At 69.5% G+C, this 56,359-nt stretch carries 58 protein-coding genes (2 of these 58 only partly in view); 39 read left to right on the top strand and 19 right to left on the bottom strand.

The window, feature by feature from the left end:
- The 8 genes in view from iolB to YWM_RS0112805 are tightly spaced (at most 22 nt apart) and all read right to left on the bottom strand, a layout consistent with a single transcriptional unit that may run on beyond the window.
- On the bottom strand, positions 1-684 hold the 5' portion of the coding sequence (iolB, locus tag YWM_RS0112840; RefSeq protein ID WP_028851074.1) for a 5-deoxy-glucuronate isomerase. It extends 219 nt beyond the left edge of the window; 684 of the gene's 903 nt are visible here — the first part of the coding sequence; the start codon lies at positions 682-684; its stop codon lies beyond the left edge, outside the window.
- Positions 677-1,585: a Cgl0159 family (beta/alpha)8-fold protein gene (locus YWM_RS0112835; protein ID WP_028851073.1), complete on the bottom strand. Its 909-nt coding sequence runs from the start codon at positions 1,583-1,585 to the stop codon at positions 677-679. Before YWM_RS0112835 ends, iolB begins: the two co-directional genes overlap by 8 nt.
- On the bottom strand, positions 1,576-2,511 hold the full coding sequence (iolC, locus tag YWM_RS0112830; protein ID WP_028851072.1) for a 5-dehydro-2-deoxygluconokinase: 936 nt from the start codon (positions 2,509-2,511) through the stop codon (positions 1,576-1,578). The genes YWM_RS0112835 and iolC overlap by 10 nt, the downstream gene beginning before the upstream one ends.
- Positions 2,508-3,284, bottom strand: a complete 777-nt coding sequence (locus tag YWM_RS0112825) for an ATP-binding cassette domain-containing protein (RefSeq protein WP_028851071.1) — start codon at positions 3,282-3,284, stop codon at positions 2,508-2,510. The genes iolC and YWM_RS0112825 overlap by 4 nt, the downstream gene beginning before the upstream one ends.
- Positions 3,281-4,363, bottom strand: coding sequence for an ABC transporter permease (locus tag YWM_RS0112820; RefSeq protein ID WP_052344846.1), 1,083 nt, complete (start codon positions 4,361-4,363; stop codon positions 3,281-3,283). The genes YWM_RS0112825 and YWM_RS0112820 overlap by 4 nt, the downstream gene beginning before the upstream one ends.
- 8 nt (positions 4,364-4,371) lie before the next feature.
- Positions 4,372-5,376, bottom strand: a complete 1,005-nt coding sequence (locus YWM_RS0112815) for a sugar ABC transporter substrate-binding protein (protein ID WP_028851069.1) — start codon at positions 5,374-5,376, stop codon at positions 4,372-4,374.
- Between the two features lie 22 nt (positions 5,377-5,398).
- Complete coding sequence (locus YWM_RS0112810) at positions 5,399-6,286, bottom strand: TIM barrel protein (RefSeq protein ID WP_043660912.1); 888 nt, start codon at positions 6,284-6,286, stop codon at positions 5,399-5,401.
- Positions 6,286-7,287, bottom strand: a complete 1,002-nt coding sequence (locus YWM_RS0112805; RefSeq protein ID WP_028851067.1) for a Gfo/Idh/MocA family protein — start codon at positions 7,285-7,287, stop codon at positions 6,286-6,288. Before YWM_RS0112805 ends, YWM_RS0112810 begins: the two co-directional genes overlap by 1 nt.
- A gap of 145 nt (positions 7,288-7,432) precedes the next feature.
- Between YWM_RS0112805 and YWM_RS0112800 the strand changes: the two genes are divergently transcribed.
- Positions 7,433-8,422 carry a LacI family DNA-binding transcriptional regulator gene (locus YWM_RS0112800; RefSeq protein ID WP_028851066.1) on the top strand — a complete coding sequence of 330 codons (990 nt, stop codon included), beginning with the start codon at positions 7,433-7,435 and terminating at the stop codon, positions 8,420-8,422.
- Between the two features lie 4 nt (positions 8,423-8,426).
- Positions 8,427-9,143 (top strand): class I SAM-dependent methyltransferase, encoded by a 717-nt coding sequence (locus YWM_RS0112795; protein WP_043660910.1) that lies wholly within the window; start codon positions 8,427-8,429, stop codon positions 9,141-9,143.
- Here YWM_RS0112795 and YWM_RS0112790 read toward each other — a convergent pair.
- Positions 9,140-9,610: an Lrp/AsnC family transcriptional regulator gene (locus tag YWM_RS0112790; protein ID WP_028851064.1), complete on the bottom strand. Its 471-nt coding sequence runs from the start codon at positions 9,608-9,610 to the stop codon at positions 9,140-9,142. The two genes, YWM_RS0112795 and YWM_RS0112790, sit on opposite strands and share 4 nt — an antisense overlap.
- 100 nt (positions 9,611-9,710) lie before the next feature.
- On the opposite strand from YWM_RS0112790, the gene YWM_RS0112785 reads away from it, so the two are divergent.
- The 4 genes from YWM_RS0112785 (at position 9,711) to YWM_RS23475 (ending at position 12,476) form a co-directional block, all read left to right on the top strand.
- On the top strand, positions 9,711-10,868 hold the full coding sequence (locus YWM_RS0112785; protein WP_028851063.1) for a trans-sulfuration enzyme family protein: 1,158 nt from the start codon (positions 9,711-9,713) through the stop codon (positions 10,866-10,868).
- Between the two features lie 187 nt (positions 10,869-11,055).
- Positions 11,056-11,211, top strand: a complete 156-nt coding sequence (locus YWM_RS26455) for a DUF6131 family protein (protein ID WP_169720988.1) — start codon at positions 11,056-11,058, stop codon at positions 11,209-11,211.
- A 47-nt stretch (positions 11,212-11,258) separates the two neighbouring features.
- Entirely contained in the window at positions 11,259-11,666 is a 408-nt protein-coding gene (locus YWM_RS23480; RefSeq protein WP_052344845.1) for a hypothetical protein, read from the top strand.
- A gap of 102 nt (positions 11,667-11,768) precedes the next feature.
- Positions 11,769-12,476, top strand: a complete 708-nt coding sequence (locus tag YWM_RS23475; RefSeq protein ID WP_245566024.1) for a hypothetical protein — start codon at positions 11,769-11,771, stop codon at positions 12,474-12,476.
- A gap of 2 nt (positions 12,477-12,478) precedes the next feature.
- Here YWM_RS23475 and YWM_RS0112765 read toward each other — a convergent pair whose 3' ends face one another.
- Positions 12,479-13,369 (bottom strand): ferritin-like domain-containing protein, encoded by an 891-nt coding sequence (locus tag YWM_RS0112765; RefSeq protein ID WP_245566023.1) that lies wholly within the window; start codon positions 13,367-13,369, stop codon positions 12,479-12,481.
- Positions 13,370-13,470: 101 nt separating this feature from the next.
- Here YWM_RS0112765 and rimP point away from each other — a divergent pair, with 101 nt between their 5' ends.
- The 6 genes from rimP (at position 13,471) to rbfA (ending at position 19,177) form a co-directional block, all read left to right on the top strand.
- A complete protein-coding gene (rimP, locus tag YWM_RS23470) occupies positions 13,471-14,100 on the top strand; it encodes a ribosome maturation factor RimP (RefSeq protein ID WP_084612382.1) in 630 nt (209 codons plus the stop codon).
- Positions 14,097-15,143 carry a transcription termination factor NusA gene (nusA, locus tag YWM_RS0112755; protein ID WP_028851061.1) on the top strand — a complete coding sequence of 349 codons (1,047 nt, stop codon included), beginning with the start codon at positions 14,097-14,099 and terminating at the stop codon, positions 15,141-15,143. The genes rimP and nusA overlap by 4 nt, the downstream gene beginning before the upstream one ends.
- Positions 15,038-15,559: a YlxR family protein gene (locus tag YWM_RS25710; protein ID WP_342664945.1), complete on the top strand. Its 522-nt coding sequence runs from the start codon at positions 15,038-15,040 to the stop codon at positions 15,557-15,559. Before nusA ends, YWM_RS25710 begins: the two co-directional genes overlap by 106 nt.
- A gap of 88 nt (positions 15,560-15,647) precedes the next feature.
- The gene (gene infB, locus YWM_RS23460; protein ID WP_028851060.1) at positions 15,648-18,392 is read left to right on the top strand and encodes a translation initiation factor IF-2; all 2,745 of its coding nucleotides are present in this window, start codon (positions 15,648-15,650) and stop codon (positions 18,390-18,392) included.
- A 4-nt stretch (positions 18,393-18,396) separates the two neighbouring features.
- Positions 18,397-18,690 carry a DUF503 domain-containing protein gene (locus YWM_RS0112745; RefSeq protein WP_028851059.1) on the top strand — a complete coding sequence of 98 codons (294 nt, stop codon included), beginning with the start codon at positions 18,397-18,399 and terminating at the stop codon, positions 18,688-18,690.
- Between the two features lie 28 nt (positions 18,691-18,718).
- Positions 18,719-19,177 (top strand): 30S ribosome-binding factor RbfA, encoded by a 459-nt coding sequence (rbfA, locus tag YWM_RS0112740; protein WP_028851058.1) that lies wholly within the window; start codon positions 18,719-18,721, stop codon positions 19,175-19,177.
- Between the two features lie 324 nt (positions 19,178-19,501).
- Here rbfA and YWM_RS0112735 read toward each other — a convergent pair whose 3' ends face one another.
- The gene (locus YWM_RS0112735; RefSeq protein ID WP_028851057.1) at positions 19,502-20,518 is read right to left on the bottom strand and encodes a TRM11 family methyltransferase; all 1,017 of its coding nucleotides are present in this window, start codon (positions 20,516-20,518) and stop codon (positions 19,502-19,504) included.
- Between the two features lie 72 nt (positions 20,519-20,590).
- Here YWM_RS0112735 and YWM_RS0112730 point away from each other — a divergent pair, with 72 nt between their 5' ends.
- On the top strand, positions 20,591-21,640 hold the full coding sequence (locus tag YWM_RS0112730) for a DHH family phosphoesterase (RefSeq protein ID WP_052344843.1): 1,050 nt from the start codon (positions 20,591-20,593) through the stop codon (positions 21,638-21,640).
- Complete coding sequence (locus YWM_RS0112725; protein WP_028851055.1) at positions 21,637-22,926, top strand: MATE family efflux transporter; 1,290 nt, start codon at positions 21,637-21,639, stop codon at positions 22,924-22,926. The genes YWM_RS0112730 and YWM_RS0112725 overlap by 4 nt, the downstream gene beginning before the upstream one ends.
- A gap of 106 nt (positions 22,927-23,032) precedes the next feature.
- Here the strand turns inward: YWM_RS0112725 and YWM_RS0112720 are convergent, their stop codons facing one another.
- Both YWM_RS0112720 and YWM_RS0112715 read right to left on the bottom strand, forming a co-directional pair.
- Positions 23,033-24,703, bottom strand: coding sequence for a GMC oxidoreductase (locus YWM_RS0112720; RefSeq protein WP_028851054.1), 1,671 nt, complete (start codon positions 24,701-24,703; stop codon positions 23,033-23,035).
- Positions 24,700-26,235, bottom strand: coding sequence for a flavin-containing monooxygenase (locus YWM_RS0112715; protein WP_084612373.1), 1,536 nt, complete (start codon positions 26,233-26,235; stop codon positions 24,700-24,702). The genes YWM_RS0112720 and YWM_RS0112715 overlap by 4 nt, the downstream gene beginning before the upstream one ends.
- Before the next feature lie 48 nt (positions 26,236-26,283).
- On the opposite strand from YWM_RS0112715, the gene YWM_RS0112710 reads away from it, so the two are divergent.
- The 12 genes from YWM_RS0112710 (at position 26,284) to YWM_RS0112655 (ending at position 37,614) form a co-directional block, all read left to right on the top strand.
- Positions 26,284-27,372, top strand: coding sequence for an AraC family transcriptional regulator (locus tag YWM_RS0112710; protein ID WP_028851052.1), 1,089 nt, complete (start codon positions 26,284-26,286; stop codon positions 27,370-27,372).
- Positions 27,373-27,505: 133 nt separating this feature from the next.
- Positions 27,506-27,865 carry a hypothetical protein gene (locus tag YWM_RS0112705; protein ID WP_028851051.1) on the top strand — a complete coding sequence of 120 codons (360 nt, stop codon included), beginning with the start codon at positions 27,506-27,508 and terminating at the stop codon, positions 27,863-27,865.
- Positions 27,866-28,184: 319 nt separating this feature from the next.
- Positions 28,185-29,066: a tRNA pseudouridine(55) synthase TruB gene (gene truB / locus YWM_RS0112700; RefSeq protein WP_052344842.1), complete on the top strand. Its 882-nt coding sequence runs from the start codon at positions 28,185-28,187 to the stop codon at positions 29,064-29,066.
- 51 nt (positions 29,067-29,117) lie between these two features.
- Entirely contained in the window at positions 29,118-30,086 is a 969-nt protein-coding gene (locus tag YWM_RS0112695) for a bifunctional riboflavin kinase/FAD synthetase (protein WP_084612372.1), read from the top strand.
- 124 nt (positions 30,087-30,210) lie between these two features.
- Complete coding sequence (locus YWM_RS0112690; protein WP_028851048.1) at positions 30,211-30,711, top strand: helix-turn-helix domain-containing protein; 501 nt, start codon at positions 30,211-30,213, stop codon at positions 30,709-30,711.
- Positions 30,708-31,247, top strand: a complete 540-nt coding sequence (gene thpR / locus YWM_RS0112685) for an RNA 2',3'-cyclic phosphodiesterase (RefSeq protein WP_028851047.1) — start codon at positions 30,708-30,710, stop codon at positions 31,245-31,247. The genes YWM_RS0112690 and thpR overlap by 4 nt, the downstream gene beginning before the upstream one ends.
- 40 nt (positions 31,248-31,287) lie before the next feature.
- The gene (locus YWM_RS0112680; RefSeq protein ID WP_028851046.1) at positions 31,288-32,067 is read left to right on the top strand and encodes a tyrosine-protein phosphatase; all 780 of its coding nucleotides are present in this window, start codon (positions 31,288-31,290) and stop codon (positions 32,065-32,067) included.
- A gap of 161 nt (positions 32,068-32,228) precedes the next feature.
- On the top strand, positions 32,229-32,498 hold the full coding sequence (gene rpsO, locus YWM_RS0112675; RefSeq protein WP_028851045.1) for a 30S ribosomal protein S15: 270 nt from the start codon (positions 32,229-32,231) through the stop codon (positions 32,496-32,498).
- 264 nt (positions 32,499-32,762) lie between these two features.
- Positions 32,763-35,000, top strand: a complete 2,238-nt coding sequence (locus YWM_RS0112670; RefSeq protein ID WP_028851044.1) for a polyribonucleotide nucleotidyltransferase — start codon at positions 32,763-32,765, stop codon at positions 34,998-35,000.
- Positions 35,001-35,087: 87 nt separating this feature from the next.
- Positions 35,088-36,377: a M16 family metallopeptidase gene (locus tag YWM_RS23455; RefSeq protein WP_084612371.1), complete on the top strand. Its 1,290-nt coding sequence runs from the start codon at positions 35,088-35,090 to the stop codon at positions 36,375-36,377.
- Positions 36,374-37,141 (top strand): 4-hydroxy-tetrahydrodipicolinate reductase, encoded by a 768-nt coding sequence (dapB, locus tag YWM_RS0112660; RefSeq protein ID WP_028851043.1) that lies wholly within the window; start codon positions 36,374-36,376, stop codon positions 37,139-37,141. The genes YWM_RS23455 and dapB overlap by 4 nt, the downstream gene beginning before the upstream one ends.
- Entirely contained in the window at positions 37,138-37,614 is a 477-nt protein-coding gene (locus tag YWM_RS0112655; protein ID WP_245566020.1) for a hypothetical protein, read from the top strand. The genes dapB and YWM_RS0112655 overlap by 4 nt, the downstream gene beginning before the upstream one ends.
- A 4-nt stretch (positions 37,615-37,618) precedes the next feature.
- Here the strand turns inward: YWM_RS0112655 and YWM_RS0112650 are convergent, their stop codons facing one another.
- Positions 37,619-38,578, bottom strand: a complete 960-nt coding sequence (locus tag YWM_RS0112650; RefSeq protein WP_028851041.1) for an extracellular catalytic domain type 1 short-chain-length polyhydroxyalkanoate depolymerase — start codon at positions 38,576-38,578, stop codon at positions 37,619-37,621.
- 149 nt (positions 38,579-38,727) lie between these two features.
- On the opposite strand from YWM_RS0112650, the gene YWM_RS23450 reads away from it, so the two are divergent.
- Positions 38,728-40,026 carry a tannase/feruloyl esterase family alpha/beta hydrolase gene (locus YWM_RS23450; protein WP_156914762.1) on the top strand — a complete coding sequence of 433 codons (1,299 nt, stop codon included), beginning with the start codon at positions 38,728-38,730 and terminating at the stop codon, positions 40,024-40,026.
- Between the two features lie 23 nt (positions 40,027-40,049).
- On the opposite strand, the gene YWM_RS26180 is transcribed toward YWM_RS23450, so the two are convergent.
- Entirely contained in the window at positions 40,050-40,565 is a 516-nt protein-coding gene (locus tag YWM_RS26180) for a hypothetical protein (RefSeq protein WP_028851040.1), read from the bottom strand.
- A 113-nt stretch (positions 40,566-40,678) separates the two neighbouring features.
- Positions 40,679-41,239 (bottom strand): GNAT family N-acetyltransferase, encoded by a 561-nt coding sequence (locus YWM_RS0112635; protein ID WP_028851039.1) that lies wholly within the window; start codon positions 41,237-41,239, stop codon positions 40,679-40,681.
- A 57-nt stretch (positions 41,240-41,296) separates the two neighbouring features.
- Between YWM_RS0112635 and YWM_RS0112630 the strand changes: the two genes are divergently transcribed.
- The gene (locus tag YWM_RS0112630) at positions 41,297-42,523 is read left to right on the top strand and encodes a winged helix-turn-helix domain-containing protein (protein ID WP_028851038.1); all 1,227 of its coding nucleotides are present in this window, start codon (positions 41,297-41,299) and stop codon (positions 42,521-42,523) included.
- Positions 42,524-42,721: 198 nt separating this feature from the next.
- Here the strand turns inward: YWM_RS0112630 and YWM_RS0112620 are convergent, their stop codons facing one another.
- Both YWM_RS0112620 and YWM_RS0112615 read right to left on the bottom strand, forming a co-directional pair.
- Positions 42,722-43,591, bottom strand: a complete 870-nt coding sequence (locus tag YWM_RS0112620) for a DUF4097 family beta strand repeat-containing protein (RefSeq protein WP_028851037.1) — start codon at positions 43,589-43,591, stop codon at positions 42,722-42,724.
- The gene (locus tag YWM_RS0112615) at positions 43,588-44,118 is read right to left on the bottom strand and encodes a toxin-antitoxin system HicB family antitoxin (protein ID WP_028851036.1); all 531 of its coding nucleotides are present in this window, start codon (positions 44,116-44,118) and stop codon (positions 43,588-43,590) included. The genes YWM_RS0112620 and YWM_RS0112615 overlap by 4 nt, the downstream gene beginning before the upstream one ends.
- 178 nt (positions 44,119-44,296) lie before the next feature.
- On the opposite strand from YWM_RS0112615, the gene thyX reads away from it, so the two are divergent.
- From thyX to YWM_RS0112590, 5 genes are all read left to right on the top strand, one after another.
- Positions 44,297-45,049, top strand: coding sequence for an FAD-dependent thymidylate synthase (gene thyX, locus YWM_RS0112610; RefSeq protein ID WP_028851035.1), 753 nt, complete (start codon positions 44,297-44,299; stop codon positions 45,047-45,049).
- A gap of 3 nt (positions 45,050-45,052) precedes the next feature.
- Positions 45,053-45,451: an ACT domain-containing protein gene (locus YWM_RS0112605; protein WP_028851034.1), complete on the top strand. Its 399-nt coding sequence runs from the start codon at positions 45,053-45,055 to the stop codon at positions 45,449-45,451.
- Positions 45,452-45,533: 82 nt separating this feature from the next.
- A complete protein-coding gene (locus tag YWM_RS23445) occupies positions 45,534-47,030 on the top strand; it encodes a serine/threonine-protein kinase (protein ID WP_043660906.1) in 1,497 nt (498 codons plus the stop codon).
- 12 nt (positions 47,031-47,042) lie between these two features.
- Positions 47,043-48,062: a 4-hydroxy-tetrahydrodipicolinate synthase gene (gene dapA / locus YWM_RS0112595; protein WP_156914761.1), complete on the top strand. Its 1,020-nt coding sequence runs from the start codon at positions 47,043-47,045 to the stop codon at positions 48,060-48,062.
- Positions 48,063-48,070: 8 nt separating this feature from the next.
- Positions 48,071-49,759, top strand: a complete 1,689-nt coding sequence (locus YWM_RS0112590) for a ribonuclease J (RefSeq protein ID WP_028851032.1) — start codon at positions 48,071-48,073, stop codon at positions 49,757-49,759.
- Positions 49,760-49,770: 11 nt separating this feature from the next.
- Here the strand turns inward: YWM_RS0112590 and YWM_RS23440 are convergent, their stop codons facing one another.
- Entirely contained in the window at positions 49,771-50,826 is a 1,056-nt protein-coding gene (locus YWM_RS23440; protein ID WP_052344853.1) for an EamA family transporter, read from the bottom strand.
- Positions 50,827-50,943: 117 nt separating this feature from the next.
- Between YWM_RS23440 and YWM_RS0112580 the strand changes: the two genes are divergently transcribed.
- From YWM_RS0112580 to YWM_RS0112555, 6 genes are all read left to right on the top strand, one after another.
- Complete coding sequence (locus YWM_RS0112580) at positions 50,944-51,432, top strand: Lrp/AsnC family transcriptional regulator (RefSeq protein WP_245566018.1); 489 nt, start codon at positions 50,944-50,946, stop codon at positions 51,430-51,432.
- 77 nt (positions 51,433-51,509) lie between these two features.
- On the top strand, positions 51,510-52,385 hold the full coding sequence (locus YWM_RS0112575; RefSeq protein ID WP_043660944.1) for an AAA family ATPase: 876 nt from the start codon (positions 51,510-51,512) through the stop codon (positions 52,383-52,385).
- Positions 52,386-52,387: 2 nt separating this feature from the next.
- Entirely contained in the window at positions 52,388-53,533 is a 1,146-nt protein-coding gene (locus YWM_RS0112570) for a vWA domain-containing protein (protein ID WP_052344840.1), read from the top strand.
- Positions 53,514-54,632, top strand: a complete 1,119-nt coding sequence (locus tag YWM_RS0112565; protein ID WP_028851028.1) for an XdhC family protein — start codon at positions 53,514-53,516, stop codon at positions 54,630-54,632. Before YWM_RS0112570 ends, YWM_RS0112565 begins: the two co-directional genes overlap by 20 nt.
- A 144-nt stretch (positions 54,633-54,776) precedes the next feature.
- Complete coding sequence (locus YWM_RS0112560) at positions 54,777-55,310, top strand: (2Fe-2S)-binding protein (RefSeq protein WP_028851027.1); 534 nt, start codon at positions 54,777-54,779, stop codon at positions 55,308-55,310.
- Positions 55,307-56,359 carry the 5' portion of a xanthine dehydrogenase family protein molybdopterin-binding subunit gene (locus tag YWM_RS0112555; RefSeq protein WP_028851026.1) on the top strand. It continues 1,383 nt past the right edge of the window, so the window shows 1,053 of its 2,436 coding nt (coding positions 1-1,053); the start codon lies at positions 55,307-55,309; its stop codon lies off the right edge, out of view. Before YWM_RS0112560 ends, YWM_RS0112555 begins: the two co-directional genes overlap by 4 nt.

Genomic DNA, 56,359 nt, shown 5'->3' with positions numbered 1-56,359 from the left:
CCGCACGGTCACGGTCGCGTCGATCGCCCCGTCGCTGGTGTACGTGCGGTGCATGCCGAAGCCCTCCCTGCTCGGCTTCAGCCCGTCGCCGCCGGCGATCCGGAAGTAGTAGATCTCCTCGTTGATCACTTCGCACTCGGTCGCCTCGTCGTGCTTGTGCGGCGGATACGACGACCAGTTGCCGTCCGGTGTGAGCAGCTCGCACGCGTTCAGCTTGTCGGCGTGCTCCCACACGCCCGGGACGCCGAAATTCGTCACCTGCCGGGTGGCGTTGCCGGAGCCGCGGACCTCGACCGGGACGTCCTCCGCCGGGCCGTAACGAGGCTCCAGGCGCCGCGTGCAGCGCGCCATCGGCAGCGCGACCTCGGTCGGCTCGCTCTGCTCGGCAGGGGCTTGCAGGCGCACCTCGGCATCCCGCGGGACGTAGGCGAAGTCGGTCACCGCGGTGAACACCGAGTCCCGGCCGCGCAGCACGAACCGTTCGCCGTCGACCGACACGGTGCAGCCGCCGGACAGCGGGAGTACGAACGCCTCGTACCCGCCGGTGCGGACGACGCGCTCGGTGCCGGGCCGCAGTCGCAGCACCCGCAGCCCTGTGTAGGTCCAGCCGGCCGACTCCGGCGTCAGCCGCACCGGGTCGTCGCCGTCGGCCAGCGTGCCGTGTGGGCGCAACAGTTCAGACATCCTCGTTCGCCTCCACCGACTGCAACGTCTTCGCGGCAGCGGCCACGGCGGCCGCGACATCTCCATCGGGCGGATACAACAGCGCACGACCGACCACCAGCCCGCGCACCACCGGATGACGCAGCGCGGCTCCCCACGACGCCAGGTCCTGCGCCGGATCGTTCGACGGCGCGCCGCCCAGCACCACCACCGGCAGCGTGGTCGCCTCCAGCGGCTCGGGGGAGAGGGCGGCGGGCAGCTTCAGCCACGTGTAGGCCGACGTGGTGCCCAGCCCCGACGCGATCGTCACGGCTCGGGCCAGCGATGCGGAATCCTTCAGCAGCTCGAGCTTGCCGTCCACCCGCCGGTACGGCAGCGGCTCGACCATCGCCAGCAGGCCTTCGTCGGCCAGTTCTGAGACGGCTGCCGCGGCGGATTCCAGCGTCGGAGCGGTGGCCGGATCGTCGTCGACCAGCCGCAGCAGCATCTTGCCGCCGTCCAGCCCGTACCGGGCGATCGACGCCGCGTCGTAGCCGGTGAACCGGTCGTCGATCTCCCACGTGGCACCCGCCAGGCCACCCCGGTTCATCGACCCGATCACGACCTTGTCGTGCAGCGCGTCCAGCAGCAGCAGCTCTTCCACCACGTCCGGGGAGGCGAGCACGCCGTCCACCTCGGGGTTGGCCAGCGCGGTGAGCAGCCGTTCCAGCAGCGAGCGGCGATTGGCCATGGCCAGCGGGTCCCCGCCGATGGCCAGCGCGCCCCGGGCGGGGTGATCGGCCGCGACCAGGAACAACGTGTCCCGGCCCGGTCGCAACAGGCTGCGTCGACGCCGCCGTGCGGCGTACGCCCTGGTGACCGCCGACGGGTCCGTGGCCCGGACCCGCAGCAGGTCGGTCCATTGCGCGTCGGTCAGTCGCACAACATCTCCTCGATCTCGGCGCTGGTCGGCATCGCGTCGGCGCAGGCGAGCCGGGCGGCCACCAGCGCGCCCGCGGCATTGGCGTAGCGGCCGATCTTCTCCGGCTCCCAGCCGGACAGCAGGCCGTGCGCCAGCGCACCGCCGAACGCGTCACCGGCTCCGAGCCCGCACACCACGTCGACCGGCCGGGGCGGCACCGTCCACGAGCCGTCCGCGGTGGCCAGCCGCACCCCGTCGCCACCGAGCTTGATGATCGCCAGCCGGACGCCGTGGTCGAGCATGCGTTTGGCGGCTTCGTCCGGGTCTGCCGTGCCGGTGGCCACCTCGACCTCGGTCCGGTTGCCCACCGCCACGGTGACGTGTGGCAACATCCAGCCGATCTCGCTGCGCGCGGTGTCGATGTCCGGCCAGAACATCGGGCGGTAGTCCAGGTCGAGCACGGTGTGGCTGCGCCGCCCGCGGCGCTGCAACAGTTCGCGCTGCGTGCTCCTGGCCGGTTCGGCGCTCACCCCGGTCCCGGTCACCCACAACAGCGGGACCCGCTCGACGAGATCCCACGGCACGTCGTCCGGGGTCAGCGTCAGATCCGGCGCGATGGGCAGCCGGTAGAACAGCAGCGGCGGATCCTCCGGCGGGTCCAGCGCACAGAACACCACCGGCGTCTGCAGATCCGGTGCGGTGGCCACGTGATCGGGCGACACCCCGAACGATCGCAGCGCCTGCCGGACGTAGTCACCGAACGGGTCCGGCCCGACCTTGGTCACCACGGCGGCGCTGCGCCCCAGCCGGGCCGCAGCGACCGCCACGTTCGTCGCCGTCCCACCCAGCGACTTGGCGAACGTCGACACCTCCGCCAAGCCGACACCGCTTTGTTCCGGGTAGAGGTCGACGCCGACCCTTCCGACAGTCAGGACTTCGACGGTCACGAGGTTTGCACTCCGCGCAGTTCGTGTTCCAGTGCCTCCAGCTCGGCGCCCCCGGCCATCTGCCGGGTGAGCTCGGCCAGGGTGATCTCCGCCTTCGTGTAGTTGCCCAGCGGCGCGCCGCGCTTGAGCAGCAGGAATCGGTCACCGACCGGGTAGGCGTGGTGCGGGTTGTGGGTGATGAGCACTACGCCGAGGCCGCGGTCGCGTGCCTGTGCCACGTAGCGCAGCACCACACCGGCCTGCTTGACGCCCAGCGCCGCGGTCGGTTCGTCCAGGATGAGCACCTTGGCGCCGAAGTGCACGGCACGAGCGATCGCCACGCACTGCCGCTCACCGCCGGACAGCGTGCCGACGGGCTGTTCCACGTCGCGCAGGTCGATACCCATCTCGGCCAGTGCGCGCTTGGTCGTCTCCCGGCCCTTGCGTCCGTCGAGCATGAAACCGAACTTCTTCGGCTCCGCGCCGAGGAAGAAGTTGCGCCACACGCTCATCAGCGGCACCACGGCCAGGTCCTGGTACACCGTGGCGATGCCGGCGTCCAGCGCCTCACGAGGCGAGGAGAACCGCACCGGCTTGCCTTCGAACAGGAACTCGCCCTGGTCGTGCTGGTGCACCCCGGCCAGGATCTTGATCAACGTGGACTTGCCCGCCCCGTTGTCACCCAGCACGCAGGTGACCTCACCGGCCCTGACCTCGGTGGAGACGTCCCGCAGTGCGATGACGTTGCCGTAGGTCTTGCCGATGTTGCGTACCTCGATCAATGGGGTGCTCATCGTCTGACCCTTTCTGCGCGACGCCGTAGCGCGTTGTTCACCAGCACCGCGGACAGCAGCATGATGCCCAGGAAGAGCATGAACCAGTCGCTGTTCCACTGCGCGTAGACGATGCCCTGCCGGGCCATGCCGAAAATCAGCGCACCGATCGCGGCACCGACCGCGGACCCGAAGCCACCGGTCAGCAGGCAGCCGCCGACCACCGCGGCGATGATGAACTGCAGCTCGAGTCCGATGCCCTGGTTGGCTTGCACGCTGGCGAACCGCAGGATGTTGATCGAGCCGACCACCCACCCGGCGAACGCCGTGGTCATGAACAGCAGGATCTTGGTGCGAACCAACGGGACACCGACTGCCCGCGCGCTGGTAGGCGCGCCGCCCACGGCGAAGATCCAGTTGCCGAATCGGGTCTTGACCAGCACGAACGCCGCGATCACGGTCAGCAGGATCCACCACAGCACGGACACCCGGAACGGCTGCCCGCCGATGGAGAACGTCGAGGCGAACAACATCCCGGCCGACTCGTAACCCTCGGTGGCGCGCATCCCGGAGACTTGCACGGTGCCGGTCACCAGGCGCGTGACACCGAGGTTGAGTCCCTGCAGCGCCAGGAACGTGCCGAGCGTGACGATGAAGCTGGGCAGCCCGGTGCGCATGACCAGCCAGCCGTTGAACCCGCCGACGGCCAGCGCGAACACCAGCGACAGCAGCAGCGCCAGCCACACGTTCAGCCCGGCCTGCGTGGCCAGCAGCGCGGTGACCAGCGCGGTGGACGCGGTCATCACGCCCGCGGACAGGTCGAACTCGCCGCCGATCATCAACAGCGCCACCGCGATGGCCATGATGCCCAGCGTCGAGGCGTCGTCGAGCCAGGTTGCCACCCCGCTGAGGGTGAGGAACTGCTCGGTGATCACCGAGAAGAACAGAAACACCACCAGCGCACCGAGCGCGGCGCCGATCTCCGGGCGGACGATCAGCCGGTTGGTCAGGCTGACCGATGCCACCCGTTCATCCTTGGTCGACGTCGTGGCTCGGTCCGATTCCTGGCCCGAGCCAGACGTCGGGGTTGTCACGGACATCGTCCTCCCTACCGTGTGCCGCGCTCGGCGTATTTCGCGACCTTGTCCACGTTGGACTTGTCGACGAAGCCGGGACCGGTGAGCACCGGCTGCCCGCCGCCGAGCGTGTTGGCGTTCTCCACGTACAGCTTGAGCATCACGATCGGCAGGTAACCCTGCTGGTACTGCTGCTGGTCGACGGCGAACTCGATCTCACCCGCCTGCACCGCGGCGACCACGTCGGAGTTCAGGTCGAACGTGGCGACCGTCGGCGAGGAGTTGGCGTCCTTGGCTGCGTTGACCGCGTTCACGGCCACCTGCGGGTTCAACGTCAACACCGAGTCGATGGCGCTGTCCGCCTGCAGCGCGCCGCGGATCCGCGACTCGATGTCGGTCGGGTTGTTGATGTCCACCTGCAGGTTCTTGACCTGGCCGCCGAACCCGCGCTTGGCGCCGTCACAGCGCTGGTTCAGGCCGATGTTGCCCGCCTCGTGGATGACGCACAGCAGCTTCTTCTTGCCGTCCTCCTTCAGCCGCTTGCCCGCTTCCTCGCCTGCGATGTCCTCCTCTTGCCCGACGTGCGCGATGGCGCCGAACTCCTTGCTCTGCGCCGAGCCGGAGTTGATGGTGATGACCGGGATGTCGGCCTCGACCGCGTTCTCGATGGCACCCTTGAGCGCGTCCGGATTGGCCATCGACACCACGATGCCGTCGACCTTGCGGGAAACGGCGTTGTCGATCAGCCTGGCCTGCGCGCCCGCGTCGCCGTCGGAGGCGTACTCCACGCCCACGCCGAGCTGCTCACCGGCGTCCTCCGCGCCGTTCTTGACCACGTTCCAGAAGGCGTCACCCTGTGTGCCGTGGGTGATGACTGCGAAGTTCAGGTCACCGTCGCTGCCGCCTCCGCCACTGTCGCCGCCCTCGCCGGAATTCGTGCCCGCCGGTCCGGTGCACGCGACCATCAACGCCGCGCTCGCGGCAATGGCCAGTCCGGACAGCAGACGCCGGCGGCGGGGGGAGTGATTCGCCCTCATAGTCAACCTCCACGGTGAGATGTCAGCGGCTGGTTGCGCCGATGATCGACTTGAGGTAGCGCATGGAACGCTCCGTGTCTACCTTCGGACGGTCGTCGCTTGCCGTGTCGTGCTCGGGCAGCGCCGTGTCCTGTTCCAGGACGTACCAGCCTCGGTAGTTGGTCGAGTGCAGGACCTGGAGCATTTCGGCGACATCGACGTCACCATCGCCCAAAGGCGCATACAGGCCCTCCGACACCGCTGCGGTGTAGGTGATCTCGCCGCGGCGAACCTGCTCGGCCAGCGCCGCCCGCACGTCCTTGAGGTGCACGTGGCCGATGCGATCGGCGTGCCGCTGCACCAGTTGCACCGGGTCGGTGCCACCGACCAGCAGATGGCCGGAATCCAAGCACAACGGCAGCGTGGAGTCGTCGACGAAGCGCTCGACCTCGGCCTCACTCTCCACATAGGTGCCGACGTGCGGATGAAGCACCGTGCGCAGGCCGTACTCGGATGCGGTTCGCGCGACCGCTTCGGCGGCCTGCACCAGCGTCTTCCACTGCTTGTCGTCGAGCTCGGGACGCTCGTCGTAGCCGGTCAGCCCGGTGGCCGCGGCCAGGACGAGGACCTCCGCGCCACCCGCGGACAACTGTCGCGCCGACCGCGTCGCCACCGCGACCGCGTCGTCGACCGACGTGTGCAGCGGCGTGGCGAGAAAGCCGCCGACCAGCGACAAGCCGAACTCGTTCAACAGCGGCGCCGGGTCGTCCGGGAGGTACCCCGGGGGACCGAGCTCGGTCGCCGTCAGTCCCAGCTCGGCCATCTCACCGAGGACCGTCTGCGGGTCCAGCACGCGACCCCAGCCAGGTACTTCGCACACGCCCCACGAGATGGGGGCAGCGGCCAAGCGGATCGAGTTGGTTCGACTCATCACCCGGCCTCCAATCGCACGGGCTTGCCGGTGCGCAGCGATTCGTCGCACGCTTCGGCCAGCCGCAGGCTGTACAGGCTTTCGCGCGCCGGCGACGGGTTGGCGACCTTCCCCTCGATGACGTCGGCGAACACGCGCAGCTCGTTCAGGTAGGCGTCCTTGTAGCGGTCCATGAACGACTCCCACGGCCGGGTCGGCTCGACCTGCTGCGGCTCGAGCCGGACGACCGGGGTGCGTTCGTTCCACCCCACCGCCAGCACTTGCTTGCTGCCGTACACCTCGAGTTTGCAGTCGTAGCCGATCGGATCGTGCCGTCCCGCGGTCATCTGGGCGTGCGCCCCGGAGGCGAACCGCAGCGTCACCACCGCGTAGTCGACATCGCCGGCGTCGGCGAACGCCTGGTCGACCAGCACCGAGCCGGACGCCGACACCTCGACGACTTCCTCGCCCACCAGCCATGGGACCGCGTCCAGGTCGTGGATCATGCAGTCCTTGAACAGCCCGCCCGAGGTCGGGATGTACTCCTTCGGCGGCGGCACGTGGTCGAGCACCGACGACCGCACCAGATACACCTGGCCCGCCTCACCGGACCGCACCCTGCGGTAAGCCTCGACGGTCGCCGGATCGAAACGTCGCTGGAACCCGACGACCACGTCCACGCCGGACGATTCGATGTCGTCGACCAGCGTGGTCATCGACTCCAGGTCCCCGGCGAGGGGCTTTTCGCACAGGACCGGTGTTCGTCCGCGCACCGCGCGCCGGACCAGGTCCGAGTGCGTGTCGGTCGGCGTCGCGACGAGTACGCCGTCCGCCGCGAGCAGGTCGTCGAACGACGCCACCGCGGTGACGTGCGACGGCAGCGCTGCGGCGACCGCTTCGGCTCGGCCGGGGACGGGGTCGAAGAGCAGGATCTTGTCCGGTGCCGCGTCTCCGTCCAGCTCGGTCAGATGCGCAGCGTGCATCTGACCGATCCGGCCGACTCCGGCGACTCCAATGTCCATCTGTCCTGGCAAACCTTTCGAGTGACTTCCGGAGTGCTATTAGAGCGCTCTAATCGTGACGAGGCTCTCATGTTGTAGCGTTTCGCGCGGAGTGTCAACCCTGCGACACAGCTGCTGGAGGTACTCGGTGGCAAGCCGGCCGACGATGGAGGACGTGGCGGCGCGAGCCGGAGTGTCACGCGCGCTGGTCTCGCTGGTCATGCGCGGCGCGCCGAACGTGAGTCAGGCTCGTCGGGACGCGGTGTTCAAGGCCGCGGAGGAGCTCGGCTACTCGCCGCACGCCATGGCCCGGTCGCTGGCTTCCCGCACGTCGACCGTGCTCGGCGTGATGGTCTCCGACCTGCACAACCCGTTCTTCGCCGAAGTCGTCGACGGGTTGGAGGCGGTGGCCCGCAAAGAAGGTTTCGAGCTGATCATCAACACCGGCAGGCGTACCCCGGCCGGGGAGCGGCAAGCGGTGCGCAGTCTGCTGTCGTTCCGCCCGGCCGGGCTGGCGCTGCTCGGGCCCGCGGTCGCCGCGGCGGAGATCGAGGCGGCGGCCGACCAGGTGCCGGTGGTGCTGGTGGCCAGGGCGACGCGGCTGGGCTCGGTCGACACGGTCAACGATGACGGCAGGGCGGGTTCCGAGCTGGCCGTCGACCACCTCGTCGAGCTGGGACACCGGCGGATCGTGCACTTCGACGGCGGACGCGGGTCGCAGTCGGCGCTGCGTCGCCGTGGCTATCTCGACGGGATGAAGAAGCACGGGCTCGCCGCGTCGGTCATCCGCAGCGAGTACACCGATGTGGCGGGGGCGAAGGCGGTGAAGACGCTGCTGGAGCGCGACGAACCATTGCCGACGGGCATCGTCGCGGCCAACGACATCAACGCCATCGGGGCGATCTCGGCGCTGGAGGAGGCAGGGCTGCGGGTGCCGGAGGACGTGTCGGTGATCGGCTACGACAACACGTCACTGGCCGCGTTGGCGCACGTCGGCATGACCACGGTGGATCAGCCGCGACACGCGATGGGACGTCTGGCCGCGCAGGCCGTGCTCGAACGCGTGCGAAACGGCCGCACCGAACCCGTGCGGCATCTGTTGCACCCCAAAGTGGTCCACCGGCACACCACCGCCCCGCCACCTGCGGCACAGTAGGGGCGTGGAAGCGGCGTGGAGCGCGGCGGACACCGAGGTGTTCGCCCGGTACGGAGACGCATTCGTTCCTCATCGGCGTGCGCAGATCGACATCGTGTGCCGGCTACTCGCGGACATACCGGTCCCGCGGGTGCTGGACCTGTGCTGCGGCGAAGGTCTGCTGTCCGAGGAGTACCTGAGGCGTCAACCTGACGCCGAGGTGCTGCTGTTCGACGGGTCGGCGGACATGCTCGCGGCGGCCGAGCGGCGACTCGAACGTTTCCGGCCGCGGTTCTCGGCCGTCCAAGCCGACATCGCCGACCGTGGCTGGCGGTCGGCCACGAGGTTCGGCGGGGTGATGACGTCGCTGGCGGTGCACCACTTGGACGGCGCAGGCAAGCGCGAGCTCTATCGCGACCTGTGCTCGATGCTCGAGCCCGGCGGGATGTTCGTGATGGCCGACCTGATCGAACCGGCGGGCCCGCTCGCCAAGAATCTTGCCGCCGACGAGTGGGATAGCGCGGTGCGGTCGGCCTCCCGCGAGCTCTACGGCAGCGATGAGGCGGCCGAAGTGTTCGAGCGCGAAGAGTGGAACTACTTCCGCCTGCCCGGCCCGGACCCGCTCGATCGGCCGTCGTCGGTCGCCGAACACCTGACGTGGCTGGCCGAGGCGGGCTTCGTCGAGGTCGACGTGGTCTGGCTGTACGCCGGGCACGCGGTGTTCACCGCGCGCAAGCCCTAGGTCAACACGGTCGGCATCGGGTCGACCACGTGCTTGCGGTGGTGCTCGAAGATCAGGTTGGTGTGTACCTGGGCGACCTCTTTGCGGGTGGTGAAGGCGTCGAGCAGGACGCGCTGCAGGTGCTCGGCGTCGGCCACCGCGACATTGACCAGGAAATCCTCGGGACCGGCCAGATGGGCGACGTAGAGCGTCTCCGGTAGGTCGAGCGCGTATTGCATGAACTGTTCGACGACGGCTCGGGTGTGGGGACGGATCCGTACGAAGATCGCCGCCTGGACCGGCCGCCCGAGCTGAGCCAGATCGACTTCGGCGTGGCTGCCGACGACGACGCCCCGGTCGCGCAGCGCCCGCTGCCGCATCAGGCACGTGGACGGTGCGATGTTCACCCGGGCGGCCAGCACCTTGTTGGACACCCGAGCATCGTTCTGCAGCTCTCGGACGATGGCCGCGTCGATCGCATCAAGCACGGAAACTCCCTGGCGTTGCCGAATTGTGTTCGCTGTCTGCCGCGTTTTCCAGGTCACTGTGCACCATTTGGGCAGCTGCACGGAACCCTGTGGAGGTCAAATGCCTGGCTTGCGCACGACAGCGGTACACGGTGGACGCGACGATCTGGCCGAGCTCGGGGTGCACGCGCCGCCGATCGATCTGTCGACCACGTATCCGATCCCGGACCAGGCCACCGGTGGGGCAGCGCTCGGAGCGTGGGCCGACGGCGCGAGCGAAGCGGACAGCCCGGTCTACGCGCGGCTGCACAACCCGACGGTCGCTCGGTTCGAACGCGCACTGGCGGAGCTGGAGGGCACCGACACCGCGGTCGCCTTCTCCAGCGGGATGGCCGCGATCACGGCGGTCGTGCAGGCCGCGTGCGTCATGGCGGGCAAACCGCACGTGGTGGCGGTGCGACCCGTCTACGGAGGCACGGACCACCTGCTCACCACAGGGCTGCTGGGCACCACCACCACATATGTGTCCGCCGACGAGGTGTCGTCAGCGGTGCGGGACGACACCGGGCTGGTGGTGATCGAGTCCCCGGCCAACCCGAACCTCGACCTGGTGGACATCGCCGATGTCGTGCATCAGGCGCGCGGCGTGCCGGTGATGGTGGACAACACGTTCGCCACCCCGGTGCTGCAGAACCCCGCGAAGTTCGGTGCCGCCTACGTCGTGCACTCGGCGACGAAGTACCTCGGGGGGCACGGCGATGTCCTCGGTGGTGTCGTCGCCTGTGCGGAAGCCTTGGCCAAGCCGGTGCGGCAGCTGCGGGTGCTGGCCGGTGCGGTGCTGCACCCGCTGGCCGGCTACCTGCTGCATCGGGGGCTGGCCACGTTGCCGATCCGGATACAGGCGCAGCAGGCTACGGCGGACGAACTGGCGCGCAGGCTGCAGCAGCACCCCGCGGTCGCCGAAGTGCGCTATCCGGGGCTGACCGGAAGCAGGCTGATCGGAGTACAGCAGCGTGGTCCCGGTGCGATGATCGCGTTCAGCACCGTTGCTGATCCCCATACCGTGGTCAGCAAGCTGCGATTGATCACACCCGCGGTCAGCCTGGGGTCGGTCGACACCCTGATCGAACATCCCGCGGCGTTGACGCATCGCCTGGTGGACGGCGAAGAACTTCGGGATTGTGGCGTGTCCGCGAACCTGCTCCGGCTGTCCGTCGGACTGGAGGACGTCGAGGACCTCTGGGACGACCTCGACGCTGCGTTGAACGCCGTGGCGTAGACCGAGCAGGTCCGAGCGCCCGTATCTGCGTTGCTCCACTCGGCCCAACTTGTCCGGCCGAACAGGTCAACGGTCCGCCTGGCGCGTTTGCGCTAACCCCCACGGGGGGCACCCGCTGGGGCCCCTGGGAGTGAGCAGGAAGCACACCGGGTGGCCGCAAACAGACCGCGATGCTGAGGAGCAACGGATGATCATCTTGGGCTTGATCCTGCTGGTGCTGGGGTTGGTGCTGGACGTCGGCGTGCTGTGGACCATCGGCATCGTGCTGTTGGTCGTGGGTGCCGTGTTGTTCCTGCTCGGCTCGATCAACCGGCCTGTCCTCGGCAGACGGCACTATTTCTGAGTGCCGTCCCCGGCCGCCGAGGTGACCGGCCGCCGAGGTGAGATGACATGACGGAAGCATCGGATCAACAGTCCCCGTTGTCGGCCGGCGAGCAGCTGGATCAGGACAACATGCAGGCGGACCCGCTGGAAGGCGGCGCAGAGCCGCCGGAACGCTGGTCGGGTGCCGATCGGCACGGCATGACCCAGGCCGAGCAGGCCGAGGGTGAGCCGTTGGACGAGCGGTTGCGCCAGGAGAGACCCGATGTCGGCGCCGGTGACACCGGTCAGCCGGATCAGTTCGGTGCCGGTGAGCCGGATCAATTCGACGCAGGCGGCGCGGGCCCGCTCGGTGACGACGAGGTGAGTCAAGGGCGCGAGGACGAAATGCCGCGGATGACGGACAGCCCCGCGGACAACGCCGATCGTGCCGGAGGTGGTGAGGACAACCCCATCCGAGGGTTGGACTCCCACTAGTCGAAGGACCAGCCAGGGGCGGTACTTGAGCAGTCAGGTGCCGCCCCTGGCTGCTGTCGTCGGCTTCGCCTGCGGGCCGACACCGGATACCGTGGCGTGGTCATGAGCGCGAGGCCTAACCCCACGACGGCGTTGAGCCGGGCGGCAGGCAATGGCTCTGCCGCCCGGCATCCGCAAGCGCGCACCGCGCGGCTGCTGTTCCTGCTCGCCTTGGTGGTCGTCGCCGCCCTGTCCAGCGTCGTGTGGTGGTCGATCCGGGGCACCGGCTCGAACAGCCCTGCCGCGCAGACCGGCACCCAGCAGTCTCCGAGCCGCACGGCCGACGACAACGGCGGGGATTCCGCTCGTCCGCCGGTACTGCGCGCAGGCGCCTTCAACTATCACGGGCTGGCCCCACTGCAGACCGACCAGCGCTGCGACAAAGTCTCGTACGGCAAGGTGCGTGCTTGGCTGGCCAAGGAACCGTGCCAGGAGGTCGTCCGCGGGCTGTTCTCCGTGCGTGACGGCGATGCCCGCGCGGCCGTGTCGGTCGTGGTGGTGACGATGCCGAGCCCGGAACAGGCCGAGGAGCTCAAGTCCATGACCGACACCGACGGCACCGGCAACATCGCCGACCTGGTCACCGACGGGACCGTCTCCCTGCCGGACGTGCCGAAGGTGGCGGGCGGCGAATACGCCTCCAGTGTCGACGGTCCCCGGGTCACGATCGTCGAAGCCGCGTTCTTCGCAGACACGCAGAACAACGCCCTGCTCGACGAGATCGCCACGCAGGCGCTCCAGCTCGGGCCACAGATGATCAGCGGGCGGTGATGTCACTCCGGCGCGCCGGGCAGCGGAAGCGCCGCGGGTTTCACGCCCGCCTCCAGCCGCCAGCGCGTCAACCGGGCGCCGGAGGCACACATGGCCGCAACCGCCAGTGACCGCAGTTCGGGCTCGTCACAACGTTCGACGACGCCACGCCAGGCGGTCACCGCGTCGGTTTCGGCCGCGATCACGGCAGCGCGTGCCGAGTTCGGGTTCTTCACCGGCTTCGGTGTGGCATAGGCGGTCTCGGCCAGAACCGGATCGGCCCCGGCCGAGGTCAACGCGTCGCGCGTGGCATCCCTGCGCTCCCGGTGCTCGGCGGCCGCCGCGCGCAGGCCCTTGTCATAGCCGGCGGGCAGGAACGCGGTGACCAGCCCGAGGACCCACAGCGAGGCGTGCTCGGCGGCCAGCGCCTGCTGCAGCGCATCCACCGTTTCCTCGTCCAGTTCCTCCACCTCGGGAGCCGGAAAGCGCTGGGTACGTGGTGAACCCAGCTTGCCGTCCAGTGCGAGCCCGGCGTTGCAGCCGGCCGCCACCGAGGCGAGCAACCCGGCACGTGCCCGGCTCGCCTGCGGGATCAGCTCGACGGCACTCTCGGCTGCCGACGTCAGCCGCTTGCCGAGCGCCCGCATGTTCTTGGCCGGGGACGGTTTCGCGGCGGGCGCAGCCGGACGGTTGGCTCGGTCCACCTCTTGTTGCAGCGCACGTGCCTGCGCGGTGCGCAGCTCGGCGATCTGCCGCGCCACCTTGCCTCCGATCGCCCGTGCGGCGGCGGCGTCCGAACGGGCCGCGGTGGCCATTGCCGACAGCGGATCCGGGGAGTCGTCGTAGCCGCCCGAACACGCGGGCAACGCCGCCAACGGCGCCCCCAGCAGCGCTATACCACTCCATCGAAGCACATTGCGACGCCCCACCTGCACACCCAGCATCCTGCCAGGTGCGTACCTTAAGCTGGACCGACACCCACAACCGCTAGCCCAGCCGAATAGGGGAGATGCTCATGGCCAACGATCTCGCCAGGCGGTTGGAGCCCATCGTGGTCGATGTGGTCGACGGGCTCGGGTTCGATCTGGACTCACTCGAAGTGCAGCAAGCGGGCCGGAAGAAACTGGTGAAGGTCGTGGTCGACGCCGACGACGGGATCGGTCTCGACGAGATCGCCGACACCAGCCGCGCGCTGTCACGCAAGCTCGACGAGCACGATCACCTGATTGCGGGCGCCTACACCCTCGAGGTCACCTCACCGGGCCTGAACAGGCCGCTGACGCAGCGCAGGCACTGGCGCCGAGCCCGGTTCCGGTTGGTCAAGGTCACGCCGACCGAAGGGCAGCCGTTCGTCGGCCGGGTTGGCTACGCGGGTGAGAAGTCCGCGCGGGTGCTGGTGAACAAGCAGTTCGTCGACGTCGCCTACGCGTCGGTGTCCTCCGCGGTGGTCGAGGTGGAGTTCAAGCAGCCGCCCACCGAAGAGCTGAAGATGATCGAGGCGGACGAGGCGGAACAGGCCGAGCGCGAGGGCGTGGCCGCCGATGCGGCACCCGGCGCCGGTCAGCGGCACACTGGAAAGCGAGCAGCAGGCACCAGCAAGCCTGCCTCCCCGGGCTCGGCGACCAAGGAGGATGACGCCCGATGAACGTGGACATTGCCGCGCTGCGGGCGATCGAGCGGGACAAGGACATCCCGTTCGAGACTGTGTTGGAGGCCATCGAGTCGGCCCTGCTGACCGCGTACAAGCACACCGAGGGGCACCAACCGCACGCCAAGATCGACATCGACCGCAAGACCGGCTACGTGCGGGTGATCGCCTATCGGCTGGACGAGCACGGTGAGCCGATCGAGGAGTGGGACGACACCCCGGAAGGCTTCGGGCGGATCGCCGCGACCACCGCGCGCCAGGTCATCCTGCAGCGGCTGCGGGATGCCGAGCACGAGAAGACCTACGGTGAGTTCTCCGCCAAGGAGGGCGAGATCATCGCCGGCGTGGTCCAGCGTGACGCGCGGGCCAACGCACGCGGCATGGTCGTGGTGGCCTTCGGCGACACCGAGGGCGTCATCCCGGCGGCCGAGCAGGTGCCGGGGGAGCGGTACGACCACGGCACCCGGTTGAAGGCCTACGTCTGTGGCGTGTCTCGCACCGTGCGCGGGCCCCAGATCACGCTGTCGCGTACGCACCCGAATTTGGTGCGCAAGCTGTTCGCGCTCGAGGTGCCGGAGATCGCCGACGGCACGGTCGAGATCACCTCGGTGGCGCGGGAGGCCGGCCACCGCACCAAGATCGCGGTCCGGTCGACGGTGCCGGGCGTCAACGCCAAGGGTGCGTGCATCGGCCCGGTCGGCGCGCGGGTGCGCAACGTGATGAGCGAGCTGGCCGGCGAGAAGATCGACATCATCGACCACTCGGACGACCCGGCCACGTTCGTCGGGAATGCGCTCTCGCCCGCGAAGGTTGTCTCGGTACGGGTGATCGACGAACGCACCAAGACCGCACGCGTGGTGGTGCCGGACTTCCAGCTGTCGCTGGCGATCGGCAAGGAAGGCCAGAACGCGCGGCTGGCCGCGCGGTTGACCGGGTGGCGCATCGACATCCGCAGCGATGCCGAAGCAGCAGCCGCGCCGGAGCCCGCACCCGCCGGTCCGGGGGCCGGTTCGGCCACCACCGGCACGCCGGAGCAGTAACCACCCTCGGTACGCATTGGACCAGAGCGATAGACTCGACTGTGCCGCAACACCAGCCGACGACTTCCCCGCACGCAGCATCCGGTCACACACCGGTCCGCACGTGTGTCGGGTGTCGGAAGCGGGGGTTGCGCAGCGAGCTGGTGCGAGTTGTCGCACTGCGCGGGCACGTGGTCGTCGATCACCGTCGACGGCTGCCTGGCCGGGGTGCTTGGTTGCATCCTGATCAGGCGTGCTTGGCACAGGCGATCCGGCGAAAGGCTCTGCCCAGGGCATTACGGGTTTCTGGGCAGCTGGACACCGGGGAGCTGGAGGAGACCTTCGGCAACGAACTCGCCACCGGCACGCGACATGAGGAGGGGCACGGCAGACCCGTGCCACGCCGAGGTAACAGGAAGCAGGTCGACCCGTCATGAGTCAGCCGTGAAGCTGAAGCCATGAACGCGCGACAGTAAGGACGAGGTCAGCGGGTAGCGCCGCCGGCCTCTGCAGATGAGGAGAGCAGTGGCAGGCAGAGCCCGCGTACACGAGCTCGCGAAAGAGCTCGGGGTAACGAGCAAAGAAGTACTCGCCAAGCTGAAGGAGCAGGGCGAGTTTGTGAAGTCGGCATCGTCGACGGTCGAGGCCCCGGTGGCCCGACGGTTGCGCGATGCGTTCGGTGGGGGCAAGAAGGCCGACGAGAAGAAGTCGGACAAGGCTGCGTCCGCACCGGCGAAGCCGGCGGCAGCCAAGACCGACACCGCGGCCAAGCCTGCGGCGCCGAAGCCGGACACGAAGGAGCAGCCGGCTACGCAGACGCCGCAGCAGGACAAGCCCAAGCCGGCTGTGCCCAAGCCAGGCGACATCAAGCCCGGGCCCAAGCCGGGCTCGGCGCCCACGCCGAGCGTCGTCCCGCCGCGACCGCAGGGTCCGAAGCCGGGACCGAAGCCCGGTCCGCGTCAGCCGCGAGTCGGCAACAACCCGTTCGGTGTCGGTTCCGGTTCCGCGCCGCGTCCCGCACCGCCCCGTCCGGGCGGTGGCGAGCGGCAGCCGCGTCCCGGCCGTCCCGGCGAGCGTCCGGCGGCCAGTGGCCGTCCGAGCCCCGGCAACATGCCGCCGCGCCCGAACCCGGGCATGATGCCGCCGCGTCCGCAGCGGCCCGCCGGTACCGGTGGTCCCGGTGGCCGTGGTGGTCCTGGCGGCGGCCGCGGCCGTGGCGGACCCGGTGGTCCGCGTGGCGGTGGCGGCGGCGGTTTCCGTCCCGGTGGCGGCGGCGGTGGTTTCCGCGGCGGTCCCGGTGGCCCACCCGGTGGTGGCGGCGGTTTCCGTGGCCGTGGCCGCGGTGGTGCCGCGGGTGCGTTCGGCCGTCCCGGTGGCCCGAGCCGCAAGGGGCGCAAGTCGAAGCGGCAGAAGCGCCAGGAGTACATGGAGAACATGCAGGCGCCCACCGTCGGTGGCGTGCGCCTGCCCAAGGGCAACGGTGAGACCATCCGCCTGCCCCGTGGTGCTTCGCTGACCGACTTCGCGGAGAAGATCGACGCGAACCCGGCGTCGCTGGTGCAAGTGTTGTTCCATCTCGGCGAGATGGTGACCGCGACCCAGTCGGTCTCCGACGACATCCTCGAGCTGCTCGGCTCGGAGATGAACTACAAGGTCCAGGTCGTCTCGCCGGAGGAAGAGGACCGCGAGCTGCTGGAGTCCTTCGACATCACCTACGGCGAGGACATCGGCACCGAGGAGGACCTCGAGTACCGGCCGCCGGTGGTGACCGTCATGGGTCACGTCGACCACGGTAAGACCCGGCTGCTGGACACCATCCGGAAGTCGTCGGTCGGCGAGCGCGAGGCGGGTGGCATCACCCAGCACATCGGTGCCTACCAGGTGGCCACCGAGCTGGACGGCGAGGAGCGGCTGATCACCTTCATCGACACCCCGGGTCACGAGGCGTTCACCGCCATGCGTGCCCGTGGTGCCAGCTCGACCGACATCGCGGTGATCGTGGTGGCGGCCGACGACGGCGTCATGCCGCAGACGGTGGAGGCGATCAACCACGCCCAGGCGGCCAAGGCACCGATCGTGGTGGCGGTCAACAAGATCGACAAGGAAGGTGCCAACCCGGCCAAGATCCGGCAGCAGCTGACCGAGTACGGCCTGGTCGCCGAGGAGTACGGCGGCGACACGATGTTCGTCGACATCTCGGCGAAGCAGGGCACGAACATCGACCAGCTGCTGGAAGCGATCCTGCTGACCGCGGACGCGGCGCTGGATCTGCGGGCCAACCCGGACATGCCCGCCCAGGGTGTGGCGATCGAGGCGCACCTGGACCGCGGACGTGGTCCGGTGGCCACCGTGCTGGTGCAGCGCGGCACGCTGCGGGTCGGCGACTCGATCGTGGCGGGCGAGGCCTACGGCCGCGTGCGCCGCATGGTCGACGAGCACAACGAGGACGTCACCGAGGCGCTGCCGTCCCGGCCGGTGCAGGTCATCGGCTTCACGTCGGTTCCGGGTGCGGGTGACACGTTCCTGGTGGTGGAAGAGGACCGCACGGCCCGCCAGATCGCCGAGCGGCGTCAGGCCAGGGCTCGGGCCGCGCAGAACGCGCAGAAGCGCAAGCGCATCAGCCTGGAGGACCTGGACTCGGCGCTGAAGGAGACCAACCAGCTCAACCTGATCATCAAGGGCGACAACTCCGGTACCGTCGAGGCACTGGAAGACGCCCTTATGAAGCTGGATGTCGGCGACGACGTCGAGCTGCGGATCATCCACCGCGGCGTCGGTGCCATCACCGAGGGCGACATCAACCTCGCCATCGCCGACAACGTCATCGTGCTGGGCTTCAACGTCCGGGCCGAGGGCAAGGCCACCGAGATCGCCACCCGCGAAGGCGTGGACGTGCGCTACTACACGGTGATCTACCAGGCGATCGAGGAGATCGAGAACGCCCTCAAGGGCATGCTCAAGCCCGAGTACGAGGAAGTCGAGCTCGGCAGGGCAGAGGTCCGCGAGGTGTTCAAGTCGTCCAAGTTCGGCACCATCGCCGGCTGCCTGGTCACCTCGGGCGAGATCCGCCGCAACGCCAAGGCGCGCCTGCTGCGGGACAACGTGGTGGTCGCGGAAGACCTGCAGATCGCGTCGCTGCGCCGGTTCAAGGATGACGCCGTCGAGGTCCGCGAGGGCTTCGAATGTGGTCTGACCTTGGGCAAGTACAACGACATCAAGGTGGACGACGTCATCGAGACCTACGAGCAGCGGCAGAAGCCTCGCGCGTAGGTAGGTGTACGTCGGAGTGCTGGAGCTGGACGTCGTTCTCGGCGACGTCCGCTCCCTCAAACAGAAGCGGTCCGTGGTCCGCCCGGTGATCGCCGAACTGCGCAGACGGTTCGATGTGGCGGTCGCCGAGGCGGGCCACCAGGACCTGTATCGCCGCACGTTGATCGGAATAGCCGCGCTGTCGGTCGACGCCGGTCACGTCGGCGAGATACTCGATGCCTGCGAACGACAGGTAGCGGGCCGTCCGGAGCTGGAGCTGGTGTCGGCACGCAGGCGCTGGCTCGGCCCGGACGATTAGACAACGAAAAGTCAAGGAGGGGTGCGCGGTGGTGGATCACGCCCGCGCGCGGAGGTTGGCCAAGCGGATCGGTCAGATCGTGGCCTCGACCATCGAGCACGAGATCAAGGATCCCCGGCTCAACTACGTCACGATCACCGACACCCGGCTGACCGGGGATCTGCGCGACGCCACGGTGTACTACACGGTGCTCGGCGAGAGCGTCGACGCGGAGCCGGACATGGCAGGCGCCGCGGCCGCGCTGGAGTCGGCCCGCGGGCTGCTGCGCAGCAAGGTCGGTGCCGGGACCGGTGTCCGGTTCACCCCGACGCTGACGTTCGTGCCCGACAACGTGCCGGAGTCCGCGCGGCACATCGACGAGCTGCTGGCGAAGGCGCGCGCCGCCGACGCCGAGGTGGCGCGGCGGGCGACCGGGGCGAAGCCTGCCGGAGACCCGGACCCGTACCGCAAGCCGGTCGACGAGGACGCTGACGAGAACGCCCGGTAGGCGGCGCTTCACCCGGGTGGAGCACCCCGCTGATGCAGGGTGCGAGATCGGCGGGAGGCTCGGCTCCCCGCGCACCGCGAAGGGCTGCGGGGCCGCCGGCCGAGAGCTGTCCGGCGCTGTGAGTGGCGCTTGCGCGCGTGGCACCCCGCCGCGGCGGACCCCGTACCGGCCTCGCCGCCCGGCTGCGGCCTGCGGCGCCTCTTGCCGGGCTGCGGCGCCTCTTGCCGGGCCGCCGCGCCTCTCGCCGGGCCGCCGCGCCTCTCGCCGGGCCGCCGCGCCTCCTGCGGGCAGCCCCAACCGCCACCCGCCGCGCTCCGCTCGGCCCTATGCGGGCTTGGTCGCCACCACCAGGTCACGCACGATGGCGTGGTCCACGCGGTGCGCGAACTGTTCGTAGGGCGCTCCTTCACGGGGCTTCAACCCGGCGCGGCTGAGGATGTCCAGCAGCTCCGCGCGCGGCAGCACCAGGTCGTTCCACGAGATCCCCAGTGCGCCGCCGGGCTTGAGCACCCTGGTCCACACCGGCACAGCGGCGGCCAGGAGGTCGCGCGGGCTCCGCTGCAACTCGCCGCTCTGCCTGCTGCCGTGCTGCACGCCGTACGGCGCGTCGGTGACGATCACGTCGAACGCATGGCGCCCGAAGATCTCGTCCACGTGGAGCGTGTCCGTCGCTCGGAACGACAACGTTCGCGACCGACCGGCCTTGAACTCCTCCTTCGTCGGCGCGTACGTGATGTCGAGCCGACGGCCCAGCTTGTGCTTCTGTCGCCGCAACTGGCCGGATTCCGCGGTGTGCTTGAACCGTTTGGTCCGCAGCCACGTCTTGATGAACCGCTCGTACGCCTCGAAGTCGCGCTCCAGCAGCTCGACCCCGGTGGCGTCGAAGCCGTACATCATCGCCTGATTCAGTGTCGTGCCGCGGCCGCACAGCGGGTCCAGCACGTGCAGCGGGCGACGCAACATGGCCAGTGGCTCGGCCATGGCCAGGCACGTCACGTTCAGCAGCAGCCGGGTGAACTGCTCGTTCGTCTTGCCGGAGTACTTCTGGATGGTCAGCAGATCGGAATCGAACTTGTCCAGCGGCCGGATCCTCACCGGACGCAGCAAGTCCGGCTGCACGCGCTCGAACAAGCCGTACAGCGACGAGGCGTTGGACAGCAGCGCCAGCCGCTGCTCGGTGAGCTCGGGCGTGGTGAAGCGGACGTAACGCAGTCCGCCGAGTTCGACGTCATCGATGTCGGCGATCCCGCCGACCGCTTCACTGAACGCCGCGAGTTCGGCGCGCATCAGCCGCGGCGCGTCCTCGGCGTAGACCCGGTTCGCCGATGGCAGTTGCAGGATCAGGTACTCGGATGACACCGAACGATGGTAGTGCCCGTGCTCGATGTCGGAGTGGCCGCGTAGCTTGCTGGTGTGAACTCCAGCCACTCCAGTCACAACGGGGCGTCGCCGAACGCGGTCGACCAGGCCGCGCGCCTGCTGGCCGACCAGGTGCCGTCCGGGGAGGTCACGCTTCTCGGCCACATCGATCCGGACGCCGACGCGTTGGGCACCGCGCTCGGACTCGGGCACGCGCTGCACGAGGCCGGGGCGACCGTACGGGTCAGTTTCGCGGAGCCGGACGAGGTGCCGCACTCCCTGCGCGGTCTGGACGCCGCGGGACTGCTGACGCGCCCGAGCGACCTGCCGCAAGTCGACCAGGTGCTGGTCGCCGTGGACACACCCAGTCCAGCACGGCTGGGCTCGCTCGCTCCGCGGGTGGAGCGCACGGTCGAGGCCGGTGGCTCGGTACTGGTGATCGACCACCACGCATCCAACCTGTTCTACGGCACACACCACGTGGTCGACACCGAGGCGGAGGCGAGTGCGGTGGTGGCGATGCGTGTGCTGGACGCCATGGGCCTGCCGCTGACGGAGCCGGTGGCACGCGGGCTGTATGCCGGTCTCGTCACGGATACCTCGTCGTTCCGGCGGGCCCGGCCGGAGACCCACCGGCTGGCTGCGCGGCTGATCGAGGCAGGGGTCGACCCCGACGGGCTCGGCCGCACCCTGCTCGACGACCACCCGTTCACCTGGCTACCGATGCTGTCCCGGGTGCTGGCCGGGGCACGACTGGAACCCGCCGCCGCCCGCGGACTCGGCGTGGTTCACGCGGTCGTCGACCTGGAGGCCGCGCGTGACGTCCGGGTGGAAGAGGTCGAGAGCGTCATCGACATCGTGCGGTCGACCACCGAGGCCGAGGTGGCCGTGGTGCTCAAGGAGCAGCAGCCACGCGGCAGCACGCGCCGCTGGTCGGTCTCGCTTCGCGCCAAGAGCGTGATCAATGTCGCCGCGGTGGCGCGCAGTCTCGGTGGGGGAGGTCACCACCTGGCCGCCGGCTGTCGCATGGAAGGCGATCCGCAGCGCTGCGTCGAGGCTCTGCTGGACGCGTTGGCGCAGGCTCCGCTGCTGGAGCGCCGGTGAGCGCACGGGAAGTCTTCCGGCTGGCTGTCCCCGCGCTGGGCGTGCTGGCCGCCGAACCGCTCTACGTCCTGGTCGACACCGCCGTCGTCGGTCATCTCGGCGCGCTTCCGCTGGCCGGTCTCGCAGTGGGCGGTGTCGTGCTGGCTCAGGTCTCCGCGCAGTTGACCTTCCTCTCGTACGGGACGACCGCGCGCACCGCCCGCTTGCACGGAGCCGGGCGCCGGAAGGACGCGGTGTCCGAGGGCGTACAAGCCACGTGGCTGGCGCTGGCGGTGGGTGTAGTGGTGCTGGTCCTCGGCCAGCTGCTCGCCGAGCCGATCGCCGGGGCGCTGGCCGGGGCCGACGACATCGCGGCGAACGCGGTGTCGTGGCTGCGCATCGCCTTGTTCGGCGCGCCGCTGATCCTGGTCACCATGGCGGGCAACGGGTGGATGCGCGGGGTGCAGGACGCCCGTCGCCCGCTGTACTACGTGCTGGCGGGCAACGGCATCTCGGCCGTTCTGTGCCCGCTGCTGGTCTACGGCGTCGGTTGGGGCCTGGAAGGCTCGGCGGCGGCCAACGTGGCGGCGCAGACCATCTCCGCAAGCCTGTTCCTGCGTGCGCTGGCGCGCGAGGACGTTCCGCTGCGACCGCAGCCGCAGGTGATGCGCGCCCAACTCGTGCTCGGCCGGGATCTGGTGCTGCGCAGCCTGTCGTTCCAGGCGTGCTTCTTGTCCGCCGCGGCGGTGGCAGCCCGTACGTCCGCCGAAGCGGTCGGCGCCCACCAGATCGTGTTGCAGCTGTGGACGTTCCTGTCCCTGGTGCTGGACTCGCTGGCGATCGCTGCGCAGTCGCTCATCGGTGCGGCCTTGGGTGCGCACGCGGCGGACCGGGCCCGGAAGCTCGCCAGGCAGATCACCGGCTACGGCCTGGTCTTCGGCTGCATCCTGCTGGTCATCTTCGCGTCCGTGCACGGCGTGTTGCCGAAGGCGTTCACGTCCGATGCGGGTGTACTGGCCGAGGTGCCGGGCGCCTGGTGGTTCTTCGTGCTGCTGCAGCCGATCGCCGGCGTGGTGTTCGCCCTCGACGGCGTGTTGCTCGGCGCGGGCGACGCGAAGTTCCTCCGAAACGCCACGTTGGCCAGCGCCATGCTCGGCTTCCTGCCGTTGATCTGGCTGTCGCTCAGCTTCGGCTGGGGACTGGTCGGGATCTGGACCGGGCTGGCCGTGTTCATGCTGCTGCGGCTGGCCGCCGTGGTCGGCCGCTGGCGGTCCGGCCGGTGGGCGGTCGTCGGCGCCGAGCGTTGACCGCCCGGCGGGCGCCGCCTACGTCGGTACCGCCCGTGGGACGCGGCCGAGCGCCCATGGCGTCGACATGCCCGCGAGAGTTCCGCGCCGACGTCGGCCGCCGGTGTTATGCGGGCTGAAGCGGCAACCGCAGCGCCCCCGGGGCGGCCTCCGGCACCACGGGGTTCTTCGGCGCGACCGGGGTGATCTTGCGGTACTCCGAGCCCAGCGGCGGCCGCGGGTCCTGCTCGCCCTTGTTCGGCCAGAACGCCATGGCCCGTTCCGCCTGCGCGGTGATGGTCAGCGACGGGTTCACGCCGAGGTTCGCCGTGATCGCCGAGCCGTCCACGACGTGCAGGCCCGGGTGGCCGAACACCCGCTGGTACGGGTCGACGACGCCCTCTTCGGGTGTCGCGCCGATCGGGCAACCGCCGATGTAGTGCGCCGTCGCCGGAATGTTGACCACATCGGTGAACAGGCCCTGCGGATCCCCGTCGACCTTCTCCGCGAACCGGCGGGCGATGTCGTGCGCCAGCGGGATCCACGTCGGGTTCGGCTCGCCGGTGCCCTGCCGGGTCTTCAGCCGTCCACGCTTGAGATAGGACTGCAGCGAGTTGTCCAGCGACTGCATGAACAGCAGGATCACCGACCGCTCCGACGCGCGCCGCGCGTTGAGGCTGCGCAGGAACGCCCTCGGCCGCCGCACGATCGCCAGCAGGAACCGCAGGAACCGGAACGCTCCGCCGTCCACCATCGGCACGGTCATCGGGAACAGCGCGTTCTGCCGCTCGCCGTAGTGGCACACCTCGAGGTGGGTGTTCGGCTCGGGGTGGATCGACGAGGTGATCGCGATGCCTTGCGCGAAATCGTGCCTGCGCCGCGACGCCACGTTGATGATCGCTTCCGAGTTGCTGCGCGTCAGGTGACCCAACCGCGGCGACAGGTTGGGCAGCGTGCCGGTGTCGCGCATCTTGTGCAGCAACTGTTGTGTGCCGAGCGCGGCCGCGGCGAACACCACCTGCTCGGCGGTGAAGATCCGCTTGCCCTTGCGCAGCTTGCCGTTGGAACGCTTGGTGTGCACCTCGTAGCCGCCACCGGGCAGCGGCCGCACCGCGGTCGCGGTGGTCAACGGATGCACCACGGCCCCGTTGGCCTCGGCCAGGTACAGGTAGTTCTTCGTGGTGGTGTTCTTGGCGTTGTGCGGGCAGCCGGTCAGGCACCGCGCGCAGTGAATACATCCGGCCCGCCGCGGGCCCGCACCGCCGAAGTACGGGTCGTCCACCTCCTCGCCGGGCTTGTCCTCGTTGAAGAACACGCCGACGTCGGTGGGGTGGAACGTGTCGCCGACCCCGATGTCCTCGGCCACCTCTCGGACGACTTCGTCCGCCGGGGTGAGCCGCGGGTTGGTCGTCACGCCGAGCATACGTTTGGCCTGGTCGTAGTACGGCTTGAGCTCGGCACGCCAGTCGGTGATGTGCGCCCACTGTTTGTCCCGGTAGAACGGCTCCAGCGGCTCGTAGAGCGTGTTGCCGTAGATCAGCGACCCGCCGCCGACGCCCGCGCCGCTGAACACCATGCACTTGCCGAGAATGTTGATGCGCTGCGGCCCGATGCAGCCCAGCTTCGGTGCCCAGATCGACTTGCGCACGTTCCAGTTCGACGACGGCAGGTCCTCCGGGTCCCAGCGTCTGCCCGCCTCGAGCACGCCGACCCGGTATCCCTTCTCGGTCAGTCGCAGCGCCGCGACGCTGCCGCCGAAGCCGGAGCCGATGACCAGCACGTCGTAGTCGAACCTCATACCGTCACTCCTTCAGTGGACCGAGCGGGCAGCACGGTGCGGTAGTCGGAGGGTTGCCACCGGCGCGCGGTCATCCGGTAGGCCAGAACCGTGCCGGGCCAGTTGTTGGTGATGCGGCCGGACGCGTTGCGGTACCAGCTGGAGCACAACGTCCACACCGAGCGGTCCAGCCTCTTCTGCAGCGCACGGTTGTACTCGGTGCACACGTCCTCACGCACGTCCACGGCGATGCCGCGCCGTCGCGCCACTTCGCGGATCACCTGTGCGATGTAGCCGGCCTGGGTCTCCAGCATGTAGATGATCGAGCCGCAGCCGAGATTGGTGTTCGGGCCGTACATCAGGAACATGTTGGGAAAGCCCGGCACGCTCATGCCTTTGTAGGCGAACGCGCCGTCCCGCCAGACCTCGGCGAGGTCGCGGCCACCGGCGCCGCGCACGGTGATCGGGCCGAGGAACTCCGTCGCTCGGAACCCGGTGGCGTAGATGATCACGTCGGCTTCGTGCAGCGTGCCGTCGGCCGTGCGCACACCGTTCGGCTCGACCCGCTCGATCGACGTGGTCTCCAGGCTGACGTTCGGCTTGCTGAACGTCGGCAGGTAGTCGTCGGAGAACAAGCCACGCTTGCAGCCGGCGGCGTAGTCCGGGGTGAGTTTGCCGCGCAGCTCGGGGTCGGGAACTTCTTTCCGCAGCTTGCGCAGCGCGATCTGGCTGATCAGCGGGCGCATCCACGGCGCGTCCACCAGACCGAGGGAGATCACTTCGCAGAGCAACCAGAAGCCGAAGCGTTCGGCCAGGCGTACCGGCGGCACGAGCTTGAACAACGTGTGGTGCCACTTCCGGTACTGCACCTCCGGTCGGGGCAGGATCCACGGCGCCGAGCGCTGGAACACCGTCATGTGGGCCACGTGTGGCTGGATCGCGGGCACGAACTGCACCGCACTCGCCCCGGTGCCGATCACGGCCACCCGCTTGCCGGTGAGATCGACCGAGTGGTCCCACTGCGCCGAGTGGAACGACGGACCGGTGAACTCGTCCAGCCCGGGCAGGTCGGGCAGCTTCGGTCGGGACAGCTGCCCGGTGGCCGGCACGAAGACGTTCGCGACGATCGTCGTGCCGCCCGCGTCGATCCGCCACGTGTTGGTGGCCTCGTCGAACGTGGCGCTGGAGACCTCGCAACCGAAGCGGATCTTGGGCCGCAGCCGGTACTTGTCCACCAGGCCGCGCATGTACTGCTGGATCTCCGCCTGCGGCGAGAACCGCGACGACCAGGTCGGATTCGGCTCGTAGGACAGCGAGTAGTACGGCGACGGGATGTCGCACGCCGCGCCCGGGTAGGTGTTCTCCCGCCATACACCCCCGACGTCGTCGCCCTTCTCCAGCAGCACGAAGTCGTCGAAGCCGTTGCGGAGCAGCTCCAGCGCCATGGCCAGGCCACCGAAACCGGTGCCGACGATGGCCACCGTGGTGCGTTCGGTGCCCCCGAAGTCGGATCGTTCGCCGGGTGTTGCGCTCGTCACCCTGGGTGCGGTCATGGCAGCAAGGTACGGCGGCCGCGGGCGAACCGATCCATAATTCCGGCCATGGTCACCCACTCAGACCTCGCGCCCGGAGTCGAAGGCAAGCCTGCGGTCGAGGCGTGGACGTTCCCGCGGGGCTCCGCCAGCGTCGCTTTGATGGCCCGGTTCGCCGCCGAGCACGGCGTGCCCGTGGACGACGTGTTGCAGGGCAGCGGCATCACGGCGTCGGCGGCGTCCGACCCGGCGACCCAGATCGACGCCCACCAGGAGCTCGCGGTGGTCCGCAACCTGGTGGGCGCACTCGGGCATCGGCCCGCGCTGGGCCTCGAGGTCGGCAGGCGGTACCGCCTGAGCACGTTCGGAATCTTCGGGTTCGCCTGCCTGAGCAGCCAGACGCTGCGTGATGCGATCACGTTCGCGCTGCGGTACTGGGACCTCAGCTTCGCGTTCGCCATCCCGGTCGTGGAGATCGCAGACGGCAAACTGCGGCTCGAGCTGCGTGACGGCGACGTGCCGGAAGACGTGCGGCGCTTCGCGGTGGAGCGGGATCTCGCCGCCATCTTCACGGTGCTGCGGGAACTCCTCACGGTCCCGGTCGGGCTGCTGAGCCAGCGCTTCCGGTTCCCGCCACCGCAGGCCAAGGAACTGCCTGCCTATGAGGACGTGTTCGGGGTGCGGCCGACTTTCGGTGCGGCGGACAACGTGGGGTACCTCGACGGAGCGCTGCTCGACCACCCGTTGCCGAAGGCGGATCCGCAGACGGTCGCCGAGTGTGAGGCTGCGTGCCGGGAGCTGGTCGCCCGCAAACGCACCAGGACCGGGTTGTCGCAGCAGGTGCGGGCCCGGCTGCTGCGGCTCGGCGCGCTCGAGTCGGGTATCGACGCCGGCATGGAAGCGGTGGCCCGAGACCTGCACATCAGCGTCCGCACACTGCGCAGGCGCTTGTCGGAGGACGGCACCAGCTACCGCGAACTACGCGACGAGGTCCGTGAGGCGCTCGCGGAGGAGTTGCTGGCCACCGGGGCGCTGTCGGTCTCGGACGTGGCGATCCGGCTGGGATACGCCGAGGCGACCAGTTTCATCGCCGCTTTCCGCCGCTGGAAGGGTGTCACGCCTGCTGCTTACGCACGCCGGTTGCGCGCTTCGGGGTAACGAACGGGTTCTTTCAGCCGCAATAGGTCACAGGTTCATTGACCCGCCGGGCTCGATCACATAGCTTTCGGATCTCGAAAGGGTAACGCTGGGGGTCCGTCGGAAGCCCGACGCAAACGTGTGGTGAGAGGTCATGAACTGGCTGGTGCCGCTGGTCCTGGTGTTGGCGATTGCTCCGATCGCGACGTGCGTGTGGTGGTGGCTGCGGAGCAGGAAGGACGAGCAGCGCAAGGCCGCGGCACGCGCCAAGATGACCCGCTACCTGCGTGATCGGCACGACGAGAAGCCGTCCCGGACTCCCGCTCATGCCCTCCCCGACGGGCATGAGCGGACGGTCGAGCTGTCGCGCCGCCGTACGCCCTCCGCGGCGGCGCGGCAGCTCGTGCGCACCCAGGTGTCGCGGCACCGCGCTCCTGAGCCCGCGCTGACGATGATCACGCGCGGCGCGCATCCACGCAGCCGGGCAGCCGGCTCGTTCTCCGGTCGCCTGTAGCCGGCCGTCGAGGCCACGCGTCGGCACGCGAGCCGCCCGCGCCAGGGCGGCAGGCTCGTAGCCGTCGGCCGTCGGTCAGCAGCCTCGGCCCGCACGGAAGCTGCTCCGGCTGCCTGGCGGGCTCGTTCCCTCGGCCCGTCGGCCGTCGGTCAGCAGGCTCGGTTCGCGCCGAAGCTGCTCGGTTGCCTGGCGGGCTCGCTCTTCCGCCCGGCGGAACTCGGTCGGCCTCCACCCAGCAACGTCCTGCGTCGCGCAGCCGGGCCACGTTTTCCCGCCGTCGGCGGCCGGGTGCCCCAGCGCCACGGATATCGTCGAGCGCATGGAACCCGGTCTGGTGATCGTCGACAAGCCCGCGGGCATGACCTCGCACGACGTGGTGGCGAAGATGCGTCGCGCGTTCGGCACGCGCAAGGTGGGGCATGCCGGGACGCTGGACCCGATGGCGACCGGGGTGCTGGTCATCGGCATCGAGCGGGCCACCAAGCTGCTGGGCCATCTGACGTTGGACCGCAAGGTCTACCGAGCGACCATCGCCCTGGGCGCCGCCACCACCACCGACGACGCCGAGGGCGAGGTCGTCTCGTCCGCGGAACCGGCAACGGTGCACGAGATCGACGCCGAGCGAATCGACGCCGAGATCGCCGCCCTCACCGGCGACATCATGCAGGTGCCGTCCGCGGTGAGCGCGGTGAAGGTGGACGGCAAACGCGCCTACGCGCGGGTGCGCGCGGGGGAGAAGGTCGAGCTTTCGGCCCGCCCGGTCACCGTCCACCGGTTCGAGCTGATGGACACCCGCAAGACGGACACCGGTATCGAGCTGGATGTCGAAGTCGACTGCTCGTCGGGCACCTACGTGCGGGCTCTGGCCCGTGACCTCGGCGCAGCCCTCGGCGTCGGTGGGCACCTCACTGCCCTGCGTCGGACCAAGGCCGGGCCGTTCGGCCTGGACGTCGCGCGCACGGTCGAGCAACTCCAGGAGCAGCCTTCCTTGTCCCTGTCACTGGACGAGGCGGTACGCCACGCTTTCCCGGTACGCCGCGTCGATGCCGCTGAGACCAAAGCCGTGCGCTTCGGGCAACGGCTTGCCGCGGCGGGCGCATCGGGCACCTACGGCATCGTCGACCCCGACGGGCGAGCCCTTGCGCTCGCGGTGGACCAAGGCAAGCACGCCAAATACCTGGTCGTGTTGGCTCCCGCGTAGCCGGGCGGGGAGCACCCGGCTGGCCCGGCCGCGGTCGGATAACCTGCTTGCGTGCTGCGTTGGCGAGGACTGGACGATCTGCCAGGGAACTGGGGCCGTTGCGTGGTCACCATCGGCGTGTTCGACGGCGTCCATCGGGGCCACCAGGAGCTGATCCGGCGCACCGTCGACGTGGCTCGAACCCGTGGCCTGCCGTCGGTGGTGCTCACGTTCGACCCGCATCCGTCGGAGGTGTTGCGGCCAGGGAGTCACCCCGCTCAGCTGACCACGCTGCGCCGCAAGGCCGAGTTGATGGAGCAGCTGGGTGTCGACGTGTTCTGCGTGCTGCCGTTCACGCTCGAGTTCTCCCGCATGCCCGCCGCGGATTTCGTCCACGAAGTGCTGGTGGATCGCCTGCATGTCGCCGTGGTGCTGGTGGGGGAGAACTTCACGTTCGGCGCCAAGGCGGCAGGCAACGTCGACCTGCTGCGCCAACTCGGCAAGCGCTTCGGTTACGTGGTGCACGGCACCGAACTGCAAGGCGCGTCGCTCGGGGGAGACGGCAACGACGTGACCGGGGAGATCACGTTCTCCTCGACCTACGTGCGGTCGTGTATCGACGCGGGCGACGTCGAGGCGGCCGCGGTCGCCCTCGGTAGGCCGCACCGGATCGACGGCATCGTCGTCCGTGGCGACGGCCGAGGTCGCGAGCTGGGCTTCCCGACGGCGAACCTGTCCACCCCGCGCTACGCGGCCGTGCCCGCGGACGGGGTGTACTCGTGCTGGTTCACCAGCACTTCCCGGCCGGACCGGCGCCTGCCCGCCGCGGTCTCCGTCGGCAGCAATCCGACGTTCTCCGGGCGTGAGCGGCGCGTCGAGGCCTACGTGCTGGACATCGACGAGGACTTCTACGGCCAGCACGTGGCGTTGGACTTCGTCGCCCGGCTGCGCGACATGGAGCACTACGACACGGTCGACGCGTTGCTGGCGCAGATGGCCGAGGACGTCAAACAGACGCGTGAACTGCTCCGCGGGGCATGACGAATGGACGTGACCTGCTCGAACAAGCCGCACGGATGCCGTCGATAGGGCAAGATGCAAGGCGGTGGCCGCGAGGGGGAGCCGGGACTGCCGCGAATGAGGGGAGCGGACAGGGGTAATGGACGTGGACGAGCAGAAGATCATCCAGCGCAACGTCGAGTGGCAACGCAAGTGGTACGGCGAGCCGCTGGGTGACCGGCTGCGCAGGTTGGTCGTCGCGTTCGACGTCTCGCAGGCCTACCTGGCCGAAGTCCTCGGCATCAGCGCGCCCATGTTGAGCCAGGTGATGAGCGGCCGCCGGGCCAAGATCGGCAACCCCGCGGTGCTCGCCCGGTTGATCATGCTCGAGCGCAAGGTGCTCACACCGGGGGTGGCCTCCGGTGACCGCAAGGCCATCGAGGAAGCCATGCGCGACGTGCGCGATTCCAACCCCACGGTGGGCAGGGACAGCCTGCCGGTCTACTCCGGCGGACTCGACGACGGCCAGCTGCTGGCCGCGATCCGCGACGTGGCCGAGGACGAGAACCTGACCGAGGCCGCGGAGCTGCTGGACAAGGACTACCCGGCGATCGCCGACCTGTTGCGTCGCGCGGGCAAGTACGACGGCGGCAGCCAGCCGGAGTGAGACTGTTCGCCGCGGTCGTCCCGCCGCGCGAGGCGCTGGCGCACCTCTCCGGTGCGCTGGGGCGCGTCCGGTCGGACGACAAGCAGGTGCGGTGGACACGCGTCGAGTCGTGGCATCTGACGCTGGCCTTCTACGGCTCCGGTACGCCTGAGCAGGCCCGCGAGCGCACGGGGTGGCTCGAGGAACGATTGCGTGGTCGCCGTCCCGCGCAGGTGCGGCTCGCCGGAGCCGGCACGTTCCGCGGCGTGCTCTGGGCCGGCGTCGGCGGTGACGTCGAGACCCTGCGCGAGATTGCGCGAGCGGCCGGTGCCGAGGAAGAAGGCCCGGACGGATCACGGCCCTGGCACCCACACCTGACCCTGGCTCGATGGCGCTCGCCACGTCGCCCGGCGACGGTCCGCGAGGTGGTACGCGGCATGGCGGATTATCGCGGCCCGTCGTGGGTGGTGAGCGACGTGATCCTGATGAACAGCGAGCTGCATCCGTCGGGTGCTCGCTACACCGAACAAGCGCGGTTCCGACTGTCCGAACCGTGACGGCGGTAGCCCTCGTCGCAGTTGTTGGCAGAATGGAGCCGTGACTTGGATCGAACTGGAAGGCGCGGTCAACACGCGCGACGTCGGGGGCCTGCCCACTCGGGACGGCCGCAGGGTGGCGTATCGCAAGCTGCTGCGATCGGACCACCTGCAGGACCTGACCGACAACGACATCAAGCTGCTGACCGGAACGCACGGTGTGCGCACCGTGGTGGATCTGCGCACCAACACCGAGCGTGCCTCGGAGGGTCCCGGCCCGTTGCGTGCCGTCGACCACGTGCGGCACCTGGACCTGTCGGTCCTGCCGGAGGCCGGTGATCGGACCGACGTCGCCGCCGAGGCGCTGGCTTCCCAGCGCCGCAGGCGTAACCACGAGCGGTACCCGGCGAACTACATGACCGGGCTCTACCTCGGCTACCTGGAGGATCGCGGGGACAACGTGGTCCGGGCGATCCGGGCGATCGCCAACACCGACGGCGCCGCATTGGTGCACTGCGCCGCCGGGAAGGACCGCACCGGCACGGTCGTCGCGCTCACGTTGTCGGCGGTGGACGTGGAGCCGGACGCGGTGATCAACGACTACGCCAGGACGGCCGAACGCATCGAACTGGTGCTGGACCGGCTGCGCGCCACTCCGACGTACTCGCACGACATCGACCGCATCCCCGTGGACGCCCACAGGCCGCGCGGGGAGACGATGGAGGCGTTCCTCGAGCAGCTCGAGCTGAAGTACGGCGGAGCGATCGGCTGGCTGGAGCGGCACGGGTTCACCGACGACGAGTTCGAGCGGCTGCGCCGTCGACTGGTCGACGAGAGCTGACGGCCGCCGCGGGCGCACCGTGACCGGAAACACCGGCCGCACCGGGGCTGCCGACCGTGGCCGAGGCGACCCCCTGATACGCTGATGGATGATTCGGCTGCAGTCCGTGGCGGCCGGATCCGCACGATTTCGGACACGGTACGTAGCTGAGGAGAACACGAGTGGCGCTGACCACCGACGAGAAAAAGGCGATTCTGGCCGAGTACGGCCTGCACGAGACCGACACCGGCTCCCCGGAGGCCCAGGTCGCGCTGCTGACGAAGCGCATCTCGGGCCTGACGGAGCACTTGAAGGAGCACAAGCACGACCACCACTCGCGGCGCGGTTTGCTGCTGCTGGTCGGTCGCCGTCGCCGGTTGCTCGACTACCTCAAGAGAGTTGACATCGCGCGCTACCGGACGTTGATCCAACGTCTCGGCTTGCGCCGATGAGACACTGAAGGGGAGCGCCGGAGGAGCCCGGAGCTCCCCTTCAGCACAAAGACCAGGGAGAAGCGCACAGCGTTCGAGGACTCGTCGTAGCCGGTCCTCGGTAGTGGTTGCCGGGACACGCCCGTCAACTTCGATCGAAGACCGGCCTTGTCGCAAAGGGGTTACTCGGGCGCTGGACCGCCGTGGGAGGTGGACCGGCGCGGCCCCCGGCGGCGGTATCCCGATTCCGGGCTCCGCCGTGAACACTGACAAGGAGATAACCCAATGAGCGAATCCGTCGTACACGAGACGGAAGCCGTGATCGACAACGGCTCTTTCGGCACCCGCCGCGTGCGGTTCGAGACCGGCCGGTTGGCCAAGCAAGCGGGCGGTTCGGTCGTCGCCTACCTGGACGACGAGACCATGGTGCTGTCGGCCACGACGGCGTCCAAGCAGCCGAAGGAACACTTCGACTTCTTCCCGCTGACCGTCGACGTCGAGGAGCGGATGTACTCGGTCGGCCGAATTCCCGGCGCGTTCTTCCGCCGCGAGGGCCGGCCGTCCACCGACGCGATCCTGACCTGCCGGTTGATCGACCGGCCGCTGCGCCCGTCGTTCGCCGACGGCCTGCGCAACGAGATCCAGATCATCGTGACGGTGCAGAGCCTGCACCCGGACGACCCGTACGACGTGCTGGCCATCAACGCCGCCTCCGCGTCCACCCAGATCGCCGGTCTGCCGTTCTCCGGCCCGATCGGCGGCGTCCGGGTGGCGCTGATCGACAACCAGTGGGTGGCCTTCCCGACGTGGAGCCAGCTGGAGCGAGCCACGTTCAACATGGTCGTGGCCGGCCGCATCGTCGGTGACGGGCCCGAGGACGTCGCGATCATGATGGTCGAGGCGGAGGCCACCGACAACACGCTGGACCTGATCGCCGAGGGCGCCACCGCTCCGGACGAGCAGGTGGTGGCGCAGGGTCTGGACGCGGCCAAGCCGTTCATCCGGGTGCTGTGCGAGGCGCAGCAGGCGCTTGCCTCGGTGGCGGCGAAGCCGACCAGCGAGTTCCCGCTGTTCCCGGCGTACCAGGAGGACGTCTACCAGGCGGTCGAGGAGCTGGCGTCGGCGAAGTTGGCCGAGGTGCTGACCATCGCGGGCAAGCAGGAGCGCGACAACGCCGTCGACGAGGTCAAGGCCGAGGTGCTGGAGAAGGTCGGCGTCGGCGAGGGCGAGCGGTTCGAAGGCCGGGAGAAGGAGGTCGGCGCGGCGTTCCGCGCGGTGACCAAGAAGCTCATCCGGCAGCGCATCCTGCGCGACAAGGTGCGCATCGACGGCCGCGGCCTGACCGACATCCGGTCGCTGTCCGCCGAGGTCGGCGTGGTCCCGCGGGCCCACGGCTCGGCGTTGTTCGAGCGCGGTGAGACCCAGATCCTCGGCATCACCACGCTGAACATGCTCCGGCTGGAGCAGCAGATCGACTCGCTGTCCCCGGAGACCACCAAGCGCTACCTGCACCACTACAACTTTCCGCCGTTCTCCACCGGGGAGACCGGTCGCGTCGGTTCGCCGAAGCGCCGGGAGATCGGGCACGGCATGTTGGCCGAGCGCGCGCTGGTGCCGGTGCTGCCCAAGCGCGAGGAGTTCCCGTACGCCATCCGTCAGGTGTCGGAGGCGCTGGGCTCGAACGGCTCGACCTCGATGGGGTCGGTGTGTGCCTCCACCATGGGCCTGCTCAACGCGGGCGTGCCGCTCAAGGCGCCGGTGGCCGGTATCGCCATGGGCCTGGTGTCCGACGAGGTGGACGGCAAGACCGAGTACGTGGCGCTGACCGACATCCTCGGCGCCGAGGACGCGTTCGGTGACATGGACTTCAAGGTTGCGGGCACCAAGGACATCATCACCGCGCTGCAGCTGGACACCAAGCTGGACGGCATTCCGTCCGACGTGCTGGCTGCCGCGCTGAACCAGGCGCGCGACGCCCGGTTGACCATCCTGGACGTGATGGCCGAGGCGATCGACGGCCCGGACGAGATGTCCCCGTACGCGCCGCGGATCACCACCGTCAAGATCCCGGTCGACAAGATCGGCGAGGTCATCGGCCCGAAGGGCAAGATGATCAACTCGATCACCGAGGAGACCGGCGCGGACATCTCGATCGAGGACGACGGCACGATCTACGTCGGTGCCAACGACGGCCCGTCCGCGCAGGCGGCGGTCGACAAGATCAACGCGATCGCCAACCCGCAGCTGCCCAAGGTGGGCGAGCGGTACCTGGGCACGGTGGTCAAGACCGCCGCGTTCGGTGCCTTCGTCTCGCTGCTGCCGGGCAAGGACGGCCTGCTGCACATCTCGAAGCTGGGCAACGGCAAGCGGATCGACAAGGTCGAGGACGTGGTCAACGTCGGCGACAAGATCCGCGTGGAGATCGCCGACATCGACCAGCGCGGCAAGATCAGCCTCGAGATCGTCCGCGACGACGACGAGAGCAAGAAGGACGCGCCTGCCGGCAAGAGCAAGAGCCGGTAGTCCGCGACATCGCCTCGGAGCGGCCGCGCCCTTGCGGTGCGGCCGCTCTGGCGCGTTCGGCCGAGTAAGTGGTGAGCTGAGGACGTGATGACGGAGTTCGCGTGCACCGTGTTGCCCAACGGGCTGCGGGTGGTCACCGAAACCATGCCCGGGGTGCGATCGGCTTCGGTGGGTATCTGGGTGGCGGTCGGCACGCGGGACGAGGAACCGGAGCAGGCGGGCGCCGCGCACTTCTTGGAGCACCTGCTGTTCAAGGGCACCACGCGCCGTTCGGCACGGCAGATCGCCGAGGAGATCGACTCGGTCGGCGGCGAGCTGAACGCGTTCACCACGCGGGAGAGCACTTGCTTCTACGCGCACGTGCTCGACACGGATCTGCCGCTGGCCGTGGATCTGGTCTCCGACGTGGTCTTCGACGGGCAGTGTTCGGAATCCGACACCGAGGTCGAGCGAACCGTGGTGCTCGACGAGATCGCCATGCGGGACGACGACCCCGACGACTGGTTGCACGAGCTGTTCGCGGTGGCGTTGATGGGCGACCACCCGCTGGCCCGGCCGATTCTGGGCACGGAGAAGTCCATCACCGGCATGACAGCCGGTTTGCTGCAGAACTTCCATCGCACCACCTACCGGCCGCACCGCATGGTGTTGGCGGTCGCCGGGAACGTGCGACACGAGGACGTGTTGCGGTTGGCCGAGGAGGTCACCGCGCGCTATCCCGACGTGTGCGGCGGCCGGGCCGAGCCCGCTCCGCCACGGACCGGCCGGGCCGAGTTCACCTCGTCGGACAAGGTGCTGCTGCGCTCGGACACCGTCGAGCAGGCCAAGGTCATGCTCGGCATGCCGGTGATGAGCAGGCACGACGAGGACCGCTTCGCGTTGTCGGTGCTGAACGCGGCACTGGGCGGCGGGACCAGTTCGCGCTTGTTCCAGGAGGTTCGGGAGCGCCGCGGCCTGGCGTACCAGGTGTATTCGTCGCCGGTGTTCTACGCCGACACCGGGAACTTGGCCGTGGAGGCAGGTTGTCAGCCGGAGCGGTTGGGCGAGCTGGTGCGTGTCCTGCGCGGTGTGCTCGGCGAGGTCGCGGCCAACGGGCTGACACCGGCCGAGGTGCGGCGAGCGCAGGGACAGTTGCGCGGCGAGCTGGTGCTGAGCCTGGAGGACACCGGCTCGCGGATGAGCCGCATCGGCAAGAACGAGCTGCACTACGGTCGGGCGTTCACCATCGACGAGACGTTGGCCCGCATCGCCGAGGTCACCCCGGAGAAGGTGGCCGAGGTCGCCGATCGGTACCTGCGACGGGTGCGCGCGGCGGCCGTGGTCGGGCCGTATTCTCACCTGGACGATCTGCCCGGCGAGCTGCTGGAGGTGCTGTGACGAGCGCGGCGACGGACGACGTGATCAAGGTCGGCGTACTGGGTGCGGCCGGCCGCATGGGCTCGACGGTGTGTGAGGCCGTCGAGGGCGCGGACGACTTGCAGCTGGTCGCCCGCGTCGATGTCGACGACCCGCTGACCGCGTTGACCGATGCCGGCGCGCAGGTGGCCGTGGACTTCACGCACCCGGATGCGGTACTGGACAACGTGCGGTTCTGTGTCGAGGCCGGCATCAGCGTCGTCGTGGGCACCAGCGGCTTCGACGAGGAGAAGCTGGCCGCGGTGGAGCAGCTGCTCGCATCGCACCCGCAGGTCGGTGTCCTGGTGGCGCCCAACTTCGCGCTGGGTGCGGTGCTGTTGATGCGGTTCAGCGAGATGGCCGCCCGTTACTACGACACCGTCGAGATCATCGAGCTGCACCACAACCGCAAGGCCGACGCGCCGTCCGGCACGGCTGCGCACACGGCCCGGTTGGTGGCCGCCGCGCGGGCCGAAGCCGGACTCGGTGAGGTGCCGGATGCGACCACGTCCGAGCTGGACGGGGCGCGTGGCGCGACGGTCGACGGTATCGGCGTTCACTCGGTCCGGCTCGCCGGCCTGGTGGCGCACCAGGAAGTGCTCTTCGGCGGCGAAGGGGAGACCTTGACGCTCCGACACGACTCCCTGCACCGGTCGTCGTTCATGCCCGGTGTGTTGCTGGGTGTGCGCCAGGTGCGGCAGCACCCCGGTCTGACCGTGGGCCTCGACAAGTACCTGCAGCTGTGACGACGGTGCAATCCTCCGCGCGAAAGACGCTCGTGCTCGCGGCGGTGCTGACCGCGGGCGTGGTGCTCTACCTGGTGCTGCTCGCCGGTCGCGCGTTCGCGCTGTTGCGCAGCGGGGAGACCGTCGGCGTCGTTCTCGGTGTCGGTGTGCTGGTGTTGCCGTTTCTCGGCGCGTGGATGGTGATCACCACGTGGATGTCCGGGGTGCGGGTCGCCCGGCTCGCGCAGCGGCTGTCCGAGGAGGGCGGCCTGCCGGATGTCTCGGACCTGCCGCGGCGTCCGAGCGGCCGGGTGGAACGCGAGGCCGCGGACGCCTACTTCGCCAAGCGTGAGGCGGAGTTGGCGCAGGCCCCGCAGGACTGGCGGGCCTGGTACCGCGTGGCGCATGCCTACGACATCGCCGGTGATCGGCGGCGTGCTCGGGACGCCATGAAGCGCGCCGTCGCGCTGGAAGCCGAAGAGCGGAACGCGTAAGCGGTCAGAGCATCCCCCAGGAGTTGGCGGCGTAGTAGGCAGCGCAGATGGTGTCCGCGTAGTACTGGCCCGTTGCGCCGCAGTTGCCGGCTTCCGTGCCCGGGTCGACCGGCTGCGCGTGCGGCATGCCGTCGATGACGTACTGCTCGACCACCGGCACGCCGTCGGAGTCGTGGTAGGCGGTCAAGGTCGTGCCGGCGGGCAGTTGCTCGGTCCGGGACGGCTCTTGCGACACACCGTGGACCGCCGTCCACTGATCGCGCAGCTCGTCGGCGTTGACCGGCGCAACGGTGGTGTCGGCGGTGCCGTGGAAGATCGCCACGGTCGGCCACGAACCGGTGTGGTCCGGCGCGGACCGACGAACGAGGTCTGCCCACTGCTCAGGCGTCTTGCGCTGGTCGGATCCCATGCAGCTGTATGCCGTGACCAGGTCGCGGGCACACTTGGCGGGCACCCCGGCCATGATGGCGCCCGCGCGGAACACGTCGGGATAGTCGGCGAGCAGGTTGGCGGTCATCGCCCCGCCCGCGGACAGCCCGGTGGCGAAGACCCGGTCCGGGTTCAGGTCGTACGTGGTGACGGCGTGCGCGACCATCTGCCGGATCGAGGCGGCTTCACCCTGGCCACGGTCGCTGTCGCCGGGCTGGAACCAGTTGAAGCAGCGGTTGAGGTTGTTGGTGGTGCGCTGTTCCGGGTAGATGACCGCGAACTTCGCCCGGTCGGCCAGATCACGCCAGCCGGCGTGCGCGTGATAGTCGGCAGCGGTCTGGGTGCATCCGTGCATGGCCACCACGGCGGGCGCGCCTGGTTCGAGTCCGTCCGGCAGATAGACGTACATCGACAGCGCGCCGGGATTCGACCCGGAATTCGTCACCGGCTGCAGCTCGGCGTTCGCCGCGGCGGGGGAGGTGACGCTCATGGCGAGCAGAGCGGCGACAGCGCCGGCACGAGCGAGGATCCGCATTGGCCATCAACTCCTCGAGCGATGTGATCACCGACACGGTAGGGGTGTGCCTGGCGGCCGGGCCATGTGGTCGGATCCCACATCCCGGCGCCGAATGTGAGGTGCTTCGCCATCGCCTCGCCACCGGGGGTCAGGGCACGGTGACGTGCATGCCGCACCAGAAGTCTCGTCGTGTCTGGGCCGTGACCGCTGCGGTGCTTCTCGCCAGTGGGCTGCTGCCGTTGTCGTCGTACGCACAGTCCGCCGGATCGACGCACTGCGCGCGGATGGACAAGCTGCGGGTACCGGGAGCCGCGCACCAGGAAGCCGCGTGCCTGTCCGGCCTGACTACTGCCTCGACCGAGGCGTCCGGGCACACCAATCCCGAGGACTACGCGGGATTGACCGCCTCGAGCATGCCGCGACCCGAGGGAGTGCCGGGCATCCAGATCGACGGGTACTTCCCGGACACCACGCGGTCCAACACCAACCACGGGTGGAACCACGACGCACAGTTCGTGGTGCGCCTGCCGGACAAGTGGAACGGTGGACTGGTCGTGTCGGGCACTCCGGGCAACCGCCGGCAGTACGCCAACGATCGGGCGATCTCCGACCAGGTACTCGCGATGGGGTACGCGTTCGCCGCGACCGACAAAGGCAACACCGGCGTCGGCTTCTACCACGGGCAGCGCTGTCCCGGCGAAGCGATCGCCGAGTGGCATCGCCGCCTGACCCAGCTGACCGTGGCCGCCAAGCAGGTCGTGCGACAGCGCTACGGCAGGTCGCCGTCCACGACGCTGGCCGCCGGGATCTCCAACGGCGGGTATCTGGTGCGCTGGCAGCTGGAGAACCGGCCGTGGCTGTATGACGGCGGCATCGACCGGGAAGGCACCTTGTGGACCGCGCGCGGCCCGAACCTTTTGACCTTCCTGCCTGCCGCACTGCGGCATTACCCGACCTATGCCGAGGGCGGGGACGGCGCCGAAGCTGCGCGGCAGAAATTGCTCGACGCCGGCTTCGCACCCGGCTCGGAGTTCCTGTGGGACTACCACTACCGGGTCTATTGGGACCTGACGCAGCGGATCTACCGAGAGGCACTGGATCCGTCGTTCGACGGGGACCTGGACGCCGGTGTGCCGTTCTGCCGCAGCGGGACACCGAACTGCGACGCGGACTACGACTACGCAGACCGCCCCCGGGCACAGGCAGCGGTCAAGCGCATCGCCCTCACCGGCCGGATCGGCAAGCCGATGATCACTCTGCACGGCACGCTGGACACCCTGCTGCCGATCGGTGTGGCCTCCGACGTCTACGCGGAGATGGTGCGTAAGGCCGGGTGCGGAGGGCTGCACACCTACCAGCGCATCGAGGCAGGCAACCACACCGACGGGTTGGTCGACGAGTATCCGGACCGGTTGGCCGCGATCGGCCCGCACTTCGTCGAAGCGGTGCGCTCGTTCTCGCGATGACCGGGACGGGTCCGGACCGCACGTCAGTCGCCGAACCAGCCGATGAACAACGCGGGCGCCGACGCCAGCAAGGCGAAGCGGACGAACCGGCCGGCCAGCCCCATGCCGATGAACAGTGACATGCGCATGTTCGCCAACCCGGTGAGCACCACCAGCGCCATGTACGGCGGCAGACCCATCACCGAGCTGACGCCGTAGGTGCCGATCATCCAGCGCTGGTGCTGGCGGCAGCGCTCACGCACCACGTCGAGCGCGCGCCGCAGCCGCTTGGTCCGCATCCGCCACCGTTCCCTGCGCTCGGACGGCGGGCGTTGTCGGGGCGTGCGGTGCATGAACGCCGGAAGATGGATCGAGCCGCGCGCGGCCAGGAAGTACGGCACCTTCCCGAGGACCTGCCCGACTGCCCCCACGGCCGCGATCGCGGCCCAGTGCAGCGTCGGCTGGCTCGAGGCCATCGTGATGACGAAGACCTCGACGCTCACCAGTGGCAGCAAGGCTGAGCTCAGGGCGATCCCGAAGCTCAGCAGCAACCACGTCACGGGCGCGCACCCCCAGAGTTCCTGGCCGGATCATGACCACGGTACCGGCCAGGGCCGATCAACCGGTGCCAGTTGACGAAGTCGAGGACCTCCGGCCCCTGATCGGCCCAGCGCTACTCCACCAGCTGCAGGTCCAAGCCACCGGTCACGCACAGCTGGCGGAACTGACGTTTGCCGGTGTCCAGCGTGCGGACCGTCCGGGTGGCTTCCCAGCCGACCGTGCGATAGAAGTTCAGCGTCGCCGAGTCGGATTCGTTGACCCACGCGACCGCTCTGCGGGCGCCGCGGGAGCGCAACGCGCGGGCGGCCGCCGCCAGCAGCCGGCCGCCATGACCCCGACGCCCCCAGCGCGGTTCCACCAGGATGGTGCCGATGAGGCCGGTGTGCTCCGCGTCCGGCGGCAGCGTGCCGTCCGGACCCTCGATCTCCTCCCGCGGAGCGGGCCCGGACACGCAGAAGCCCACGGTGAAGTCGCCCTCGGACGCGATGAAGACGTCGGTGTCGGCGTACTCGATGGCTTCGGTCCACTGCCGCTCGGCCTCCGGGCCGATCAGCGCGGCGAGTGATTCCTCGTCGATCAGCTCGCTGAACGCGGTCTGCCACGTGATGTGCTGGATACGAGCGATCTCCGCGGCGTCGGCGGCGCGCGCCAGGCGAACGTCAGCAACGGCCATGGTGCGAACCTACCCGGAACGCTCCTGACTGTCGGTGGGGCATGGCACCATGCGCGCATGCGGACAATCTCCGGTGCCGTCGCTCGGCGGATGGCTCTTGCTGCTCAGGGGTTCGTCGACGCGCGTCCTGCGGGTCAGGCCGGCAGGCGGCACCTGGTGCGGACGCTGCGCCGGATCAAGCTGCTGCAGCTGGATTCGGTGAACGTGGCGGTCCGGGCGCACTACATGCCGTTGTTCTCCCGGCTGGGCCCGTACCCGAACGAGCTGGTGGACACCGCGGCGTGGTCGCACAGCTCGCGCAAGCCGCGTCTGCTGGTGGAGTACTGGGCGCACGAGGCGAGCCTGCTGCCGGTCGCCGACTGGCCGTTGCTGCGGTGGCGCATGCGGTACTACGAATCGCTGCGCGGCAGGTACTGGAAGGTGGCGCATGCCCAGCCCGGGTTGATCGCCGATGTGTTGTCCGTGGTCAAGGAATTGGGCCCGATCAGCGCGGGCGGTATCGAGAAGGCGCTCGGGGCGGAGAGCTCGGCCAAAGGCGGTTGGTGGAACAGGTCGGCCACCAAGGTGGCGTGCGAGTTCCTGTTCGCCGTGGGGGAGTTGACCACGGGCACTCGGCAAGGGTTCGAGCGGCACTACGACCTGCCGGAGCGCGTGCTGCCGCCCGAGGTACTCGCCGCGCCGGAGATTCCGAAAGAGGATGCGATCCGCGAGCTGATGGCGCGCGCCGCGGAGTCGCTGGGGGTGGGCACCGAGATCGATCTGCGGGACTACTACCGGATCAAACCTGCTGCCGCGAAGCAGGCGATTGCGGAGCTGGTCGAGGACGGGCGGCTGGAGCCGGTCCAGGTGCGGGGCTGGAAGCAGCTGGCGTACACCCATCCCGAGGCGCGGGTGCCGCGGAAGGTGACCGGCCGGGCGTTGTTGTGCCCGTTCGACCCGCTGATCTGGGAGCGCGCCCGGACCGAGCGGATGTTCGACTTCTTCTACCGCATCGAGATCTACGTGCCCGCCCCCAAGCGGGTCTACGGCTACTACGTGTTCCCGTTCCTGCTGGACGGTGAGCTGGTCGGCCGCGTCGACCTGAAAGCCGACCGCGCCGCGGGAGTGTTGCGGGCGCAGGGTGCGTTCGCCGAGCCCGATGTGCCGCATGCGCGGGTGGCTCACGAGCTGGCCGGGGAGCTGCGGTCGATGGCGCGCTGGCTCGGCCTGGACGACGTCGTGGTGGGTGAGCGCGGGGATCTGGCGCCTGCCCTGCGGGCGGAGGTCGCCGCCGGGGTGGAGTAGGGGAGCGGCCGGCACTGGCCGAGGCCGCGGCCCGCGCGGGGCCGGTGTGCCGCGCGGGCCGCCCGGGGGTGTGGGCGCCGGTGCGGCGCCCGTCCTGCTCGTGGGTTGCGGCCGGCATTGGCCAGTGGTCGCGGCCGGCGCGCGGCCGGTGTGCCGCGCCGATTGCCCGGGGGCGTGGGCGCCGGTGCGGCGCCCGTCCTACTTGCGTGGGCCGCCCACCGTCACCGAGCCGTGCCCACTGCGCGCGTTGATCCGCAGCGGTGCGGTCTGCTCGGGCGGTGTGTTCTGCACCTCCAGCTCGGAGTTGGCCCGCCCACTGGCCGAGGACAGATGAACCTCCGCCAAGACGCCCTCCGCGAGCTCGAGCCGCACATCGCCCGAACCGGTCTTGGCCGTCAGCGATCCGGCGGTCGCGCCGGAGACGGCGAGGTCACCGCTCCCGCTGCGCAAGTTCAGCTTCCCGTCGGCGTCGTTGAACTCGCTGAGCCGAACGTCTCCCGAGCCGGTGACGATCGACGACGTGGCGCTCAAGGACGTGACGGTCACCGCGCCCGACGCGGTGCGGATGTTCGCCGTCCCGGTCACCCGCTCGAGCGTGACATCGCCCGAGGACGTGGTCACAGTGGCGGTCGACGCCGTCCCGGTCACCACCACCGACGCCGACGACGTACGGATGTCCAACTCCGAGTCGGCCGGGGCGCGCACCGTGACGGCCAGCGGCTGATGCCGCATGGGCAACGTCTTCGGTGCTTGGACCACCAGCCGGTTGCCCGCCAGCTCCACGCGCGTCTGCTCCACCGCAGCACTGGCCGTGCCGACCACATCGGCGGTGAACTGCTCGCCGAACTGCTCGTTGACCCAGCTCAGCGCGTTGGACACCACTTGCGCCCACGGCATGCCCTCGTCGGGAGCGTGCCGCACATCGACCTGCACGCCGTCTTCACCGCCCGCGCTGCCGCTGTCGGCGAGCTCGACCTCCAGGCTGCCCCCGCTCAGCTGGACCTCGATCCGGACCGGGCCGTCGGTGGTGAAGGCACTCGTCTTGATGGCGTCTTCCGGCGTGCTCATGACTGCACCCACCCGTGAATCTCGTTGCCGTCGTTACCGCGGTCGCCGGGGCGACCGCCCTGCCACTCGCTGCTCCACGACCCTGGGTGCTTGCCCTGCAGCGCACCCTGCAGCGCCTGCTGCACGAACGTGTTGAGCGAGACGCCCTGCTCGGCCGCGGCCTGCTCGGCCTTGTTCTTCAACTCTTCGAACAAGCGCAGCGTCATACGTGTGATGTCGCCGCCTCCGGACGGTGGTGGCGGGGGCGGGGGCGGCGTCTCGCGGGGCTCGCCTCGCTCCCGCGACTCCCGGGTGTCGACCACGACGCGCACATCCCGGCCACTGAGTCGCACGTCGACAACCGTGTTGTCCAACTGGGCCGTGACCTCGTCGGCGAGGTCGGACAACGCGCTCATGATCGCCAACCGAGCGGCAGGCTCGAGGGCGGCCGACAGCACGGCGGCCGCCCGTTTCGTGTTCTCGTCGCCGGCGGAGGCCGCAGCATTGAGGTCCTCCCGCAGGCTGTTCAAATACGGAGACAGATCCATGGTGTCATGATGCCACCACCATGACACCACAGCAAAGATGAATGATGTCAGCCGTGGCATCACGCGGAATCTCGCGGCGGGTGCCATTTCACCCCGCGGGTCCACCCGGAGAACGTGGGTCCCGGCGGTTACGCTCACGGGCAGGACAGTCAGCGGTTCCGGTTAGGGGTGCGTGCAGGTGGCAGAGACGGTCTCGCCCAAGGTTCAGCTCATCGCCAAAACGGAGTTCTTCCCGCCGGAGGACGTTCCGTGGTCCACCGACGCCGACGGGGGTGAGGCGCTGGCCGAGTTCGCCGGCCGGGCCTGCTACCAGTCGTGGAAGAAGCCGAATCCGAAGACGGCCACCAACGCCGGCTACCTGCGGCACATCGTCGAGGTCGGGCACCTGTCGGTGCTCGAGCACGGCTCGGTCAGCTTCTACATCACCGGCATCTCCCGGTCGCTGACCCACGAGCTGATCCGCCACCGGCACTTCTCGTACTCGCAGCTGTCCCAGCGCTACGTCCCGGAGCGGGATGCCGCGTTCGTCGAGCCGGAGGTCATCGCCGACGACCCGGAGCTGCACGAGAAGTTCCTCAAGGCCGTGCAGGCGAGCCAGGACGCCTACAACGAGTTGCTCGCCGGGCTGGAGGGCAAGTTCGCCGACGCGCCCAGCAAGACGCTGCAGCGCAAGCAGGCCCGGCAGGCGGCGCGGGCGATCCTGCCGAACGCGACCGAGACGCGCATCGTGGTGACCGGGAACTACCGCGCGTGGCGGCACTTCATCGCCATGCGTGCCACCGAGCACGCCGACGTGGAGATTCGCGCGCTGGCCGTCGAGTGCCTGCGCCAGCTGCAGAAGGCCGCGAGCAACGTGTTCGCCGACTTCACCATCTCCACCCTTCCCGACGGCACCGAGGTGGCCTCCAGCCCACTGGTCACCGAGGGCTGAGGAATGAAACGGCTCGCCCTGGACCTGCGGCCCGGCGAGTACACCGTCGCCCGCCTCTCCTCGGAGGCCGAGCCACCCGTCGACCTGCTGTCCGCGGACGGCGATCTGGTGTCGATCACCAGGACCGGCGCCGAGCTGTCCGTGGTCTGCCCGAGCGAGCGGTGGACCCGGGACGACGGGCGTGCGGAAGGCGACTGGCGGCTGCTGTCGGTGCGCGGGCCGCTGGAGTTCACGCTCACCGGCATCATCGCCGTGCTGTCCAGCGAGCTGGCCGCCGCCGGCGTGGGACTGTTCTCGCTGTCCACCTACGACACCGACCACTTGCTGGTGAAGCAGGCGGACCTGCAGCGCGCGGTGGAGGCGTTGCGATCGTCCGGGCACGAGGTGCACGAGCTCGGCTGACTTCCTGGCAACTGGCCAATGCCGAACGTGTGGGCGACCGTCACGCGATAGGGTGCAGCGCACATGCGCTTCGAGGAGGATCGTGACGGAGCCAAGCTCGTTCGCGCCGAGTGACACCACAACGGCGCGTCAGCCGGCGCACGGAGGCGTGCTTGCCGGCCGCTACCGGCTTCTCGGTGAGCTGGGCCGGGGTGGCATGGGCGTGGTGTGGCGCGCCGAGGACACCGTGATCGGACGGCAGGTCGCCATCAAGGAGTTGCGCCTGCCCAGCGGCGAGGGACAGGACGCCAAGGTCTTTGGCGAGCGTGTGCTGCGCGAGGTGCGCACCAGCGGCAGGCTGAACGACCCGGCCATCGTCACCGTCTTCGACGTGATCACCGACGGCGGCGCCACCTACATCGTGATGGAGCTGGTGGAAGCCCCTACGTTGTCCGACCTGGTGCGGGACCGCGGCCCGCTGCCGCCCGAGACGGTGGCCGCGATCGGCGAACAAGTGCTGTCCGCGCTGACCGCCGCGCACAACGCAGGCATCGTGCACCGCGACGTCAAGCCGGGCAACATCATGGTCGGCGCCGACGGCCGGGTGAAGCTCACCGACTTCGGTATCGCCCAGCCCGTGGACGACCCGCGCCTGACCACGAGTGGCTTCCTCGTCGGGTCGCCTGCCTTCATGGCCCCCGAACGCATCGCGGGCAAGGACGCGGTGCCCGCCTCCGACCTGTGGTCGCTCGGCGCGACGCTGTACTTCGCGGCCGAGGGCACGGTGGCGTTCGAACGGGGCAGCACGGCCGCGACACTGCACGCGATCATGAACGAGATCCCGCAGCTGACCCGCACGCAGGGACCGCTGGCGTCGGCGATCATGTCGTTGCTGGTCAGTGCCCCGGAGGCGCGGGCGAACGCGGACCAGGCCAGGGCCATGCTGCGGATGGCGCAATCCACGTCCGGTCAGCCCGTCACGCCGGGCCACACCGCGCTGTACCCCGGTGGTCCGAACAACCCGCCGACGCGCGTGACCGGTAATCCGCCCATTCCCGGCAAGCGCCCTGGTCGCGGTTGGCTGATCGCCGGCGCGCTGCTCGTGGTAGCCGCGCTCGCAGGAGGCTTCGCGCTCGGCCATTGGTTCGCCACTCCCGACGCCGGCCGGCAGGACGAGACGTGGACGTGGGGTCAAGGCGGCCAGATACCGGAGTTCACCATCGACGACGGCGAGTGTGCCAGCGGAGGCCAGCTCGCCGAGAACCGGTCGGTGACCACCACGGTCGACTGCACCGAGGTGCACGATCTGCAGGTCTTCGCCTCGGCCGAGGCCTTCCAGGACGGGATCGGTGAGGAGACCGACTACGCCTATCCCGGCCAGGCGCTGATCGACTGGGCGCGGGCCCGCTGCGCCCTGAGCTTCCAGTCCGAGCTGATGGACGCCAAGCAGCGCGAGCATCTGCGCTTCCGGGCGCTGGTTCCCTCCGCCGAGCAGTGGGACGCGACCGACGACAACGGCAACCGCAACCGCACGGTGCACTGTGTCGCATATGACGCCGAGGGCGAGCAACTCAGGGAGACCGTGCTGGCCGAGGAGTAGTACCGTCTGAGCATGCCCTCCTTGACCGTTGGCCCTACTGCCGCCCCAGGACGGCCGTTCGGCCGTGTGCTGACAGCGATGGTTACCCCGTTCACCGCCGACGGAGCGGTGGACTACGACAAGGCGCAGGAGCTGGCGCAACACCTGCTGGACCTGGGCAATGACGGCCTGGTGATCAACGGCACGACGGGGGAGAGCCCCACCACGACCGACGCCGAGAAGGCCGATCTGGTGCGCGCGGTCGTGGAAGCGGTCGGGGACCGCGCGACCGTGGTCGCCGGCGCGGGAACGTACGACACCAGGCACAGCATCCATCTGGCGCAGGCCGCCGAGAAGGCGGGCGCGCACGGTCTGCTGGTGGTGACCCCGTACTACTCGCGACCGTCGCAGGCCGGTCTGCACGCGCACTTCACCGCGGTGGCCGACGCGACCGACCTGCCGGTGATGCTGTACGACATCCCACCGCGCTCGATCGTGCCGATCGAGGTCGACACGCTGCGCAGGCTCGCCGAGCACCCGCGGATCCTGGCGGTCAAGGACGCCAAGGGTGACCTGCTCGCCGGATCCGAGGTCATCGCGAACACCCACCTGGCCTACTACTCGGGCGACGACGCGCTGAACCTGCCGTGGCTGTCGGTCGGCGCGGTCGGTTGCGTGAGCGTGATCGGGCACGTGGTCGCCGGCCGGATCCGCGCGATGATCGAGGCCTACGAGGAAGGCGACACGTCGACCGCACGCACCAACCACCGCGGCATGCTGCCCGTGCTGCGCGCGTTCGCCCGCGTCGGCGGCGTCGTCTTCGTCAAGACGGCGCTTCGCCTGCGTGGCCTGGATGTCGGTGACCCGCGCCTGCCGATCGTGCCTGCCACCGACGAGCAGGTGCAGGCGATCGCGGCCGATCTGACCCAGGCCGGGGTGCCGCTCGAGGCCACTCAGTCGGACTTCCACGCCTCGCGCGTGGCGCAGGCCGACTCGGCCGCAGCCTATGTGACGCCCACCACACACACGTCCGTCGGTACGCTTCCGGAGTGACCCAAGCGCTGGCAACCGGGCCTGGGCCCGACAATCCACCGCCGCCCTTGCCGGACGGCGCGCTGCGCGTCGTCGCCCTCGGTGGCATCGGCGAGGTCGGCCGGAACATGACGGTGTTCGAGTTCGACGGGCGGCTGCTCATCGTCGACTGCGGGGTGCTGTTCCCGGAGGACGAGCAGCCCGGCGTGGACCTGATCCTGCCCGATTTCCGGGCGATCGAGGACCGCCTCGGCGACATCGACGGGCTGGTGCTGACGCACGGCCACGAGGACCACATCGGAGCGGTGCCGTTCCTGCTGCGCTTGCGGCCGGACCTGCCGGTGTACGGTTCGCGGCTGACGTTGGCGTTGCTCGAGGCGAAGTGCCGCGAGCACAAGCAGCGGCCCAACCTCATCCAGGTCGCCGAGGGCGGCAGACGCACCATCGGCCCGTTCGAGTGCGAGTTCTTCGCGGTCAACCACTCGATCCCGGACGCGTTGGCGGTGGCCATCCGCACCGACGCCGGTCTGGTGCTGCACACCGGGGACATCAAGCTCGACCAGCTGCCGCTGGACGGCAGGCTGACCGACCTGGCCGGGTTCTCCCGGCTCGGTGACGAGGGTGTCGACCTGCTGTGCATCGACTCCACCAATGCCGAGGTCCCCGGCTTCGTCACCCCGGAGCGGGAGATCGGGCCGGTGATCGACCGCGTGCTGGCCGAGGTGCAACAGCGGGTCATCGTCGCCTGCTTCGCCTCGCACGTGCACCGCGTGCAGCAGGTGCTCAACGCCGCCGCCAAGCACGGGCGCCGGGTGGCGTTCGTCGGCCGTTCGATGGTGCGCAACATGGGCATCGCCGCCGAGCTCGGCTTCCTGGACGTGCCCGATGGCCTGCTGATCGACGTCGACGAGGCGATCAACCTGCCCGCCACGCAAGTGGTGTTCGTGTCGACGGGCTCGCAGGGCGAGCCGCTGTCCGCGCTGTCGCGGATGGCGCGCGGCGACCATCGCAGCATCACGCTGCGGCCGGGCGACACGGTCGTGCTGGCCAGCAGCCTGATCCCCGGCAACGAGACGGCGATCTTCAGCGTGATCAACGCCCTGACCCGGCTCGGCGCGAACGTGGTGCACCAGGGCAACGCGAAGGTGCACGTGTCCGGGCACGCCTCCGCGGGCGAGCTGCTGTTTTTGTACAACGCGCTGCGGCCGTCCAACGTCATGCCGGTGCACGGGGAGTGGAAGCACCTGCGCGCCAACGCCGAACTGGCGGTGAAGACCGGTGTCGCGCCGGAGAACGTGGTCATCGCCGAGGACGGTGTGGTGGTCGACCTCGTCGACGGCAAGGCAGAACGCACCGGCCGGGTCGAGGTCGGCCACGTCTACGTCGACGGGCTGTCGGTCGGCGACGTGGGGGAGTCGACGCTGTCGGATCGCTTGATCCTGGGCGAAGGCGGCTTCATCGCCATCACCGTAGCGATCGACCACAACACCGGCCGCGCGGTCTCCCCACCGACCATCTCCGGGCGCGGGTTCTCCGACGACCCGAAGGCGCTGGACGCCGTGGTACCGCTGGTGGAGATGGAGCTGTCGCGCACCGAGGCCGAAGGCATCACCGACACCCACCGCGTCGCGCAAGCCGTGCGCCGTGTCGTGGGCCGGTGGGTGGCTCAGACGTACCGTCGCCGTCCGATGATCGTGCCGACCGTGTTGTCCGTCTGAGTCGCCCGGGCTCAGGCCTGGCGCTCCGGTTCGGCGGCGAGGTCCTGATCCTGCACCGGCTCTGCACAGTGGTCAGGATCCGGCAGCGGCTCCGCGGGCTGCGCCTTGCCCGGCGAGTTCAACTGCACGATCGTCGCGCCGGTCAGCACGGCGACCGCACCCGCCAGCTGGACGAGCGCCAGCGCCTCGTTGATCAGCACCCAGGCGAGCGCCGTCGCCGCCAACGGCTCGACCAGGCCGAGCGCGCTGGCCACCGGCGCGGGCAGGTGCTTGAGGGCCATCAAGCCGGTCAGGTAGGCCAGCACGGTCGACACCACGGCCACCGAGATGAGCAGCAGCCAGGCGGGTGGTGTCCACGGTCCGAACTCCACGGTCATGGTCAGCTTCTCGGCCGGCCAGCTCCACGGCGGCGCCACGGCGCACACCGCGATCGCGCCGAAGGTCAGACCCCAGGTCAGCATGCCGAGCGGGTGCTGGGACGTCATGCCGCGCTCGCCGAGCAGGAAGTAGGCGGACGCGCAGACGGCGGCCAGCAGGCCGGCGCCCATGCCGAGCAGATCCAGCTGCAGTCCTTGCCACACCTCGGCAACCATGGCGAGCCCGAGCATCGCCAGGGCGACGCCGCCGTAAAGTGCGCGCGGCATGTGCACCCGGCGGACGAACCGCACCCAGAGCGCGACCAACACCGGCGAGGTGAACTCCAGCAGGATCGCCACGCCGACCGGGATCCGCGACGCGGCGACGAAGTACATCAGCTGCGCGCCCGCGACTCCGAGCAGGCCGAAACCGGCCAGCAGCGGCCAATCCCCGCGGCGCACCTTCAACAGGGACGGCCGGGCGAGCGTCACACCGACGAGCAGGATCAGCGCGGCCACGCCGATCCGCGCCGCGGCGACCTGCTGCGGCGTCATCCCGGCGAGCATGACCGGTTTGGCGAGCACCCCCGAGCTGCTGAAGAACACCGCCGACAGCAGCACGAACAGCAGGCCACGGCCCGGGTGCGGGGTGAACGTCCGATCGTCAGCGGGCGCGCCGCCTGGCCGGGACGCATGCTCGTCGGTCGACATGGCGCCCATTGCCCGATTGACCTCCCTGCGCGAGTTTTGTCGGCTACCGCTTCGAGAGTAGAGAAACTCGATGCGACGGCGATTGAAAAATGTGAGCGATCTACGCAACATTGTTGCGTGGGGAGCAAGCTGATATCGCTGGACGACGTCGACCACCGACTGCTGGAAGCCCTGCAGGCCGACGCCGACCGCACGCTGCGCGATCTCGGCGACCTGGTCGGCCTCTCACCCAGCGCGGTGCTGCGCCGGGTGGAGGGCTACAAGGCCAGCGGGTTGCTGAAACGGAAGGTCGCCGTCCTCGACACCAGTCAGGTTCCCGATCTGGTCCTCGCGGTGTGCCTGGTGACCGTCGAGCGGGAGTCGCCGGACCATCGCAAGGAGTTCTGCGACCGGCTGGAACGCACGCCGCAGGTACAACAGGTGTACGACGTCTCGGGGGTCTGGGACTACGTGGTGATCCTGGCGGCGCGAGGGCTGCCGGAGGTGCGGGTGTTGGCCGAGCGGTTGTTCGAGTCCGACGAGAACGTCCGCAAGCTGACCACGATGTTCGTGCTCGATCCCATCAAGACGGGCTGCGCGGTGCCCACCCGCCCGGCGGACACGTGACTTCTCGACCGGCTGTCCTGGCGGCGCGAGGCGGGTAGCCTCAGGGTGTGACCGAAGCCGCTCACCCTGCGAGTCCCATCGATCTGGCCGACCCCCGCGCGGTGGCCGAACGTCTCGCGGCGACCGGGTACCTGGCCGACGACGGCGTCGCCACGGCCGCGTTCCTGGCTATCCGCATGCGTCGGCCGTTGCTGTGCGAAGGCGAGCCGGGGGCTGGGAAGACGTCGCTGGCGGTCGCGCTGGCGGAGGCGCTCGGGCTGCCGCTGATCAGGTTGCAGTGCCACGAGGGCATCGACGCGGCGCAGGCGCTCTACGAGTGGGACTTCCCACGTCAACTGCTGCACCTGCGCGCACTGGAAGCAGCATCGGGTGGTGCGCTCGACGCCGACGAGGCCGAGCGGTCCCTGTACACGTCCCGGTTCCTGCTCGCCCGGCCGCTGCTGCGGGCGTTGCAGGAACGGTGCGTGCTGCTGGTGGACGAGATCGACCGGGCCGACGACGAGTTCGAGGCCTTCCTGCTCCAGCTGCTCGACGAGAGCGCGGTGAGCATTCCCGAGCTCGGTGAGGTGCGCGCCGAGGATCCCCCCATCGTCATCCTGACCTCGAATCGCACCCGTGAGCTGCACGACGCGCTCAAGCGTCGCTGCCTGTACCACTGGGTCGGGCACCCGAGCGTGGAGCGTGAGGTGCAGATTCTGCGCAGCAGGCTGCCGGGCATTTCGCAACGGCTGGCCGAACAGGTGGCCGCGGCGGTGCGGAAACTGCGCGAGCTGGAGCTGCTCAAGCCGCCCGGGGTGGCCGAGTCGCTCGACTGGGCGCGGGCGCTCATGTGCCTGGACGGGGGAGTGCTGGATGCCGAGACGGCCAACCGCACGCTGGGTGCGGTGCTGAAGTTCCGCGAGGACATCGAGCGGGCGCAGGCCGCCGGGCTGGCCGAATTGCTGGTGGAGTGAGTATGCCGGCCGTCGACGCTCCCAGCAGCAAGCACGGCCGTGGAGATGTGCTCGCTGGGTTGGTGGGGTTCACCAGGGCGCTGAGCACGGCCGGATTGCCGGTGAGCATGGATCGCGTGACGGCCTACCTGGACGCGGTGCGCTCGGTCGATCTGGCCCAGCGGGACGCGCTGTACTGGGCCGGACGTCTCACGTTGTGCGGCGACCCCGACGACATCGCCACCTACGACCAGGTTTTCCGGCAATGGTTCCTGCAAGAACAACCCGAACTGCCCGCAGCCGTCCGCCATCGGCAGCCGACCATCGCGACGTTGACCCCGCAGACGCCCGGTGACGATGAGGAGAGCTCGTCCGGCGACGTGCACCGGGTGGGCGCGAGCGAGGCCGAGCGGCTGCGGCACCGCGACCTCGGGGATTTGACCGCAGAGGAGCGCGCCCACCTGCGCGAACTGATCGCGTTGCTGCGGCCCGATCCGCCGGAGCGCCGGGCGGTCCGGCAGCGGCCGGCACGCCGGGGAGGACTCGACACCCGCCGCACGGTCCGCGCGATGCTCGCCGCCGGGGGAGAGCCCGCGGTGTTGCGACACCGGTCGCGGTCGGTCAAACCGCGCCGCGTGGTGCTGCTCATCGACGTCTCCGGCTCGATGCAGCCCTACGCCGACGCGTTGATCCGGTTCGCGCACGCGATGTCGTGCCGGATGCCCGGCGCGGTGGAGGTCTTCACCATCGGCACCCGCCTGACCCGGGTCACCCGCCAGCTTCGGCAGCGGGACCCGGACCAAGCCATGGCCGCAGCAGGCAAGGCGGTGCCGGACTTCGCCGGTGGCACCAGGCTGGGCGAGACGCTGCAGGCGTTCCTCGACCGGTGGGGCCAGCGCGGCACCGCGCGCTCGGCGATCGTGGCGATCTTCTCCGACGGGTGGGAGCGCGGCGATCCCACGCTGTTGGGTGAGCAAGTTGCCCGGCTCCGGCGGCTCGCTCACGCCGTATTCTGGATAAATCCCCACGCGGGAAAAGACGGCTACGCACCGGTGCAGTCCGGCATCGCAGCCGCATTGCCGCACGTGGACAAGTTGCTGGCCGGGCACAGCCTGGCCACGTTGGAACGACTGATGCAGGTGATGCGCGATGCGCGACGTTCTGGATGAGCTGCATGAGCATTGGCAGCGGGGGGAGAAGGTCGGGGTCGGCACGGTGGTGGCGACGTTCTCCTCGGCGCCGCGCCCGCCCGGTGCGTCCATGCTGGTCGCCGAGGACGGCACGGTCGCAGGCAGCGTGTCCGGTGGGTGTGTGGAAGGTGCCGTCTACGACCTGGCGCAGCAGGTCATCGCCGACGGAAGTCCGGTGTTGCAGCGCTACGGCGTCTCCGACGACGACGCGTTCGCGGTCGGACTGACCTGTGGCGGCATCATCGACATCTACGTCGACCGGATGTCCAGGGAGGATTTCCCGGAGCTGGGCGACGTCGTCGAGTCGGTACGGGCGAACCACCCGGTCGCGGTGGCCACGGTCATCGAGCACCCCGACCCGGCGCGGGTCGGTGCCCGCCGGGTGATCTGGCCGGACCGGGCCACCGGCGACCTGGGCAGCGCGCGCGCCAACGACGCGGTCACCGACGACGCGCGCGGTCTGCTGGCATCCGGCCGGAGCGACACGCTGCACTACGGCCCGGACGGCCAGCGCCGTGGGGAAGGCATGTCGGTGTTCGTCAACGCCTTCGAGCCGCCGCCGCGCATGCTGGTGTTCGGTGCGATCGACTTCGCCAGGGCGATGGTGCAGGTCGGGGCGCTGCTCGGCTACCGGGTCACGGTGTGCGACGCCAGGCCGGTCTTCGCGACCAAGTCGCGGTTCCCGGACGCGCACGAGGTGGTCGTCGACTGGCCGCACCGCTACCTGGAGGCGGAGGTCGACGCCGGGCGAGTGGATGAGCGCACCGCCGTCACGGTGCTGACGCACGACCCGAAGTTCGACGTCCCCGTTCTGCAGGTGGCGCTGCGGTCCAAGCTCGGCTACGTGGGCGCGATGGGGTCCCGCCGGACCCACGAGGACCGGCTGGCCCGCCTGCGGGAGGCTGGGATGACCGACGACGAACTGAAGGGGCTGGCTTCACCTATCGGGCTGAATCTCGGCGCGCGCACCCCGGAGGAGACCGCGGTGTCGATCGCCGCGGAGATCATCTCTTTGCGCTGGGGCGGCGACGGCAGGCGATTGACGGAGGTTTCCGGGCCGATCCACTCATCGGCGTAGTGATCAAAATGTGACCTTGCGGTACGGCCGCCGGCCAGCCATCCTCAGATGTGTGACGGCGATCACCGGCACGCGGTGAGCTGCCGTCGGCTCCCGACGATCTGAAGTCCCGTTGGGTGCATCCACGACCGAGCTGGAGGCCCCATGCGCATCACCACCACTGTCGACGGAACCTCCTATACCGACGAGGTAGAGCCCCGCATGCTGCTGGTGCAGTACCTGCGCGAGCGGCTGGGCAAGGTAGGCACCGTCGTCGGCTGTGACACCAGCAACTGCGGCGCCTGCACCGTCCACCTGGACGGGCAGAGCGTGAAGTCCTGTTCCGTGTTGGCGGTGCAGGCCGACGGGCGGGAAATCACCACCATCGAGGGCTTGGCCGACGATGGTGAACTGCATCCGCTGCAGCAGGCGTTCCACGACAACCATGCACTGCAATGCGGCTTCTGCACGCCCGGGATGATCATGCAGGCGCTCGACCTGCTGAAGGAGAACCCGGACCCGGACGAGGACGAGGTGCGCTCCGGCCTCGAGGGCAACCTGTGCCGGTGCACCGGGTACCAGAACATCGTCAAGGCGGTCCGGGCGGCCGCCGAGCAGATGCCGTCGGCGGCACGGCAGGCCGATGTGCCGCAAGAGCCCGTCACCGCGAGCATGCCCTCGGAGGTGTCGCAGTCATGACCGCTGTTGCCGAACCGGAGGTGGGGCGCGCCCGCAGGCGCAAGGAGGACGCGCGACTGATCACCGGCCGGACCCGGTGGACCGACAACCTGACGCTGCCCGGGATGCTGCACATGGCGTTGCTGCGCAGCCCCGTGGCACACGCCAGGATCACCAGCATCGACGCCGACGCGGCGCGGAAGATGCCCGGCGTGCTGGCCGTGGTGACCGGCGCCGACATCGCCGAGGAACAGGGCAGCCTGCCGTGTGCCTGGCCGATCACCGAGGACATGAAGGCGCCGGAGGCGCCCGCGATGGCGGTCGGCGAAGTCAACTTCGCCGGCGAAGTGGTGGCCGCGGTGGTGGCGCGCTCGGCGGCCGAGGCCGTCGACGCGCTGGAAGCCATCGACGTGGAGTACGACGAGCTGCCGGTCGTGCTGGACATGACCGAGGCGATCGCCGACGGTGCCGACCTGGTGCACCCTGATCTGGGCACGAACAAGTCCGCCACCTGGGTGTACGACTCGGCGGAAGCCGGCAGTGGTGGCGCGATCGACGACGCGATCGCGCAGGCCGACGTGGTACTGGAGCGGACGTTCCGGCAGCAGCGGCTGATCCCGGCGTTCATGGAGCCGCGGTCGGTGCTCGTCGACCCGACCGGTGAGCAGATCACCGTGTGGTCGGCGACCCAGATCCCGCACATCCTGAAGTGGATGATCTCCGCGGTGACCGGGGTGCCGGAGACCAAGGTGCGGGTCATCGCACCGGACGTCGGTGGGGGCTTCGGCGGCAAGCTGCAGGTGACGCCGGAGGAGATCATCACGTTCCTGCTGGCGCGCAAGCTGGGCAAGCCGGTGAAGTGGACCGAGTCCCGTTCGGAGTCGATGCAGTCGGCCCACCACGGCAGGGACCAGATCCAGAAGATCACGCTGGCCGCGTCGTCGGACGGCACGCTCAAGGGCCTCAAGGTCGAGCTGCTCGCCGACATGGGTGCCTACCTGCGGCTGGTGTCGCCCGGCGTGCCGATCCTCGGGGCGTTCATGTTCAACGCGATCTACAAGATGGACGCC

Source organism: Thermocrispum municipale DSM 44069 (assembly GCF_000427825.1).
GTDB classification, from domain to species: Bacteria; Actinomycetota; Actinomycetes; order Mycobacteriales; family Pseudonocardiaceae; genus Thermocrispum; species Thermocrispum municipale.
Note: the sequence above shows the minus strand (reverse complement) of the source record. Positions and strands in the feature narration are given on the sequence as shown.

Excerpts from the sequence above, each read along its gene's own strand:
- YWM_RS0112560 (WP_028851027.1), top strand. The coding sequence starts at position 54,777 with ATGCGCATCACCACCACTGTCGACGGAACCTCCTATACCGACGAGGTA.
- YWM_RS0112565 (WP_028851028.1), top strand. The coding sequence starts at position 53,514 with ATGCGCGACGTTCTGGATGAGCTGCATGAGCATTGGCAGCGGGGGGAG.
- YWM_RS0112810 (WP_043660912.1), bottom strand. The coding sequence starts at position 6,286 with ATGAGTCGAACCAACTCGATCCGCTTGGCCGCTGCCCCCATCTCGTGG.
- YWM_RS0112570 (WP_052344840.1), top strand. The coding sequence starts at position 52,388 with ATGCCGGCCGTCGACGCTCCCAGCAGCAAGCACGGCCGTGGAGATGTG.
- YWM_RS0112785 (WP_028851063.1), top strand. The coding sequence starts at position 9,711 with ATGCCTGGCTTGCGCACGACAGCGGTACACGGTGGACGCGACGATCTG.
- YWM_RS23475 (WP_245566024.1), top strand. The coding sequence starts at position 11,769 with ATGAGCGCGAGGCCTAACCCCACGACGGCGTTGAGCCGGGCGGCAGGC.
- YWM_RS23450 (WP_156914762.1), top strand. The coding sequence starts at position 38,728 with ATGCCGCACCAGAAGTCTCGTCGTGTCTGGGCCGTGACCGCTGCGGTG.
- YWM_RS0112630 (WP_028851038.1), top strand. The coding sequence starts at position 41,297 with ATGCGGACAATCTCCGGTGCCGTCGCTCGGCGGATGGCTCTTGCTGCT.
- YWM_RS0112620 (WP_028851037.1), bottom strand. The coding sequence starts at position 43,591 with ATGAGCACGCCGGAAGACGCCATCAAGACGAGTGCCTTCACCACCGAC.
- YWM_RS0112710 (WP_028851052.1), top strand. The coding sequence starts at position 26,284 with ATGGTCACCCACTCAGACCTCGCGCCCGGAGTCGAAGGCAAGCCTGCG.
- YWM_RS23455 (WP_084612371.1), top strand. The coding sequence starts at position 35,088 with ATGACGGAGTTCGCGTGCACCGTGTTGCCCAACGGGCTGCGGGTGGTC.
- YWM_RS26455 (WP_169720988.1), top strand. The coding sequence starts at position 11,056 with ATGATCATCTTGGGCTTGATCCTGCTGGTGCTGGGGTTGGTGCTGGAC.
- YWM_RS0112820 (WP_052344846.1), bottom strand. The coding sequence starts at position 4,363 with ATGTCCGTGACAACCCCGACGTCTGGCTCGGGCCAGGAATCGGACCGA.
- YWM_RS23440 (WP_052344853.1), bottom strand. The coding sequence starts at position 50,826 with ATGTCGACCGACGAGCATGCGTCCCGGCCAGGCGGCGCGCCCGCTGAC.
- YWM_RS23480 (WP_052344845.1), top strand. The coding sequence starts at position 11,259 with ATGACGGAAGCATCGGATCAACAGTCCCCGTTGTCGGCCGGCGAGCAG.
- YWM_RS0112670 (WP_028851044.1), top strand. The coding sequence starts at position 32,763 with ATGAGCGAATCCGTCGTACACGAGACGGAAGCCGTGATCGACAACGGC.
- YWM_RS0112615 (WP_028851036.1), bottom strand. The coding sequence starts at position 44,118 with ATGGATCTGTCTCCGTATTTGAACAGCCTGCGGGAGGACCTCAATGCT.
- nusA (WP_028851061.1), top strand. The coding sequence starts at position 14,097 with ATGAACGTGGACATTGCCGCGCTGCGGGCGATCGAGCGGGACAAGGAC.
- YWM_RS0112605 (WP_028851034.1), top strand. The coding sequence starts at position 45,053 with ATGAAACGGCTCGCCCTGGACCTGCGGCCCGGCGAGTACACCGTCGCC.
- YWM_RS0112635 (WP_028851039.1), bottom strand. The coding sequence starts at position 41,239 with ATGGCCGTTGCTGACGTTCGCCTGGCGCGCGCCGCCGACGCCGCGGAG.
- YWM_RS0112720 (WP_028851054.1), bottom strand. The coding sequence starts at position 24,703 with ATGAGGTTCGACTACGACGTGCTGGTCATCGGCTCCGGCTTCGGCGGC.
- truB (WP_052344842.1), top strand. The coding sequence starts at position 28,185 with ATGGAACCCGGTCTGGTGATCGTCGACAAGCCCGCGGGCATGACCTCG.
- YWM_RS0112815 (WP_028851069.1), bottom strand. The coding sequence starts at position 5,376 with ATGAGGGCGAATCACTCCCCCCGCCGCCGGCGTCTGCTGTCCGGACTG.
- YWM_RS0112825 (WP_028851071.1), bottom strand. The coding sequence starts at position 3,284 with ATGAGCACCCCATTGATCGAGGTACGCAACATCGGCAAGACCTACGGC.
- YWM_RS0112800 (WP_028851066.1), top strand. The coding sequence starts at position 7,433 with ATGGAGGACGTGGCGGCGCGAGCCGGAGTGTCACGCGCGCTGGTCTCG.
- rimP (WP_084612382.1), top strand. The coding sequence starts at position 13,471 with ATGGCCAACGATCTCGCCAGGCGGTTGGAGCCCATCGTGGTCGATGTG.
- dapA (WP_156914761.1), top strand. The coding sequence starts at position 47,043 with ATGCCCTCCTTGACCGTTGGCCCTACTGCCGCCCCAGGACGGCCGTTC.
- YWM_RS0112715 (WP_084612373.1), bottom strand. The coding sequence starts at position 26,235 with ATGACCGCACCCAGGGTGACGAGCGCAACACCCGGCGAACGATCCGAC.
- YWM_RS0112705 (WP_028851051.1), top strand. The coding sequence starts at position 27,506 with ATGAACTGGCTGGTGCCGCTGGTCCTGGTGTTGGCGATTGCTCCGATC.
- YWM_RS0112650 (WP_028851041.1), bottom strand. The coding sequence starts at position 38,578 with ATGCGGATCCTCGCTCGTGCCGGCGCTGTCGCCGCTCTGCTCGCCATG.
- YWM_RS0112805 (WP_028851067.1), bottom strand. The coding sequence starts at position 7,287 with ATGGACATTGGAGTCGCCGGAGTCGGCCGGATCGGTCAGATGCACGCT.